Origin of the sequence: Streptomyces sp. 130, assembly GCF_007096885.1 — a bacterium.
Taxonomy (GTDB): Bacteria; Actinomycetota; Actinomycetes; order Streptomycetales; family Streptomycetaceae; genus Streptomyces.
The window spans coordinates 1-55,823 of the sequence record NZ_VJNO01000031.1 but is presented as its reverse complement, the minus strand read 5'-3'; the positions used below and the strand labels follow the sequence as shown (position 1 = coordinate 55,823).

At 72.9% G+C, this 55,823-nt stretch carries 51 protein-coding genes, 1 tRNA gene, 1 pseudogene and 1 riboswitch (1 of these 54 running past the window's edge); of the genes and pseudogenes, 18 read left to right on the top strand and 35 right to left on the bottom strand.

Translation table 11 applies throughout. The features are described 5' to 3' along the window. Window positions 1–394, bottom strand: partial view of a class I SAM-dependent methyltransferase gene (locus tag FKN01_RS23655; RefSeq protein WP_143623827.1) — the 5' portion only. It extends 347 nt beyond the left edge of the window; the window shows 394 of its 741 coding nt (coding positions 1–394); its start codon is at window positions 392–394; the stop codon falls past the left edge of the window. Between the two features lie 175 nt (window positions 395–569). Here FKN01_RS23655 and FKN01_RS23650 point away from each other — a divergent pair, with 175 nt between their 5' ends. The 3 genes from FKN01_RS23650 (at window position 570) to fusA (ending at window position 4,274) form a co-directional block, all read left to right on the top strand. Beyond that, window positions 570–1,496 carry a DUF2510 domain-containing protein gene (locus tag FKN01_RS23650; protein WP_143623825.1) on the top strand — a complete coding sequence of 309 codons (927 nt, stop codon included), beginning with the start codon at window positions 570–572 and terminating at the stop codon, window positions 1,494–1,496. 103 nt (window positions 1,497–1,599) lie between these two features. After that, complete coding sequence (locus tag FKN01_RS23645) at window positions 1,600–1,899, top strand: hypothetical protein (protein ID WP_143623823.1); 300 nt, start codon at window positions 1,600–1,602, stop codon at window positions 1,897–1,899. 302 nt (window positions 1,900–2,201) lie between these two features. Beyond that, window positions 2,202–4,274, top strand: coding sequence for an elongation factor G (gene fusA, locus FKN01_RS23640; protein WP_143623821.1), 2,073 nt, complete (start codon window positions 2,202–2,204; stop codon window positions 4,272–4,274). A 50-nt stretch (window positions 4,275–4,324) separates the two neighbouring features. Here the strand turns inward: fusA and FKN01_RS23635 are convergent, their stop codons facing one another. Together FKN01_RS23635 and FKN01_RS23630 are read right to left on the bottom strand one after the other, a co-directional pair. Beyond that, window positions 4,325–5,770 carry a glyceraldehyde-3-phosphate dehydrogenase gene (locus tag FKN01_RS23635; protein WP_143623819.1) on the bottom strand — a complete coding sequence of 482 codons (1,446 nt, stop codon included), beginning with the start codon at window positions 5,768–5,770 and terminating at the stop codon, window positions 4,325–4,327. A gap of 80 nt (window positions 5,771–5,850) precedes the next feature. Beyond that, window positions 5,851–6,840, bottom strand: coding sequence for a Gfo/Idh/MocA family oxidoreductase (locus FKN01_RS23630; RefSeq protein ID WP_143623817.1), 990 nt, complete (start codon window positions 6,838–6,840; stop codon window positions 5,851–5,853). A 175-nt stretch (window positions 6,841–7,015) separates the two neighbouring features. On the opposite strand from FKN01_RS23630, the gene FKN01_RS23625 reads away from it, so the two are divergent. Continuing rightward, entirely contained in the window at window positions 7,016–7,759 is a 744-nt protein-coding gene (locus FKN01_RS23625) for a GntR family transcriptional regulator (RefSeq protein ID WP_143623888.1), read from the top strand. 56 nt (window positions 7,760–7,815) lie between these two features. On the opposite strand, the gene FKN01_RS23620 is transcribed toward FKN01_RS23625, so the two are convergent. The 9 genes and pseudogenes from FKN01_RS23620 to FKN01_RS23575 form a co-directional block, all read right to left on the bottom strand. Then, window positions 7,816–8,418 carry an HAD family phosphatase gene (locus tag FKN01_RS23620; protein ID WP_260696995.1) on the bottom strand — a complete coding sequence of 201 codons (603 nt, stop codon included), beginning with the start codon at window positions 8,416–8,418 and terminating at the stop codon, window positions 7,816–7,818. 105 nt (window positions 8,419–8,523) lie between these two features. After that, window positions 8,524–8,901: pseudogene (locus tag FKN01_RS23615) on the bottom strand (alpha/beta hydrolase); the annotation flags it as partial. Between the two features lie 179 nt (window positions 8,902–9,080). After that, window positions 9,081–9,154: transfer RNA gene (locus tag FKN01_RS23610), tRNA-Pro, on the bottom strand. A 252-nt stretch (window positions 9,155–9,406) separates the two neighbouring features. Then, window positions 9,407–9,994 (bottom strand): GAF domain-containing protein, encoded by a 588-nt coding sequence (locus FKN01_RS23600; protein WP_143623813.1) that lies wholly within the window; start codon window positions 9,992–9,994, stop codon window positions 9,407–9,409. Then, complete coding sequence (locus tag FKN01_RS23595; protein WP_143623811.1) at window positions 9,991–10,725, bottom strand: ATP/GTP-binding protein; 735 nt, start codon at window positions 10,723–10,725, stop codon at window positions 9,991–9,993. Before FKN01_RS23595 ends, FKN01_RS23600 begins: the two co-directional genes overlap by 4 nt. After that, window positions 10,703–11,074, bottom strand: a complete 372-nt coding sequence (locus FKN01_RS23590) for a DUF742 domain-containing protein (protein ID WP_026249772.1) — start codon at window positions 11,072–11,074, stop codon at window positions 10,703–10,705. Before FKN01_RS23590 ends, FKN01_RS23595 begins: the two co-directional genes overlap by 23 nt. A gap of 2 nt (window positions 11,075–11,076) precedes the next feature. Beyond that, window positions 11,077–11,511, bottom strand: coding sequence for a roadblock/LC7 domain-containing protein (locus FKN01_RS23585; RefSeq protein WP_143623809.1), 435 nt, complete (start codon window positions 11,509–11,511; stop codon window positions 11,077–11,079). A gap of 7 nt (window positions 11,512–11,518) precedes the next feature. Beyond that, on the bottom strand, window positions 11,519–13,393 hold the full coding sequence (locus tag FKN01_RS23580; RefSeq protein ID WP_260696994.1) for a sensor histidine kinase KdpD: 1,875 nt from the start codon (window positions 13,391–13,393) through the stop codon (window positions 11,519–11,521). A gap of 351 nt (window positions 13,394–13,744) precedes the next feature. Next, on the bottom strand, window positions 13,745–15,013 hold the full coding sequence (locus tag FKN01_RS23575; protein ID WP_143623805.1) for an MBL fold metallo-hydrolase: 1,269 nt from the start codon (window positions 15,011–15,013) through the stop codon (window positions 13,745–13,747). Window positions 15,014–15,398: 385 nt separating this feature from the next. On the opposite strand from FKN01_RS23575, the gene FKN01_RS23570 reads away from it, so the two are divergent. Then, a complete protein-coding gene (locus FKN01_RS23570; RefSeq protein ID WP_143623803.1) occupies window positions 15,399–16,607 on the top strand; it encodes a Glu/Leu/Phe/Val dehydrogenase dimerization domain-containing protein in 1,209 nt (402 codons plus the stop codon). Between the two features lie 88 nt (window positions 16,608–16,695). Further along, window positions 16,696–17,286 (top strand): TetR/AcrR family transcriptional regulator, encoded by a 591-nt coding sequence (locus FKN01_RS23565; protein WP_073965664.1) that lies wholly within the window; start codon window positions 16,696–16,698, stop codon window positions 17,284–17,286. Window positions 17,287–17,305: 19 nt separating this feature from the next. Here FKN01_RS23565 and FKN01_RS23560 read toward each other — a convergent pair whose 3' ends face one another. Then, on the bottom strand, window positions 17,306–18,310 hold the full coding sequence (locus FKN01_RS23560) for a DUF6745 domain-containing protein (RefSeq protein WP_143623801.1): 1,005 nt from the start codon (window positions 18,308–18,310) through the stop codon (window positions 17,306–17,308). 90 nt (window positions 18,311–18,400) lie between these two features. Beyond that, window positions 18,401–18,727, bottom strand: coding sequence for a hypothetical protein (locus FKN01_RS23555; RefSeq protein WP_143623800.1), 327 nt, complete (start codon window positions 18,725–18,727; stop codon window positions 18,401–18,403). 176 nt (window positions 18,728–18,903) lie between these two features. Between FKN01_RS23555 and FKN01_RS23550 the strand changes: the two genes are divergently transcribed. From FKN01_RS23550 to FKN01_RS23525, 6 genes are read left to right on the top strand one after another with little or no spacing between them, the layout of a single operon-like run. After that, entirely contained in the window at window positions 18,904–19,851 is a 948-nt protein-coding gene (locus tag FKN01_RS23550; RefSeq protein WP_143623798.1) for an STM4015 family protein, read from the top strand. A gap of 7 nt (window positions 19,852–19,858) precedes the next feature. Continuing rightward, window positions 19,859–20,821 carry an STM4015 family protein gene (locus FKN01_RS23545; protein WP_143623796.1) on the top strand — a complete coding sequence of 321 codons (963 nt, stop codon included), beginning with the start codon at window positions 19,859–19,861 and terminating at the stop codon, window positions 20,819–20,821. Beyond that, window positions 20,802–21,947, top strand: a complete 1,146-nt coding sequence (locus FKN01_RS23540; protein ID WP_143623794.1) for an STM4014 family protein — start codon at window positions 20,802–20,804, stop codon at window positions 21,945–21,947. The genes FKN01_RS23545 and FKN01_RS23540 overlap by 20 nt, the downstream gene beginning before the upstream one ends. Window positions 21,948–21,966: 19 nt before the next feature. Next, complete coding sequence (locus FKN01_RS23535; protein ID WP_143623886.1) at window positions 21,967–22,779, top strand: STM4013/SEN3800 family hydrolase; 813 nt, start codon at window positions 21,967–21,969, stop codon at window positions 22,777–22,779. After that, window positions 22,776–24,125, top strand: a complete 1,350-nt coding sequence (locus FKN01_RS23530; RefSeq protein ID WP_143623792.1) for an STM4012 family radical SAM protein — start codon at window positions 22,776–22,778, stop codon at window positions 24,123–24,125. The genes FKN01_RS23535 and FKN01_RS23530 overlap by 4 nt, the downstream gene beginning before the upstream one ends. Window positions 24,126–24,132: 7 nt before the next feature. Continuing rightward, window positions 24,133–25,026 (top strand): STM4011 family radical SAM protein, encoded by an 894-nt coding sequence (locus FKN01_RS23525; protein ID WP_143623790.1) that lies wholly within the window; start codon window positions 24,133–24,135, stop codon window positions 25,024–25,026. A 19-nt stretch (window positions 25,027–25,045) separates the two neighbouring features. Here FKN01_RS23525 and FKN01_RS23520 read toward each other — a convergent pair whose 3' ends face one another. Both FKN01_RS23520 and FKN01_RS23515 read right to left on the bottom strand, forming a co-directional pair. After that, a complete protein-coding gene (locus FKN01_RS23520) occupies window positions 25,046–25,900 on the bottom strand; it encodes an SGNH/GDSL hydrolase family protein (protein WP_143623788.1) in 855 nt (284 codons plus the stop codon). Window positions 25,901–26,082: 182 nt separating this feature from the next. After that, the gene (locus FKN01_RS23515) at window positions 26,083–26,991 is read right to left on the bottom strand and encodes a LysM peptidoglycan-binding domain-containing M23 family metallopeptidase (RefSeq protein WP_143623787.1); all 909 of its coding nucleotides are present in this window, start codon (window positions 26,989–26,991) and stop codon (window positions 26,083–26,085) included. Between the two features lie 3 nt (window positions 26,992–26,994). Next, window positions 26,995–27,154: riboswitch (cyclic di-AMP (ydaO/yuaA leader) on the bottom strand. Between the two features lie 409 nt (window positions 27,155–27,563). Here FKN01_RS23515 and FKN01_RS23510 point away from each other — a divergent pair. Beyond that, window positions 27,564–28,376 carry a tyrosine-protein phosphatase gene (locus tag FKN01_RS23510; RefSeq protein WP_143623785.1) on the top strand — a complete coding sequence of 271 codons (813 nt, stop codon included), beginning with the start codon at window positions 27,564–27,566 and terminating at the stop codon, window positions 28,374–28,376. Between the two features lie 11 nt (window positions 28,377–28,387). On the opposite strand, the gene FKN01_RS32610 is transcribed toward FKN01_RS23510, so the two are convergent. From FKN01_RS32610 to FKN01_RS23425, 18 genes are all read right to left on the bottom strand, one after another. Next, entirely contained in the window at window positions 28,388–28,564 is a 177-nt protein-coding gene (locus FKN01_RS32610; RefSeq protein WP_018100137.1) for a DUF6126 family protein, read from the bottom strand. Window positions 28,565–28,607: 43 nt separating this feature from the next. After that, window positions 28,608–29,216: a helix-turn-helix domain-containing protein gene (locus FKN01_RS23505; protein WP_143623783.1), complete on the bottom strand. Its 609-nt coding sequence runs from the start codon at window positions 29,214–29,216 to the stop codon at window positions 28,608–28,610. 62 nt (window positions 29,217–29,278) lie between these two features. Beyond that, window positions 29,279–30,676, bottom strand: a complete 1,398-nt coding sequence (locus tag FKN01_RS23500) for an aspartate aminotransferase family protein (protein ID WP_143623781.1) — start codon at window positions 30,674–30,676, stop codon at window positions 29,279–29,281. Then, complete coding sequence (dxs, locus tag FKN01_RS23495; RefSeq protein WP_143623779.1) at window positions 30,673–32,601, bottom strand: 1-deoxy-D-xylulose-5-phosphate synthase; 1,929 nt, start codon at window positions 32,599–32,601, stop codon at window positions 30,673–30,675. The genes FKN01_RS23500 and dxs overlap by 4 nt, the downstream gene beginning before the upstream one ends. A gap of 85 nt (window positions 32,602–32,686) precedes the next feature. After that, on the bottom strand, window positions 32,687–33,706 hold the full coding sequence (gene hpnH / locus FKN01_RS23490; RefSeq protein WP_143623777.1) for an adenosyl-hopene transferase HpnH: 1,020 nt from the start codon (window positions 33,704–33,706) through the stop codon (window positions 32,687–32,689). A gap of 5 nt (window positions 33,707–33,711) precedes the next feature. Beyond that, window positions 33,712–34,362 carry a 1-hydroxy-2-methyl-2-butenyl 4-diphosphate reductase gene (locus tag FKN01_RS23485; protein WP_143623775.1) on the bottom strand — a complete coding sequence of 217 codons (651 nt, stop codon included), beginning with the start codon at window positions 34,360–34,362 and terminating at the stop codon, window positions 33,712–33,714. After that, window positions 34,362–36,365, bottom strand: coding sequence for a squalene--hopene cyclase (gene shc, locus FKN01_RS23480; RefSeq protein ID WP_143623773.1), 2,004 nt, complete (start codon window positions 36,363–36,365; stop codon window positions 34,362–34,364). The genes FKN01_RS23485 and shc overlap by 1 nt, the downstream gene beginning before the upstream one ends. A gap of 106 nt (window positions 36,366–36,471) precedes the next feature. Then, entirely contained in the window at window positions 36,472–37,575 is a 1,104-nt protein-coding gene (locus FKN01_RS23475; protein ID WP_185992958.1) for a polyprenyl synthetase family protein, read from the bottom strand. Continuing rightward, on the bottom strand, window positions 37,572–38,960 hold the full coding sequence (gene hpnE / locus FKN01_RS23470; RefSeq protein ID WP_143623771.1) for a hydroxysqualene dehydroxylase HpnE: 1,389 nt from the start codon (window positions 38,958–38,960) through the stop codon (window positions 37,572–37,574). Before hpnE ends, FKN01_RS23475 begins: the two co-directional genes overlap by 4 nt. Before the next feature lie 149 nt (window positions 38,961–39,109). After that, window positions 39,110–40,030 (bottom strand): presqualene diphosphate synthase HpnD, encoded by a 921-nt coding sequence (gene hpnD / locus FKN01_RS23465; RefSeq protein WP_185992957.1) that lies wholly within the window; start codon window positions 40,028–40,030, stop codon window positions 39,110–39,112. 29 nt (window positions 40,031–40,059) lie between these two features. Beyond that, window positions 40,060–40,980: a squalene synthase HpnC gene (gene hpnC, locus FKN01_RS23460; RefSeq protein WP_143623767.1), complete on the bottom strand. Its 921-nt coding sequence runs from the start codon at window positions 40,978–40,980 to the stop codon at window positions 40,060–40,062. A 438-nt stretch (window positions 40,981–41,418) separates the two neighbouring features. Beyond that, a complete protein-coding gene (locus FKN01_RS23455) occupies window positions 41,419–42,204 on the bottom strand; it encodes an ABC transporter ATP-binding protein (RefSeq protein WP_143623765.1) in 786 nt (261 codons plus the stop codon). Continuing rightward, window positions 42,197–43,126: an ABC transporter permease gene (locus tag FKN01_RS23450; RefSeq protein WP_143623763.1), complete on the bottom strand. Its 930-nt coding sequence runs from the start codon at window positions 43,124–43,126 to the stop codon at window positions 42,197–42,199. Before FKN01_RS23450 ends, FKN01_RS23455 begins: the two co-directional genes overlap by 8 nt. A gap of 107 nt (window positions 43,127–43,233) precedes the next feature. Continuing rightward, on the bottom strand, window positions 43,234–44,106 hold the full coding sequence (locus tag FKN01_RS23445; protein ID WP_185992960.1) for a glycosyltransferase family 2 protein: 873 nt from the start codon (window positions 44,104–44,106) through the stop codon (window positions 43,234–43,236). A gap of 8 nt (window positions 44,107–44,114) precedes the next feature. Then, window positions 44,115–44,894, bottom strand: a complete 780-nt coding sequence (locus FKN01_RS23440) for a CDP-alcohol phosphatidyltransferase family protein (RefSeq protein WP_143623759.1) — start codon at window positions 44,892–44,894, stop codon at window positions 44,115–44,117. Further along, a complete protein-coding gene (locus tag FKN01_RS23435) occupies window positions 44,872–45,933 on the bottom strand; it encodes an iron-containing alcohol dehydrogenase family protein (RefSeq protein WP_143623757.1) in 1,062 nt (353 codons plus the stop codon). The genes FKN01_RS23440 and FKN01_RS23435 overlap by 23 nt, the downstream gene beginning before the upstream one ends. Next, entirely contained in the window at window positions 45,921–46,658 is a 738-nt protein-coding gene (locus FKN01_RS23430) for a sugar phosphate nucleotidyltransferase (protein WP_143623755.1), read from the bottom strand. Before FKN01_RS23430 ends, FKN01_RS23435 begins: the two co-directional genes overlap by 13 nt. Further along, the gene (locus FKN01_RS23425; RefSeq protein ID WP_143623753.1) at window positions 46,655–48,478 is read right to left on the bottom strand and encodes a DUF5941 domain-containing protein; all 1,824 of its coding nucleotides are present in this window, start codon (window positions 48,476–48,478) and stop codon (window positions 46,655–46,657) included. Before FKN01_RS23425 ends, FKN01_RS23430 begins: the two co-directional genes overlap by 4 nt. A gap of 364 nt (window positions 48,479–48,842) precedes the next feature. Here FKN01_RS23425 and FKN01_RS23420 point away from each other — a divergent pair, with 364 nt between their 5' ends. Together FKN01_RS23420 and idi are read left to right on the top strand one after the other, a co-directional pair. After that, on the top strand, window positions 48,843–49,781 hold the full coding sequence (locus FKN01_RS23420; protein ID WP_143623751.1) for a cation diffusion facilitator family transporter: 939 nt from the start codon (window positions 48,843–48,845) through the stop codon (window positions 49,779–49,781). A gap of 159 nt (window positions 49,782–49,940) precedes the next feature. Next, window positions 49,941–50,534 (top strand): isopentenyl-diphosphate Delta-isomerase, encoded by a 594-nt coding sequence (idi, locus tag FKN01_RS23415; protein ID WP_143623749.1) that lies wholly within the window; start codon window positions 49,941–49,943, stop codon window positions 50,532–50,534. A 22-nt stretch (window positions 50,535–50,556) separates the two neighbouring features. Here idi and FKN01_RS23410 read toward each other — a convergent pair whose 3' ends face one another. Further along, entirely contained in the window at window positions 50,557–51,012 is a 456-nt protein-coding gene (locus FKN01_RS23410; RefSeq protein ID WP_143623747.1) for an ATP-binding protein, read from the bottom strand. Between the two features lie 297 nt (window positions 51,013–51,309). On the opposite strand from FKN01_RS23410, the gene FKN01_RS23405 reads away from it, so the two are divergent. The 3 genes from FKN01_RS23405 (at window position 51,310) to FKN01_RS23395 (ending at window position 55,639) form a co-directional block, all read left to right on the top strand. Next, on the top strand, window positions 51,310–52,077 hold the full coding sequence (locus FKN01_RS23405; protein ID WP_143623745.1) for an enoyl-CoA hydratase/isomerase family protein: 768 nt from the start codon (window positions 51,310–51,312) through the stop codon (window positions 52,075–52,077). Window positions 52,078–52,258: 181 nt separating this feature from the next. Beyond that, window positions 52,259–53,116 carry an SCO6745 family protein gene (locus FKN01_RS23400; RefSeq protein ID WP_143623744.1) on the top strand — a complete coding sequence of 286 codons (858 nt, stop codon included), beginning with the start codon at window positions 52,259–52,261 and terminating at the stop codon, window positions 53,114–53,116. 150 nt (window positions 53,117–53,266) lie between these two features. After that, window positions 53,267–55,639: a Tex family protein gene (locus tag FKN01_RS23395; RefSeq protein WP_143623742.1), complete on the top strand. Its 2,373-nt coding sequence runs from the start codon at window positions 53,267–53,269 to the stop codon at window positions 55,637–55,639. Window positions 55,640–55,823 lie beyond the last annotated feature (184 nt).

Here is a 55,823-nt window from a genome sequence, read left to right as displayed (position 1 = left end):
CGCCGGGCTTCAGGGCCCTGCGCAACTCCCGTGCGGCGGCGGGCAGATCGTCGATGTGGTGGACGACCGAGCCCAGCCAGGCCGCGTCCGCGCAGCCGTCCGGCACCGGCAGCGCCTCGGCCCGCCCGTCCAGCGCCTCGATCAGTCCGGTCCGGGGGATCAACTCCCGCAGGGCGGCGGACGGTTCGACGGCCAGGACCCGGACGCCGAACCAGTCGCCGAAGGCGGAGGCGAAGGAGCCGGTGCCTGCGCCCACGTCCAGGAGGGTGTCGCCCGGTGCGAGTTCCACCTCGGCGGCGACGGCCGCGCGCCAGGCGGTCAGTCCGTCGCGCGGTATCTCCCGGGCAAGGCGGTAGTCCTCGGCGAAACGACGGTCGGGGGCGGTCGCTTCCATGGGGCCCTCACTTCTGGGCGCGGTCAGGCCGGTCCGCCGCGCCTCGTCGGCGGATGCTAGTGACACCCCCTCCACTTGTCTAGACCAAGGAGGGAAGCAGATGCGGGCGGCCGGCCGGTGAGAAGCGTCCACCCGGTTCATAGGATTCTCAGGCAGTCCGGTTACGGTGTCGGGCGTGACCCAGACGAGCCCGCCCGGCTGGCATCCAGACCCCGGGTATTCAGGATTTGGCCCCCGCTACGAGCGCTGGTGGGACGGCACCCAGTGGACCGACCATCTGCGCGTACCGCCGGCGGCCGTCCGCAGCCGACGGATACGCATCGGGGCGGGCATCACCGCCGCGGTGGTGGTGCTCGCCGCGATCGGGGGCGGCGTCTACCTGCTGACGGACGACTCCGACGGCAAGAGCGACACCGCCGCCACCGCCCCGTCCGGCTCCCCCTCCCCCGGACCCGCCCGGCAGCGCGGCGGCGGCAGCGGCGGCGGCGGCGGCGGCGGAAACGGTGACGGGCGCGGCGACGGCGGCAACGGCGGCGGAAGCGAGTCCCCGGAGCAGGGTCAGCCGCAGATCGAGGACGGTTACGCGACGGACCTGGCCAGCGGCATCAGCATCCCGGTCCTCGACGGCTGGGAGGGCGAGTCGGGCATGGGCGCCGGGGTGACCACCGGGTCCTACACCTGCCCCGGTGACACCGAGCAGAAGTGCGTGCGCGGCGGGATCTTCTCCGCCCCGGCCGAGGCGCTGGAGCTGACCACCAAGACCGCGAAGGCCACCGCCGAGAAGGACATCGAGGCCAACGCGAACGACTCCTACGGCGAGGAGATCTACGGCGGCATCACCTCGCACGAGGAGCTGAAGTCCGAGGCGGTCACGGTGGCCGGGCAGCAGGGCTACCGGGTGCGCTGGAAGGTGGTGACGAAGAACGGCGACGACGGCTACGTCGAGTCCCTGGCGTTCCCGTCCCCGCTGGCCAAGGACATGCTGGTGGTGGTCCGCTCCGGCTTCGACATCAACAGCAAGGCGCCCTCGCTGTCCGTCCTGGACAAGATCACCAAGGGCATCAAGGCGGCGTCGGGCGGGGGCTCCGGCACCAACGCGTGAGCCCGCGCCGGGGCATACCGTACGGCCCGGGTGAGTATCCGGGCCGTACGGTCTGAGTACGTCCGCCGATCCCGTACCGGGGCGCCGCCGGTGAACTGGTGTCATGGCTCCCGACCCGCAGCGCCTCCGTATCCGGCACGTCACCAGTGCCGGGACCGCTCTGGCCCTCTCGCTCGCCCCGCTCGTCATCGGCGTGCTGTTCGCGCGCACGATGGCCCTGGACCCGCACACCCCGGTGAACGCCCTGATCACCCGGGGCGGCCGGGGCGTGGGCCCGTCGCCCGCCGAGTGGCGCGGCTGCGGCCGGAGCGCCCTGCGCCGGTGCCGTGCGGCGGTCCGGCCGCCGGGCGGTCTCACCCGGCGGCCGGAAAACCGGTTCCCCCGCCCGGCACGCCTTCCCTAGACTCGCCGTACACCGCGCGCCGGCCGTCCGCCGGCGCGTCCGCCGTGACCGTTGAGGGGAGACCGCCGTGCGCCACCGCACCGCCGCCGTCGTCCCCCCGTCGCGGTTCGAGGTGATCCTGGTGTCTCGCGCCGCCCGGCGCCGGCTGCGCGGCCGGCCCCGGACCCCGTGACGAACACCCGGGCCCCACAGTTCTTCTGACACCCAGTCATTCCGGCGGGCCTCGCAGGCCCGCGTCCGGGCCGCTTCGTCCGGGGGTATCGCGCCGTCTTCTTCCGGCTCATCCCGAAAGGCCACCGGCCGTGCGTACCCACCAGCACCTCTCCCCCGTCACCGCTCTCACCACCGTCCGCAACCTGGGCATCCTCGCCCACGTCGACGCCGGCAAGACCACCGTGACGGAGCGCATCCTCTACACCACCGGCACCACTCACAAGCGCGGTGAGGTCCATGACGGCACGACCATCACGGACTTCGACTCCCAGGAACGCGACCGGGGCATCACCATCTTCGCCGCGGCCGTCAGCTGCGCCTGGGACGGTCACCGGATCAACCTGATCGACACCCCCGGGCACGTCGACTTCGCCGACGAGGTCGAGCGTGCGCTGCGGGTGCTCGACGGCGCGATCGCGGTGTTCGACGCGGTCGCCGGGGTGGAACCGCAGAGCGAGTCGGTGTGGCACCAGGCGGACCGGCACTCGGTCCCGCGCATCGCCTTCGTCAACAAGCTGGACCGGGCCGGCGCGGACCTGGACACCGCGGTCGCCTCCATCCGGAACCGGCTGCACACGGTCCCGCTCGTGGTGCAGCTGCCCATCGGGGCCGAGGACGCCTTCCGCGGGGTGGTCGACCTGGTGCGCATGCGCGCCCTGGTGTGGGCGGACGGCGCCGACGCGTACGAGGAGGGCGAGGTGCCCGCCGAACTGCGCGAGGAGGCCGCCCGGCGCCGGCGGCTGCTGGAGGAGGCGGTGGCGGAGCTGCATCCGGCGGCCCTGGAGGAGTTCTGCGTACGCTCCGCGCTCTCGGACGAGACGCTGACCGGGGCGCTGCGGGATCTGACGCGGACCGGTGAGGGGGTCGTGGTGCTGTGCGGTTCGGCGTACCGCAACCGGGGTGTCGAACCGTTGCTGGAGGCGGTCGTCGCGTACCTGCCCTCCCCGCTCGACGTGCCGCCGGTACGCGGCGTGCTCGACGGGAGGGAGCAGGAGCGGACCGCCGATCCCCGGGGGCCGTTCGCCGCGCTGGCGTTCAAGGTGAACGCGACCCCGACGGGCCGGCTGACGTATCTGCGCGTGTACTCGGGAACGGTCCGGAAGGGGGAGACGGTGCTGGACGCGACCACCCGGCGAAGTGAGCGCGTCGGACGTGTCCTGCGGGTCCAGGCGGACCGCCATGTGGACGTGGACGCGGCGGTGGCCGGGGACATCGTCGCGGTCATCGGCCCGAAGGCCGTCCGCCCCGGTGCCACGCTGTGCGCGCCCGGCGCCCCGCTCGTCCTGGAACCGCCCGCGGTGGCCGACCCGGTCGTGTCCGTGGCGGTGGAGGCGCGGCGGAGCACGGACACCGAGCGGCTGATGGCCGCCCTGGTCCGGCTGGCCGAGGAGGACCCGTCGCTCGTGGTGCGTACGGACGCGGAGACGGGCCAGACGGTGCTGTCGGGCATGGGCGAGCTGCATCTGGAGGTGGCCGCGGAGAAGATCCGCCGCGACCACGGTCTGGACGTCAGGGTCGGCCGGCCGCAGGTCGCGCACCGGGAGACGCTGGTACGCGGGGTGTCCGGGCTGGTCTACCGGCACGTCAAACAGGACGGCGGGGCCGGGCAGTTCGCGCACGTCGTCATCGACGTCGAACCGCTGGCGGCGGGGGAGGGCGAGGATGCGGCGGAGTTCGCGTTCGGTTCGTCGGTCGTCGGCGGCCGGGTGCCCCAGGAGTATGTGCGGGCGGTCGAGGCGGGCTGCCGGGACGCGCTGGCCGAGGGGCCGCTCGGCGGGCATCCGGTGACCGGGGTGCGGGTGACGCTGACCGACGGCGCGACGCATCCCAAGGACTCCTCGGAGATGGCGTTCCGCACGGCGGGGCGGTTCGCGCTGCGGGAGGCCCTGCGGGCGAGCGCGATGGTGCTGCTGGAGCCGGTGGTCGAGGTGACGGTCACAGTGCCCGGTGACGCGGTCGGCGGAGTGCTGGGCGACCTGGCCGCCCGGCGCGGCCGGGTCTCCGGCTCGACCACGCGGGGCGGCGCGTCGGTGGTCACGGCGACGGTGCCGCTGGCCGAGCTGTTCGGTTACGCGACGCGGCTGCGCAGCCGTACGCAGGGCCGGGGGACGTTCACCACCCGGGCCACGGGATACGCGCCCGCGCCGGTTGTCCCGGCCTGACGGAAGGGTCCCGCCCGCCCCATCGGCGGGCGGGCGGGACCCGTCGTGCGTCAGGCGACCGGCACGGGATACGTGGGGTACTCGACGCCGGAGACGTACTGCACGACCCGGATGACCTGGCACGAGTAGCCGAACTCGTTGTCGTACCAGAGGTAGAGGATCGCGTTGTCGCCGTCGACCTGGGTGGGGCCGGCGTCGACGATGGAGGCGTGGCGTGAGCCGATGAAGTCGCTGGACACCGCGTCGGGGGCGGTCGTGAAGTCGATCTGCCGCTTGAGCGGGGAGGTGAGCGAGACCTCTCGGAGGTGGTCGAGGACCTCGGTGCGGGTGGTCTCGCGGCCCAGCTTCAGGCTGAGGATGGCGATCGAGACGTCCGGAACGGGGACGCGGATCGAGCTGCCCGTGATGGTCGCCTTGAGGTCGGGCAGCGCCTTCGCGACGGCGGAGGCGGCGCCCGTCTCGGTGATGACCATGTTGAGCGGCGCGGAGCGGCCACGGCGGTCGGAGCCGTGGTAGTTGTCCAGCAGGTTCTGGTCGTTGGTGAAGGAGTGGATGGTCTCCACGTGTCCGCGCAGGACGCCGTACTCGTCGGCCATCGCCTTCAGCGGCGGCACGATGGCGTTGGTGGTGCAGGAGGCGCAGGAGATGATCTGCTCGTCCGGCTTGATCATGTCGTGGTTGACGCCGTGCACGACGTTGAGGACGTCGCCCTTGCCGGGGGCGGTGAGCACGACCTTGGCGATGCCGGGGCGCAGGTGCTTGGACAGGCCCTCGCGGTCGCGCCACTTGCCGGTGTTGTCGATGAGGATGGCGTCGTGGATGCCGTGGACGGTGTAGTCGACGGCGGTCGGGTCGTCGGAGTAGATGACCTGGATCTCGTTGCCGTTGGCGATGATCCGGTCGTTGGCCTCGTCCACGGTGATCGTGCCCTGGAACTGGCCGTGGATGGAGTCGCGGCGCAGCAGCGAGGCGCGCTTGACGATGTCCTGGCCCGCTCCCTTGCGGACCACGATGGCGCGCAGCCGCAGGCCGTTGCCTGAGCCGGCCTTCTCGATGAGCAGCCGGGCGAGCAGGCGGCCGATGCGGCCGAAGCCGTAGAGGACGACGTCGCGCGCCTCGCGGCGCTCGATCTTGTTGTCCCCGGTGGCGCCGGCGACGGCCTCCGCGGTGAACTCGGCCGCGCTGAGGCCGCGGTCGTCGGCCTTGTGGGTGGCGGCGAGCATGCCGATGTCGATCTGGGAGGGGCCCAGGTCGAGGGTGGTGAGGGCCTGGAGGAAGGGCAGGGTCTCGGTGACCGAGAGCTCCGCGCCGTCGATCTGCCGGGCGAATCGGTGGGTCTTGAGGATGCTCACCACCGATTTGTTCACCAGCGAGCGGCTGTGCAGGAGGACGGTGACGTCCCGCTCGCGGTGCAGCTTGCCGATGATCGGAATCATCGATTCCGCGATCTCCTCGCGGTTCTTCCAGTTGGTGAACGCGTCGTCATTGACAGTCACAGGTTTATCTTTCGAGCTAGGCGGCGCTCATATGGTAACCAGACGTTCGTTCGGCACCTCACCCCGGCCCGCCTCCGCCCTCACCGCCCCACGCGCACCGGCCGGCCCGTGCGCCGCGAGCGGTCGGCGGCCTCCGCGACCAACAGCGCGGCCAGGGCGTCGGCCCCGGTGCAGGGGCTGGGCCGGAGCCCGGCCGCGACCTCGGTGAAGGCCGCCATCTCGGCGACGTACGCGTCGTGGAAGCGGCTGAGGAACCCGTCGTACGGGGCGGCTCCGGGCGGCGGCCCGCCGGCGGTGGTCCGCAGGGGCGCGCGGTCGCCGTACCCGGTGGCCAGCGTGGACCGCGATCCGGCGAGTTCCATGCGCGCGTCGTATCCAGCGCCGTTGTAGCGGGTGGCCGTGCAGCTGACGAGGGTGCCGTCGTCGAGCGTGAGGACGGCGACCGCGGTATCGACGTCTCCGGCAGCCGCGAAGGCGGCGTCGCCCCGGTTGGCCCCGGTGGCGCCGACCTCCACGACCTCGCGGCCGGTGACCCAGCGGACGCTGTCGAAGTCGTGCACGGCGCAGTCCCGGAAGATGCCGCCGGACAGCGGCAGATATCCGGCCGGCGGGGGCGCCGGGTCCGCGGTGCACGCCCGCACGGTGTGCAGCCAGCCCAGCTCCCCGGCGGCGACCGCGTCGCGCAGGGCGGTGTACCCGGCGTCGAAGCGGCGCTGGAAGCCGACCTGGAGCGGCACCCCGGAGCCGGCGATGTCGGCCAGCAGGGCGCGGGTGGCTTCGAGGCCGGCGGCGACCGGCTTCTCGCAGAAGACGGGCACCCCGGCGGCGACCGCCGCGCGGATGAGCGTGTCGTGGACGGCGGTGGGGGCGGCGATCACGACCCCGTCCAGGCCGGAGCCGAGCAGCGCGTCCAGGCCGTCCGCCCAGTCGGCGCCCAGCTTCCCGGCCAGCTCGCGGGCCTGCTGCTCGACGGCGTCGTGCAGGACGAGGCGGTCGACGGCGGGCAGGGCGGCGAGGGTGGCGGCGTGGAAGGCGCCGATGCGGCCCGTTCCGATGAGTCCGATGCGCATGCGCGGGTGCCTCCGGGGCGGATGGGGGCCGGCTGGCCGACGCTCCTGATCTTCGTCTTTGTATCGTCGCCGATCACAGCCGGTCAAGTATTTGTTCTGACATATATACGTACTGAGCTGGAAGCGGGCTTACGGCATACTTGAGTACGTGGCACGACGTTCCGAAGAGCCCGGCATGGACCCGCTCACCGAGCTGATCACCATCGACCGGTCCAGCCCCGTCCCGCTGTACTTCCAGTTCGCGCAGCAGCTCCAACACCTCATCGAATCCGGCACGTTGGCGCCCGGCGCCCGGCTGGAGAACGAGATCGCGCTGGCGGACCGCTTCGGGCTGTCCCGCCCGACGATGCGTCAGGCCATGCGGCATCTGGTGGACAAGGGCCTGCTGTCGCGCAAGCGCGGCGTCGGCACCCAGGTCGTCAACAACCGGGTCCGCCGGCAGGCGGAGCTGACCAGCCTGTACGAGGAGCTGCAACGCGAGGGCCGCCGCCCGCGCACCAAGGTCCTGTCGATGCGCGTCCGCCCCGCCGAGGGCCGGACCGCCGCCGCCCTCCAGCTCGAACCCGGCACCGACACCGTCGTGTTGCGCCGGCTCCGGTACGCGGACGACGAGCCGATGGCCGTCCTGGAGAACCATCTGCCCATCGGCGTCGCGGACCTCATCGAGGAGGACCTGGCCGCGCACGGGCTCTACGCGCTCCTGCGGCGTTCCGGCATCGCCCTGCGCTCCGCCGAGCAGACCATCGGTGCCCGCCGGGCCACCGCGGCCGAGGCCCGGCTCCTCGGGGAGGGGCGCGGCGGGCCCCTGCTCACCGTGGAACGCACGGTGCTGGGCGACGGGGGCCGCCCGGTGGAGTACGGCCGCCACCTGTACCGGGCGTCCCGGTACTCCTTCGAGATGACGCTGACCGCGCCCTGACGCGCTCGGCCACTGCCCGGGGCGCGCCGGGCCCCGGGAGCGGGGGCCCTTGCGGCTCAGCCCGCGAGCAGCTGTTCCAGCGTCCGCCGGAGCGCCGCGCCGCCCTCGAAGACCACGGCGGTCAGCCCGAGCTCGCGGGCCGCCCGGACGTTGGCCTCCCGGTCGTCCACGAAGAACGCCTCGCCGGGGCCGGCCCCGAGCGTCCCGAGCGCGCCCGCGAAGGCTTCCTCGGCGGGCTTGGTCGCACCGAGCTCGCACGAGAACGCGAGCGCGTCGAAGCGCGCGACCACCTCGGGCAGCCGCTCGGGCAGCCCGGCGCGCAGCAGCGCGTCGTTGTCCGTGAACAGGGCCGTCGGCCGGTCCCGTACGAGGTCTGCCGCGGCAAGGACCCCGGGGTCGGGCTCGAACGCCCCGCACCAGACGCGGCGCAGCTCCTCGCCCGTACCCGCGAAGCCGAGGCGCCGCCTGATCTCCCGCTCGATGTCGTCGGCGCTTCCCTGCCCCCGGTCCCAGGCCGGGATGAGCCCGGAGGCGTACAGCTCCGCCTCGACGTCCCGCGCGGAGCGCCCGCACGCCGCCCCGAGGAGTTCGAGCCGCCGTTCACGGTGAAAGCGGCAGACGACACCGCCGAGGTCGAAGAGAAACACCCGAGGCTTCATGGCGGCAACCTAGCCGATGGGCGGTGCTCGAAGCCGGGCCGAGGGCGGGCAGGCCGAGCCCCGGGTCCCCGCACGCGCACAACTGCTTTCCGGCCCGCACGGCGGTCACGGGCACGCCCGCGCCGCGCAGTTTCGCGGCGTACGCCTCACCCTCGTCGCGCAGCACATCGGCCTCATGTTGCCGCCCACCGAGTCGCCCGCGACGGCGATCCGTGCGCCGTCCAGACCCTGCCGGGCGCCGTCGGTGACGATCCATCGGGCCACGGACCAGTTCTGCTCGATCGCGACGGGGTAGCGGGCCTCGGGCGAGAGCGCGTATTCGGGGAAGACGACGGCGGCGCCGGCCCCCTCGGCGATTTCGCACACGAGCCGGTCGTGGGTGTGCGCGTTGCCGAAGACCCAGTCCGCGCCGTGGATGTAGAGGACCACCGGGAACGGCCCCTCCGCACCGGCGGGCCGCACGATGCGTACGCGCACGGCACCGGCGCCCGCGCGTCCCGCCTCTGCGCGCACTGCTCCTTGCTCCGCAGCGCACCGCTCCCCCGCGGCGGCTCGCGGGCCCCTCCCGGTCAGGGGACGCAGACCCCCGACCCGCCCCGGAAATGATCGAAGGCCGGTTCGGATGCCTCCGAAACCGGCCTTCGATCTACGACTCTCACGAGTCGGGACGACAGGATTTGAACCTGCGACCCCTTGACCCCCAGTCAAGTGCGCTACCAAGCTGCGCCACGTCCCGATGCCCGTCTGACCTGGGGTTCCCCCTGGCCGAACGCGCATGAGAACAATACCGCACTTCACCGGGTGGTCACGAACCGCTTTCCGGTACGCCGCGCTCCGTGCCCGGTTGGACACTCTCAGTGGCTCGCCCGTGCCGCCGACGGTCTGTCCAGCGCGGTGGTCGGGCTGCAGGGCTGGGACGGCGGGCCGAGGACGCCGGGGTGGCGCGGTGTCGCTGGGCTTCCTGGGCGGGCGCGCGGTCGGGGTCCGGTCAGAAGCGGGGGGTGTGGTCCTCCCTGCGGTCGAGGTGGCCGACGAGTTCCCGCGCCAGGGACTTGATGGTGTCGAGCCCCGCCCTCCCCCAGGGGCGGGGCACGGTGTCCACGGCGCAGACGGCGCCCAGGGCGATCCCGGTGCGGTCGATGAGCGGTGCCCCCAGGTAGGAGCGGATGCCTATGTCGTCCACGACCGGGTTGCCCGCGAAGCGCGGGTAGTCGCAGACGTCCTCCAGGACGAGCGCCTTGCGCCGGACGACCACGTGCGGGCAGTAGCCGTGGTCGAGGGCCACGTACCGGCCGCTGCGACCGCTGCCCGCCGCGGTGGCCCCCAGGTCCGAGCCCCTGCGGGTCCCGGCGGGGGTGTGCAGTCCGGCGTAGAACTGCCGGTTCCCGTCGATGAAGTTGACCATCGAGAACGGCACGCCCGTCACTTCGGCCACCCGGTCGGCGAAGGCGTCGAAGTTGTCGAACGAGGCGTCCTCCCGCTCCCCCAGGCCGAGGCCGCGCAGCCGGCGGGTGCGGGCAGGCGCCTCGCCGTCGACGGGGGTCAGCAGCAGTCGTCCGGCCGCTCGCGGGATCACGGCCGGGCCCCGAATCCGGCGTGTCCGGGGAGCGGCACGGCCTCGTCGGTGGCGTTGATGAGGTGCTGGACCAGCGTCACCAGCGTGCCGGTGCCGGAGCTGGCGACGCGGGCGTCGCACAGCACGACCGGCACCTCCGGCGACAGGTCGAGCGCGGCGCGGACCTCCTCGGGGCCGTAACGGTAGGCGCCGTCGAACTCGTTGACGGCGACGACGAACCCGATGCCGCGCCGCTCGAAGAAGTCGACGGCCGCGAAGCACTCCTCCAGCCGGCGGGTGTCCGCGATCACGACCGCGCCCAGCGCGCCCTGCGAGAGCTCGTCCCACATGAACCAGAAGCGTTCCTGGCCGGGGGTGCCGAACAGGTACAGCACGTGCTGGTCGTCCAGCGTGATGCGGCCGAAGTCCATCGCCACGGTGGTGGAGGTCTTCGACTCGACGCCCTCCAGGCTGTCGGTCGCCGCGCTCGCCTGGGTCAGCAGCTCTTCCGTGCTCAGCGGAGCGATCTCGCTGACGGCGCCGACGAACGTCGTCTTGCCGACCCCGAATCCGCCGGCCACCAGCACCTTCAACGCGACGGGGAAGCCCTCGGGCGAGGCCGGCGGGGCGGCGTACTCGGTGGTGGCGGTGTCCTGTCCGTACCCGCCACCGGAGCCGTCGTCCGCGTAGCCGTAGCCATAGCCGGAGCCGTCCGGGTAGCCGTAGCCGTCAGAGCTGTCGTCGTAAGCCATCGAGCACTGCCTCCAGCAGATGTCGGTCGGTGGGCGTGTCATGGAAGGCGGGCGCGTGCGCGGTGACGGCGCCGCAGTCGACCAGGTCGGAGAGGAGGACCTTGGTCACGACGGCGGGCAGCCTCAGATGTGCGGCGATCTCGGCCACCGAGGTGGGGCCTTCGCACAGGCCCAGGGCCACCGAGTGCTCGGGGCCGAGGTGGGTCTGCGGGACGGTCCCGGTGGCCATCACCAGGGACAGCAGGTCGAGCACGGCCGTGGGACGGGTACGGCCGTTGCTCACCGTGTAGGGGCGGATGAGGCGGCCCGCCGCGTCGTCGAGCAGCGGCCCGTCCTGGGTGACCGCCACGGTCACAGCCCCGCTGTCCCCGGCGTCCCGGCCGCCTGTCTCACCGGGGTCATCAGATAGGGCCGCACACTCTTCACCAGCATGGTCATCTCGTAGCCGAGGACGGCGGCGTCGGCGTTGCGGCCGGCGAGGACGGCCAGACAGGTGCCGGAGCCGGCGGTGGCGACGAAGAGGAGCGTCGAATCGAGCTCCACGACCACCTGCCGGACCTCGCCGTTGTCCCCGAACCTCGCCCCGGCGCTGCGGCCCAGCGAGTAGAGGCCGGCCGCCAGCGCCGCCATGTGGTCGGCGCTGTCGGCGTCCATGCCGTGGAGGGACTTCACCAGCCCGTCGGCGGAGAGCAGGACCGCGCTGCGGGTGTACGGCACGCGCTGGACCAGGCCGCTCAGCAGCCAGTCGAGGTCCGAGACCTGACCGGACGGCATATCGGTCGCCATGGAACATCTACTCCTTGATGGGGTTCGCTGCGAGTGGGTCGTGGTCGCCGGGACGTGCGGCGGCTCCGCGCGGTGGCGCGGGTGCGGCGGCGCCCCGGACGGGGAGCGGCCGGGCCGGTGCGCCCAGCTGGGCGGCCGTCGTCATGCGCGTGCCGCCGGCCGGTGATTCGGGCGCGGGCTCCTGCTCGGCCGCGGCCCGGGCCGCGGCGAGGTCGATGCCGCGCCGGAAGGCGGCGACGAGCCCGGGGTCGTGCAGGACCGGTTCCTCCGCGGTCCGGGGCGCGGGGGCCTCCCTGAGCTGCGGGACCAGGTGCTCCTGGTGGGCGCGCCTGGGGAGGAGGGGCCGGTCGGCACCGGCCTTCGGTGCGGTCGCCTCCTCGGACGCGGCGGCGGGCGGTCCGTCAACGGCCGGCCGGTCGACGCGCTCGGCGCGCAGCGGCAGGGGCGGGGCCTCGCCCTGGCGTCCCGGGCCCGGCTGGGGCGGGGTCCGGTGCGGGCCGGGCTGCTGGCTGGGGACGTAGGGCCGGCGTGCCGGTTCGGGGGCGGGCGCGGGCTCGCGGGGGGCCGGCCGGTCCTCCAGGGGGGGCGGGCGGTGCACGGGCCCGGCGGGCGGGACGGGCGCTTCCCCGGCCGCTTCGGGGGCGTCCTCGTCGGCGCCGAGCAGGGTCTGCGGGAGGACCAGGACGGCCTGGGTGCCTCCGTAGATGTTGCTCTGCAGCCGTACGGCGATGCCGTGCCGCCGGGCCAGCGAGGCGACGACGAACAGGCCGATGCGGCCGTCCTGGAGCAGGCGGGCCACATTGACCTGGTCGGGGTCGGTGAGCAGGGCGTTCATCCGCTTCTGCTCGTCGCCCGGCATGCCGAGTCCGCGGTCCTCGACCTCCAGGGCGAGCCCGGCGGTGACGCGCTGGGCGCGCAGCAGGACCTGGGTGTGCGGGGCGGAGAACACCGTGGCGTTCTCCACGAGCTCGGCGAGGAGGTGGATGACGTCGGCCACGGCGTGCCCGCGCAGGGTGCCGTCGATCGGGGGGACCAGCTTGACCCGGGGGTACTGCTCGACCTCGGCGATCGCCGAGCGCAGCACCTCGCTCATGGTGACCGGGTTGCTCCACTGACGGCGGGAGACGGCACCGCCGAGCACGGCGAGGTTCTCGGCGTGGCGGCGGATGCGGGTGGCGAGGTGGTCGACCTGGAAGAGGCCCTTGAGCAGGTCCGGGTCCTCGGCCTCGTGCTCCAGCTCGTCCAGCAGCTGGATCTCGCGGTGCACGAGCGACTGGAGGCGGCGGGCGAGGTTGACGAAGACCTCGACCTTCTGGTCCTCGCCGCTGGGCTCGGAGAGCCGGGAGGCCTCGACGACCGCGACCACGGCGGCCTCCTGCTGGCGGCCCAGCTCCTGGGCCAGCAGCTCGAAGGGGTCGCCGCCGGGCGGCGGGCTCTGCGGGGCGCGCCGGACGGGCACGGGCTCGCCGTCGCGCAGCCGTTCCACAACGCGTTGGAGTTCGGCCTGGCTCTGGGCGCTGGTCCGGCGCAGCGCGAGGCAGCGGCCGAAGACCGTGGTGGCGGCCCGGTTGGCGGCCAGGACGGCGGCGAGGACCGCGGCGAGCGCGAGGGCGGCAGCCGAGCCGAGGGCGATCCAGAGTTCCGTGGACGGCCGTGCGTGGCCCGCGCGTGCGGTGAAGACGACGGCCGCGGCGCCGGCGAGGGCGACCGCGAGCGCCGGCAGCACGGCGGTGCGCAGGAGTTGAGGGCGTATGCGCGCCTCGGGGGTCGGGCGGGCGGCGCGAGGTCTGGCCGCGGCCGAGTGGGAACGGGCACCCGGTCGGCCGTGCCGCCCGCCCTCTCGTCGATCCGGTCGCGCGTCGGGTGCGCGAAGTTGAGACATCAGCGTCCTCGGTACGTGGGGCCCCAGACATCTGCGTGCGTGTGGTGGCACCTACGGTGGTCGGGCATTCTCGGGTCATCGGCCGGGCAGGCCCGGAGAATATGAGCCCACCGTTGATCACCGGGCACACACGGTAGTCGCCGGAAGTGCGGCCGCGAGGCGCAGTTGTGGAACTTGCCCGCCATCCGTCCCGCTCTGGTATGAGCGCTCGCACGGGAGACCGATTAGGACGGCCGCGTCTCAGGGACGCGGGCGTATTTCAGGGACGCGGGCGTGCGCAGGGACGCGGACATGTCTCAGGGCCCCTCGACCCGGGTCGAGGGGCCCTGCGGACGTCCGCGCGGCCCGGTCTCAGGGCTGGGGCGTCCGGTCGCGGTCCCTGCCGGCCTCCGGGGCCGGGCGGTCCGCCGGCCGGTGCGGCTGTACGTGGACGGGGGGCCAGTTGCCCCAGCCGGGAGCCGGTTCGGCGGCCACGGCACGCCACCACGGCTCGACGGGCGGCGGATCGGCGGGCTCGAACGGCTGGCCAGGGCGCGGGGAGACCATGGTGACGCCCACGGACCGGGTGGCGCGCATCGACCACTCGGCGGGCTCGGCCCAGGGGTGCAGCGCGAGGTTGAACGTCCCCCAGTGGATCGGCAGCATGACGCCCGCCCCGGGGTCGTCGCCCTGGAGGTCGAGGTGGGCGCGCACACCCTCGTCGGGGCTCATGTGGATGTCCGGCCAGGCGCCCGGCTCCGGCATGTCGTCCGTACGGTCCTTGGACCAGTACTGGCTGTACGCCCCGATCTGGATCATGGTCGCGTCGAACGGGCCGTGCTCGGCGCCGATGGTCCGGAAGCCGGGGAAGTACCCGGTGTCGCCGCTGTGGTAGATCCGGTGCTCGGGTCCGGCCACGGCCCAGGAGGCCCAGAGCGTGTGCTGCTGGTTGCGCAGGCCGCGTCCGCAGAAGTGGCGGGCGGGGGTGGCGGTGAGACCGATGCCGGCGACCGTCGTGGTCTCGTTCCAGTCGAGCTCGCGGAGCCGGTCGGGCGCGACGCCCCAGCGCTCCAGATGCGCGCCGACGCCGAGCGGGACGGCGAAGACCGTGTCCGTACGGGCCAGGGCGCGGATCGTGGGGAGGTCGAGGTGGTCGTAGTGGTCGTGCGAGATCACGACCACGTCGACCGGCCCCAGGGCGCCGAGCGGCACGGGGGCCGGGTGCAGGCGCCGGGGGCCGGCGAACGCGAAGGGGGAACAGCGCTCCCCCCAGACGGGGTCGAACAGCACGCGCCGGCCGTCGATCTCCGTAAGTACGCTGGAATGCCCCATCCAGGTGATCCGGAGTCCGGAGGCGGGCGGCCGGGCGAGGTCGGCGAGGGTCGTGGCGTGCACCGGCACCGGGGCGACGGGGGCCCTGAGCACCCGCTCCTCCTTGCGGAAGTAGACCCGGGCGAAATCCACGGTGGAACCGGAGGGCCTGATGCGCGCGCCCACCGGGTTCTGGAAGACGCCGTCGGCGAAATTGGGGGAACGGCGGATGCGCTCCATGCGTGCGCCGTCCGGGTCGGCCCCGAAGGCAGCGGGGCGCAGCGCGCGCAGCCGGGTGCGGAGCGGAAGCCTGTGGTCAGCGCCGGTCACGGGGTCTCCTGAGGAGTCGGGGTCGTCCCATTATGGACAAGGGGTACGACAGTGCGAGAGCGGAACAGCCGGGTGGGTGGCGTTCCGCGCCGACCGCCTTGCCCGCGTCGCCGTCCGTACACGCGCTCGCCATGAGGACGTGGGAAGCCGCCCCCGCTCCCGTCGGGGGCCGGTACCGCGCCTCCCGCCGTTCGCGCACCGGCGCGTTCCGGCCACCGGGGCCGCGCGGCGGCAAAGGCCGCGTTGACAGGGCCGCCCCCGGCTCCCAATACTGACCGACTGTTCAGTAAATGTGGCCGCCGACGCCGGTCCGCCCGGCCGCCCGGCTGCCCGGCCACCCGGCTGCCCGAACGCCCGCCCGACAGTGACCTGAGGAGCACGCACGATGACGACGCCTCCGGTGTCCCCGCCCGCCCCGCTCATCTCGCTGACCTGGACCGACCACGCCACCGGCTGCCGGGGCCACCTCGTGGTGGACCGGCTGGTGCGCGGGGTCTCCAGCGGCGGCCTGCGGATGCGCCCGGGCTGCACGCTGGAGGAGGTGGCCGGTCTGGCCCGGGGCATGACGATGAAGGAGGCCCTGCACTTCGACGCGGACCGGCCCGGGGCCCGCTACATACCCCTGGGCGGCGCCAAGGGCGGCATCGACTGCGACCCGCGCGACCCGGCGGCCTACGGCGTCCTGGTCCGCTATCTGCGGGCGATGCGCCCGTACATCGAGAGCTGCTGGACGACGGGTGAGGACCTGGGCCTCTCCCAGGACGTGGTGGACCGCGCGGCGGCCGAAGCGGGGCTGGTCTCCACCGTGCAGGCCGTCTACCCGCTCCTGGAGGACGAGGCGGCGGCCCGGCGCCGGCTGGCCGACGCCTTCGCCCTGGAGGTGGACGGCATCGGCCTGGACGAGCTGGTCGGCGGCTGCGGGGTCGCCGAGGCTGCGCTCGCCGCGCTGGACCGGGACGGGGTCGCGTACGACGGTGCGCGGGTGGCGCTCCAGGGGCTCGGGACCATGGGCGGGGCGACCGCCCGCTTCCTGTCCCGGGCGGGGCTCCGGGTGGTCGCCGTCGCCGACGTCAAGGGCACGATCGCGAACCCGGCCGGGCTCGACGTCGAGGCGCTGCTGGCCGCGCGGGACGCGTACGGCACCGTGGACCGGGGCGCGCTGCGCGCCGGTGACCGGGAGCTGCCGGCCGACGCCTGGCTCGTCCAGGACGCGGAGGTGCTCGTCCCGGCCGCCGTCTCCTATGCCGTGGACGCGGTGAACCAGGCGGGGATCACGGCCCGTTGGGTCGTGGAGGCCGCCAACATGCCGGTCCTGCCGGAGGCGGAGGCGCTGCTCGCGGCGCGCGGGATCACCGTGCTGCCCGATGTGGTGGTCAACTCCGGGACCAACGCCTGGTGGTGGTGGACCCTGTTCGGCGACATCGGGGCCGACGCGGACGAGGCGTTCGCGCACACCCGGCGCGCGATGCGGGAGCTGGTGGGCCTGGTGCTGGCCCGCGCGGCGGCGGACGGCTGCACCCCGCGCGCGGCGGCGCACGCGGTGGCCGCCGACCGGCTGCCGGTGATGGCGGAGCGCTTCGGCTGGTACCGCTGACACCGACCGCCCGTCCGCCGCCGGTCCGCCCGAACGGCCCCGGCTGGACATTGGTTAGGGTGACCGCGTGGCCAGAGTGCGGTTGGGAGTGGCGGAGCGGCGCGAGGAGTTGCTGCGTGCCGCCGTCGAACAGATCGAGGTGCGCGGTGTCGCGGCCGTGCGGATCGCCGATGTGGCGTCCGTGCTCGGCGTGAGCAACGCGCTCGTGCTCTATCACTTCTCCACCAAGGAGAAGCTGGTCGCGGCGGCCTTCGCGCACGCGGCCGAGAGCGACCTCGCCCATCTGCGGAAGCTGTTGAGCCGCCGCACGACCGCCGTACGCAGGCTGCGCGCGGCCGTCCGCTGGTACGCGCCGACGGGCCAGGCCAAGGGCTGGCGGCTGTGGATCGAGGGCTGGGCCGCCTCCCTCCGCGACCCGGCCCTGCGCAATGTGGCCGGCGACCTCGACCAGCAGTGGAAGGCCGAGCTGGCCGAGGTCATCGAGGAGGGCGCGGCGGCCGGCGAGTTCCACTGCGACGACCCGATGTCCGTGGCCTGGCGGCTGACCGCCCTGCTGGACGGTCTGGCCGTGCAGATGACCTCGTACAACGGGCCGTTGTCCCGGGCGACGATGCTGGAGTGGACCGAGCAGGCGCTCGCCCGCGAACTCGGCATCGACCACGAGGCCCTGACGGCCTGACCGCGTTTCCCTCCCCGGATCAGGTCTGCTGGAGGGGCTCGTACACGTCGGCGTGGAGCCCGAAGGTCCAGGCGACGCCCTCCCTCGCGGTCCTGGTGGCGGGCGGGACCCGCAGCCAGTACGTGCGGTGGGTGCCGTCCGGCTCGGGCGTCGAATTGACCACCTCGACCATGACGACGTCCTCGTCGTCGGCGAGGGCGATCCGCCACAGGACGCCCGTCTCGTCGCGGTGGACCGGTTCGGCGCGGGACTCGGTGAGGTAGCGGTCGTAGCCGTAGTACTCCAGCATCACGCGGCGCAGCTCCGCGTTCTCCTCGTCCCGGATGCGCTTCGGGGTCAGCGCGGCCAGCTCGTCCAGGAATTCCGGCGGCACGGGCATGCCGCGCCAGGCGTACAGGGCGAAGCCGTCCGGGTAGGAGAGCGCGGGTCCGTCGCCCCGGTCGAGGCGGCCCGCCTCGTCGCGGTGCAAGGTCTGTGGGCGCTCGCAGATCACCGCGACCCGCTCGTAGGGCCACCACCAGCCCGCGTTCCGCGCCACCGCCGCCAGTCCGTCGAGCCGGTCGCCCCGGCCGTCGAAGGCGGCGAGCCACGCCGCGTCGTGCTGTCCGAGGACCGCGTCGAGCAGGACCAGGCGCACCCGGGTCCCGGCGTCCGGGTCCTCACCGGCGAGGTCGGCGACCACCCCGGCCCGTATCCGCTCGGCGAGGCCGGCCGTGGTCTCCCAGAGCTGGGCGCCGGTGGCCGACCAGAGCGCGGACCAGCCGGCCGGACCCAGGGCGTCGTACACCCGACGCCGCTCCTCCGCCCAGGGGCGGGTGCGCACCTCGTCGCGGACGGAGCGCCCCGGGGCGGCCAGCTTGCCGACGGCCTCCACGGCCTCCCTGGGCGAGCCGGCCCAGACGAACTCCTCCGGCTCGGCGAGCCCCGCGCTGCGGTAGGCGAGCCGCACCCCGTCCTCGGCCGCCGCCCGGTCGGCCGCCCCCGTCGCCGCCGCCACGGCCCGCCAAGAGTCCACGTACTGCATCGGTTTCCCCGTCTCCTGCTTCCGCTGTTCCGTTCTGATTTCCTGATCCCGCGTCCTGCGGCCCCGCCGCCGCGGCTGCCCCGCCGCCGCTCAGTCGGCGACGACGCGGACCGCCCCCGGCGCGTACTCCCGCTGGCGCACCACGCGGAACCAGCCCTGGGGCAGCGGGATCGTCGCGTGCTCCTCGTGCACCACGCGCCCGCCCTCGGGGAGGTGGAGCAGCATCGGGCCGAAGACCCCGCCCTCCCGGATGAGCCGGCCGGGCCCCGGCACGGCGTGCGCGTGTCCGGTGACCTCGCCGAGCGCCAGCACCAGCCGGCCGCGCGCGTCGCGCAGTTCGCCGGGCGCCTCCAGGGCGTGCGCGGGCACCGCCGACTCCTTCAGTGGCACGATCAGTACATCGCCCTGCCGGTACACAGACCTCTCCCCTCCGCGGCGGCACCCGGTGTGCCGGCCACATCGAGAACGCTACGGCGGGGGTCTGACAATCGGCCGGCGAGCCGCCCCGGGCGGGGGCGGTCGCCCCGTTGTCAGTGGGCCTTGATAGACCTTGCGGAACATCAATCCGTCGCCGTCATCAGGAGCTCAGGGCCATGTCCGTGGACCACCTGCACGAGTTGCTCGGCCTTCCGGCCGTCGATTTCCAGTCCGGGACGGAGGGCGGCCCCCGGCCCGCCGCCGACGCCGCCGCCTGGCGGGTGTCGATCAACGCCTACGAGGACGAGGGCACTTGGGAGGAGGAGTTCGGCGCCTTCCTGGCGGAGGTCGATCCGGCGGGCGTCCGGGCCCTGATCATCGGGCAGTGGGGCGAGTCGTACGAGGAGAAGTCCTCGTATCCGATCGGTCTCGTCATCGCGGCCGCCGACCGGCTGACGTCTCTGGAAGCGGTGTTCGTCGGGGATCTGACGATGGAGGAGGCGGAGATCTCCTGGATCGAGCAGAGCGACGTCACGGCGCTGCTCGACGCCTTCCCCGCGCTGGTGGAGCTCGGCGTGCGCGGCGGCTCGGATCTGGTGTTCCCGGCCACGAAGCACGAGCGGCTGCGGGCCCTGACCATCGAGACGGGCGGACTGCCGCGCGAGGTGGTGCGCGGTGTCCTGGCGAGCGAACTGCCCGCGCTGGAGCGCCTCGACCTGTGGCTCGGCGTCTCGGCCTACGGCGGCGACGCCGACGTGTCGGATCTGGCGCCGCTGCTCGCCGGGACGCGTTTCCCCGCCCTGCACCACCTCGGCCTGCGCAACAGCGAGATCCAGAACGAGATCGCGGCCGCGGTGGCCTCGGCCCCGCTGGTGGCCCGGCTGCGCACCCTGGACCTGTCCTGCGGCACGCTCGGGGACGAGGGGGCGGCCGCGCTCCTGGAGGGCCAGCCGCTGACCCATCTCGACGTGCTGGACCTGCACCACCACTTCCTCACCGAGCCGATGGAGCAGCGCGTCACCGAGGCCCTGGTGCCGCACGGGGTGCGGGTGGACCTCTCGGAGCGCTGCGAGCCGTGGCACAACCGTGGCCCGGCGGGCCGGTACGTCACGGTCTCGGAGTGACGGCGCGATGACCGGCATCGATCACCCCTGCTCGTTCCATCACCTGCCCGTGTTCACCCTTCCGGAGCCGGGCGACGACCGCCCGCTGCCGGCGGCGGACTCCACGGCCTGGCGGCTGGACTGCGGCTGGGAGGGGCAGGAGTTCGCCCCCCTCTGGCAGCACTTCCTGGCAACGGTCGACCCGGCCGAGGTCCGTGCCCTGGTGATCGGCCCCTGGTGGCCCGGCCACTACACCTCCCTGGCTCCCGTGGTGGAGCTGATCACCTCGGACGCGGCCCGTTTCCCGGCGCTGCGCGCCCTGTTCCTCGCCGATGTCGTCGGTGAGGAGTGCGAGGTGTCGTGGCTGCGGATGTGCGACATCACGCCGGTGCTCCGGGCGTTCCCGCGCCTGGAGGAGCTGGTGGTGCGGGGTGGCGGCGGCGGGGCGGACGAGAAGGCGCTGGAGCTGCACCCCGTGCGGCACGAGGCGTTGAAGGCCCTGCGCTTCGAGTCCGGCGGTCTGCCCGGTCACGTCGTGCGGGCGGTCGGCGCCTGTGAACTGCCCGCGCTGGAGCGGCTGGAGCTGTGGCTCGGCTCCCAGTGGTACTCGGGCGACGCCACGGTGGCGGACCTGGACCCGCTGCTGTCCGGGGGCGGCTTCCCCCGGCTGCGCCACCTCGGCATCCAGAACAGCGAGATCCAGGACGAGATCGCCGCGGCGGTCGCCTCCGCCCCGGTCGTCGCGCAACTGGACTTCCTGGCGCTCTCGATGGGCACGCTCAGCGACACGGGGGGCCTGGCCCTCCTCGCCGGCCAGCCGCTCACCCATCTGGACGGCCTGGACCTGCACCACCACTACCTCGGCGACGAGGTGATGGAGCGCTTCAGGCAGCTGTCCGAGCGCTACGACGTGCACGTCGACCTCTCCGAGGCGGACGACTGGGACCCCGACGACGAGGACGAGCCCCGCTATGTCGCGGTCAGCGAGTAGCGCCCCGCCGCGCCTCGCGGTCGTCGGCAATCCGGGCAGCCGCCGCGTCTGCCTCTTCCAGGAAGCGGTGACCGCCGCCGGCCTGCCCGAGGCGCGCACGGTGCCCTGGCTGGACGTGCTGCGGGGCGGGGCGCGCTTCCTGCCCGGGGAGACCGTGCGCATCGAGTCGCCGGGCGAGGACGCCGAGGTGGACCGGCTGCTGCGCGGGGCCGACGACCCGACGCGGGTGGAGGGTTCGGCCCTCTGGTACGCGCGGTTCACCGCCGCCGTGCGCGAGGTGGCGCTCGCCGCCGCGGAGGCGGGCGCGCGGCTGCTCGACGCCCCGGCGGACATCGCGGCGCTCTTCGACAAGCGGCTGTGCCACGGACTGCTGGACGCGGCCGGGGTGCCCGTCCCCGCCTCGCCGACCTCCGGCCCGGCCGGGGCCCCCGTGCGGGGCTGGGCCGATGTACGGGACCTGATGGCCGCCCACCGCATGCCCCGGGTGTTCGTGAAGCCCGCGCACGGCTCGTCCGCCTCCGGAGTGCTCGCCGTGGAGACGGCCGGCGGGGGCCGGGTCCGAGCGGCCACCTCCGTCGAGCGGGACGCGTCGGGCCGGCTGTACAACTCGCTGCGGGTCCGCCGGTGCACGACGGAGCGCGAGGTCGCGGCGGTGATCGACGCGCTGGCGCCGGACGGGCTGCACATCGAGCGCTGGCTGCCCAAGGCCACCCAGCGCGGCCGGGCCGCCGACCTGCGGGTCGTCGTGGTCGCCGGCCGGGCCACCCACGCCGTGGTCCGTACCAGCGCTTCACCGATGACCAATCTGCACCTGGGCGGGGCGCGCGGCGACCTGGCCGCGGTGCGGGCGGCCGTCGAGGCCGCGGGCGGTGGCTGGGGCGAGGCCCTGGCGATCTGCGAGCAGGCCGCCGCCGCCTTCCCGGACACCCTGTGCGTCGGCGTCGACCTGCTGCCCCTGGCCGGCTGGCGGCGCTTCGCCGTCGGCGAGGTCAACGCCTTCGGGGACCTGCTGCCCAGGCTCACCGGCCTGCCCGGCAGCGGCGCCGAGGGCCTGGACACCTACGCGGCGCAGATCGCCGCCGTACTGGAACGAGCAAGGAACGACCGTGTCAGCACCACCCCCTGAACACCGCCACGACCCCGATATGAGCGCGGTCGTCGGCAGCCACGACCTGCTGTTCGTCACCCTGGACACCCTGCGGTACGACGTCGCCGCTGAGCTGGCCGCCGCCGGGCGCATCCCGAATCTGGCCCGCCACCTGCCGGGCGGTGCCTGGGAGAAGCGGCACGCCCCGGGCAGCTTCACCTACGCCTCCCACCAGGCGATGTTCGCCGGATTCCTGCCCACCCCGGCCGCGCCCGGGCCGCACCCCCGGCTGTTCGCCGCCCGATTCGCCGGCAGCGAGACCACAGCGGAGCGCACCTTCGTGTTCGACACCCCGGACCTGGTCTCGGGGCTCGCGAAGGAGGGGTACCGCACGGTGTGCATCGGCGGTGTGGGCTTCTTCAACCTCCAAGGGCCGCTCGGCTCGGTGCTTCCCGGGCTGTTCCAGGAGGCGCACTGGGAGCCGGAGTTCGGTGTGCCCTCGCCCACCTCGTTCGAGGCGCAGGTGGCCCGCGCCGAGGAGGTGGTCGCGGCCCTGCCTCCGCAGCAGCGGCTGTTCCTGTTCGTCAACGTCTCCGCGCTCCACCAGCCGAACTGGTTCCACCTGCCCGGGGCGGCCCGCGAGGCCGGTGACAGCCGTGCGACGCACGCCGCCGCCCTGGAGTACGTGGACGCCCACATCGGCCGGCTCTTCGCCGCCGCGAGCAGCCGCCGCCGTGCCTTCGCCATCGTCTGCTCCGACCACGGGACGGCCTACGGCGACGACGGCTACACCGGTCACCGGCTCGGCCACGAGTCCGTCTGGACCGTCCCGTACGCCCACTTCTTCCTGGAACCGGGGACCGAGCGATGACCGAGACGCAGACCGTCCGTCCTTACGAGAGCTATGTGTACGCCTACCCGCACAAGACGGCGTACCGCCCGCTCGCCGGGCAGCCCGGCGGGCGGCCGGCGCTGGACGAGCTGTGGGCGGGGGAAAGCCGGGACGCGCTCTCCCTCTACCTGCACATCCCGTTCTGCGAGGTGCGCTGCGGCTTCTGCAACCTCTTCACCCGGATCGGCGCTCCCGACGAGCTGACCTCGCGGTATCTCGACGCGCTGGACCGGCAGGCGAGCGCGGTACGGGACGCGCTGGGCGACGCCGAGCCGGTGCGGTTCGCGGCGGCGGCGTTCGGCGGCGGCACGCCCACCTTTCTGACGGCGGGCGAGCTGGACCGGCTGTGCGACATCGCGGAGAAGCGGATGGGCGCCGATCTGCGCGCCGTACCGCTCTCCGTGGAGACCTCCCCGTCGACCGCGACCGCCGACCGCCTGGCCGTGCTCGCCGAGCGGGGCGCGACCCGGATCAGCATCGGGGTGCAGAGCTTCGTCGAGGCCGAGGCGCGCGCGGCGGTGCGCCCGCAGCACGCGGCCGACGTGGAGCGCGCCCTGGACCGCATCCGGGGCACCTCCATACCGGTCCTCAACATCGACCTGATCTACGGCATAGCCGGCCAGACCGAACGCACGTGGCGCACTTCGCTGGACGCGGCGCTGCGCTGGCGGCCGGAGGAGCTGTACCTCTACCCGCTGTACGTGCGCCCGCTGACCGCGCTCGGCAGGCTCTCCGCCGGTGAGGCCGACGCGGCCTGGGACGAGCAGCGCCTGCACCTGTACCGGGCCGGCCGCGACCACCTCCTGGCCCACGGCTACGAACAGGTGTCGATGCGGATGTTCCGCCGGGCCGACGCCCCGCGCGCGGAGGGGCCCGACGACTACGCCTGCCAGACGGACGGCATGATCGGCCTGGGCTGCGGCGCCCGCTCCTACACCTCGCGGCTGCACTACTCCTTCGACTACGCGGTCCGGATGAGCGAGGTCCGGGGCATCATCGACGCCTACACGGCGACCGAGGACTTCTCCCGCGCCGAGGTCGGCCGGTACACGGACGGGGACGAGGCGCGCCGCCGTCATCTCCTTCAGTCGGTGCTCCAGGCGCGGGGCATGCCCGTGGACGACTACCGCGAGCGGTTCGGCACCTCGCCGTACGAGGACTTCCCCGAGGAGCTGGCCCGGTTCGGGGCCCGGGGCTGGCTCGACACCGGAGCGCAGGGGCTGCTGCGGCTCTCGCCCGAGGGGCTGGCGTACTCCGACGCGCTGGGCCCCGAGCTCTTCTCCCCCGCCGTGCGGGCCGCGATGGCCGCGTACGAGCTGAAGTGAGTGACCCGTGGACCTGACGATTCTCTACCGGGGCCCGCTCGCCTCCTGCGACTACGACTGCCCGTACTGCCCGTTCGCCAAGCGGCGCGACAGCCGGGAGCAGCTGCGGGCGGACCGGGCGGCGCTGGAACGGTTCACGGCGTGGGCTGCGGAGCAGACCGGTGACCGGATCTCGGTGCTGTTCACACCGTGGGGCGAGGGCCTGGTGCGTTCCTGGTACCGCCGGGCGATCGTGGAGCTGGCGGGCCTCCCGCACGTCCGCCGGGTCGCGATCCAGACCAATCTGAGCGGGCGTACGAGGTGGCTGGCCGAGGCGCCGGCGGCGGCGCGCGAGCGGATCGCGCTGTGGTGCACGTACCACCCGGGGCAGACGCCGTACGAGCGCTTCCTCGGCCGGTGCGCGGAGCTGCGGGACCTCGGGGTCCGGCACAGCGTGGGCATCGTGGGGTTCGAGGCCCATCTCGGCGAGGCACGGCGGCTGCGCGCGGCGCTCCCCGACGGGGTCTACCTCTGGGTCAACGCCGCCGAGGGGCACACCTACACGGACGAGGAGGCGGACCGGTGGACGGCGATCGACCCGTTGTTCCCGTACAGCCGTCATCCGCACCGGTCGGCGGGGCTGCCCTGCCGGACCGGTGAGTCGGTGATCTCGGTGGACGGGGAGGGCTCGGTGCGCCGCTGCCACTTCGTCCGGGCGGAGCTGGGCAATCTGTACGACGGGAGCTACCGGCGGGCGCTGGGGCCGAGGGCGTGCCCGCTCGCCGTGTGCGACTGCCACATCGGCTACGTACACCTGGAGACGCTGCCGCTGTACGACGTGTTCGCGGGCGGGGTGCTTGAGCGCGTCCCGGCGGCGCTGCCGCTGTCCCCGGTCGCCGCGACGCGGTCGCGGGGCGACTGAGGACAGCGGAGGGGGCGGGTCAGAGCGGCAGCAGGTCCGGCCGCTTCGGCTCGACGTGGTCCCCGGAGGACTCGCCGCGCAGCCGCCTGCCGATCCACGGGACCAGGTATTCACGCGCCCAGTGGATGTCGTCGCGGCGGATCTCCAGCGTGCCGCGCGGGGGCTGCGGGGGCCATGCCTGGTCCGGGTCGGCCGGCACGTCGAGGCCGAGGACCTGGGCGGCGCGGAGCGCGACCCGGGTGTGTCCCTCGGGCGAGAGGTGGAGCCGGTCGCCGTCCCAGGCGCGCCGGTCCTGCACGGAGCGCAGCGACCACAGGTCGAGGACCGGGCAGTCGTAGCGGTCGGCGATGGCCCGGACGTGGGCGGTGTAGGTGGCGATCTTGCCGCGCAGATGGCGCAGCACGGGGACGCCGCGGGTGTCGAAGCCGGTGGTGACCATGACGGTGCCGACCGACCGCGTGAGGTCGGCGACCGCCCGCTCGAAGCGTTCGGCCACGTCGTCCGGATCGGTGCCCGGCCGGATGATGTCGTTGCCGCCGGCGCAGAAGCTCACCAGATCGGGGGCGAGTTCCTTGGCCCGGGGCACCTGCTCCTCGACGATCTGGTCGAGGAGGCGTCCTCGTACGGCGAGATTGGCGTACCGGAAGTTTCCGTGCGCGGAAACGGGTGAGCCCTCGGCACCGGTCGCCGGGCCGGGCTCCGGGAGCCGGTCGGCGAGGAGTACCGCGAGCCGGTCGGCCCAGCCGACGAACGTTCCGTCCGGGCCGGGGTCGCCGACTCCCTCGGTGAAGCTGTCGCCAATCGCCGCGTACGACCCGATGGCGCCCTGTCGGTCGATGGCGCCCTGTTGAATGTTGTTCGAATCGTCTGCCACAACCGCATATCCTGCACCCCGGAATGTGACCTACGCGACCGTAATAAGGGGTTGACGGGTGGTGAGATAAACCACCTGGTCAGTTTTCGGTAAAGGGGGAATAAGCAGAGGGACGGCGCGCTGCCGCGCGCCGTCCCTCTGTGCCGTTCGTGACCCGGATCACCGGGCCGGTACCGCCTGGATCAGACGTAGATCCCGTGCGACGCCAGGTAGGCGATGGGGTCGATGTCCGAGCCGTACTCCGGGCCGGTGCGGACCTCGAAGTGGAGGTGCGGGCCGGTGGCGTTGCCGGTGGAGCCGGAGAGGCCGACCTGCTGGCCCGCGGTCACGGTCTGGCCGGCCGAGACGGAGAGCGAGGACATGTGGCCGTACTGGGAGTAGTGGCCGTCGGCGTGCTTGATGACGACCTGGTTGCCGTAGGCGCCGCCCCAGCCGGCGGTGACGACGGTGCCGGAGGTGATGGCCTTCACGCTGGTGCCGGTGGAGACGGGGAAGTCGATGCCGGTGTGGCTGCCGCTGGACCAGCTGGCACCGGAGGCGCGGTAGGCGGTGGTGTGGTTGCCCGGGACCGGGTGGACATAGCCGGAGGCGTTGTCCTGGGTGGCCGGGGCCTCGGTCGTGGCCTCGGTCTTCGTCTCGACCTTGGTCTCGGCCTTGGGCGCGGCCTTCGTCTCGGTCTTCTCCGCCGGCTTGGCGGGGGCCTTGGACGGGGCGGCGGCGGGGGCCGCCTTGGCGCCGAGGGTCAGCTTCATGCCCGGGAAGATCAGGCTCGGGTTCTCGCCGACGACCTCGCGGTTGTCCTGATACAGCTTCTGCCAGCCGCCCTTGAGGTGGTGCTGGGCCGCGATCTTCGACAGGTAGTCGCCGGAGACCACGGAGTAGGTGGTGGTGTTGGTGCTCTTCGCGGGCTTGGCCGGAGCGGTGTGCGCGGCGGCCGGCTGCGAGGCGGCCGGGGCGGACCGCTCCGCGGCGTGGGCACCGGTGGCGCCGAGCAGCGGAAGCGCGATGACGGCGCCGCCGGCGCTCGCGGCGACGACACCGCGGGCTATGGTGCCGGACTTGGGACGGCGGTGCTTACCCGAGTTGGGCATGAAGAATTTCCTCTCCGGCGCCTGCGAGGTGAGCTGTCGGGTTCGGGCTGGAGATGCCCGGCCGCGCCTGGCGCGACTTCACCCCTAGCCGTCCGGTCGTCCCGGTCGGCGGCCTACCTGGTTCCCCCGCTCCTGCCACACGGTGAGTGGGTGCGAATTCCGGACGGCGGCAGGATTGGGCGTTCCATCCGGATGGACATGGAACGTAAGCGAGCCGGGACGGCGGAAACAAGCCACGGGTTCGGCACCGGATTCCGCATCGGAATTGCGGTGCGGAATTCCGGTCACACTCCGTGGATTACGGATCTTGGCTTTCCGCGCGGCGCGGGGGATACCCAGCCGGGCCGTCACCACACACCGTCACGGATATGATCCCGCTCACGAGCAGGTGATCATCTCCCGCGTAACCAGGGCAGGTTGGTCATACCCCATCAATACGGACATGTCCTGGTCGTCGTCCGCGCCGGTGCGAAGCGGTCGGCCGAGATGATTGCCCCAGGAACCGATGTCGTATCGTCACGGGCGTGGGCCCGTCGGCGACACGCGCCGGGGCAGAGCCTCCAGGAGTGAACGTGACGCAGCAGCTGCCGCAGACCCCGCCGACGGAGCCCGTACTCACCGGCGTCCGCAACTTCCGCGACCTGGGCGGCCTGCCCACCACGGACGGGCGCCGGGTCCGGCACGGCCGCCTCTACCGCAGCGGCCACCTGGCGCACGCCACGGCCGAGGACGCGGCCTTCCTCAGCGGGCTCGGCCTGCACACGGTCTTCGACTTCCGCAACGCGGCGGACCACAAGCTGGACGGCCTGGACATCGAGCTGCCGGGCGTACGGAACCTGAGCATCCCGCTCAGCGACCCGGCGGACGGCGCCCAGTTCTGGCGGATGGTGCGCGACGGCGACCTGGCCGACCTGCGCTCGATCCTGGCCGACGGCAAGGGCACCCGCCGCATGGTCGACTCGTACCGCTCGATCATCCTGGAGCGCACCGCCGAGCACAGCCGGGTGCTGCACGCCCTGGCCGAGGACAGCGTGCCCGCCCTGATGCACTGCGCGGCCGGCAAGGACCGGGCAGGGCTCTCCATCGCGGTGACGCTGCTCTCGGTGGGCGTCGGGCGCGAGACCATCGAGGCCGACTACCTCAAGTCGAACGACGCGCACCGCCGCTACCGCATCCGGCGCAGCGACACCTCGGCGGCCGGGATGTCCCCGGAGGTGATGGAGCTGCTGAACCCGCTCTTCGGCGCCCAGCCCGACTACCTCGCCGCGGCCTTCGCGGCCATCGACGAGACCTGGGGCGGCACCGACCGCTATCTCGCCGACGGGCTGAAGCTCGCGCCCGCCACCCGGGAGCGGCTGCGCGAACGGCTCCTCGACGAGAGCTGAGGCGACCGGGCCTACTGGTTGTGCATGCCCACCGCGAAGAGCAGGTACAGGAACGCGGCGATGACGTGCCCGGCCACGAGGTAGGCGAAGAGCCGGATGACGAGTCCGCGCGGCATCTTCTTCTCCTGGCTGTCGGCGCCGGGGCGCGGAGCCGGGGTGAGCGGGTCGTAGTGCTCTGAATCGGACATGAGTGGCCTCTCTGACTGCCGGGGGTCCGGCGGCGAAAACGTCTCAGCCGCGGTGGACCGCGCCGCCGAGGCACAGATCGGCGGCGGGGCTCTGCAGCAGGGTGTGGACGAAGAGCAGCTCGGCGCCCTCGGGTTCGGGGGCCGCGATCCGGTGCGGGGTGAGCGAGTCGAAGTGCGCGCCGTCCCCGGGCGCGAGGTCGTGCACCGTCTCACCGAGCGTCACCCGGAGGCGGCCGGCCAGGACGTACAGCCACTCCTCGCCAGGATGGACGCGCACCAGGTCGCCCTGGGCTCCGTACGGGACGCGCACGCGCAGCGCCTGCATGGCCCGTCCGGAGCCGCCGGCCTGCTGGTACGTCCAGCCGTCGGCCGCCACGCCCTCGAACGGGCGGCCTCGGACGATCGCGTCACGTTCGGGGGGCGTCTCGCCGAGGAGCTCGGAGACCGTCGTACCGTAGATCCTGGCCAGCTGGAGCAGCATCGGCAGCGAGGGCTGGCGGCGGCCCGTTTCGAGCCGGGAGAGGTGGGCGGGCGACAGGCCCGCCCGCTGGGCCGCGGTCTCCAGGGTGAGACCGCGGCCTCGGCGCAGATCGCGCAGGCGTGGCGCGACACCGGGCAGCTCGCCGGCCGCCAGGTCGTCCGGAGGGTTCATACCTCCATTGGGCCGCATTGTTTCCTCCGAGGCAAATATGTTGCCTCGGAGGCAAAAACCGCTCAGCGGTTGGCGACGGCCTGCTTCACCAGGGTCCGCCCGAAGTCCCACATCAGTCCCCCGCCGCTGTGCGCGTCGTCCATGACGGCGGTGAACGCCGCCACGAAGCGGTCGACGTCCGCGTCATCGATGACCAGCGGCGGGATCAGCTTGATCACTTCGAGGTGGTCGCCGGAGACCTGCGTGAGGATGCGGTGCTTCTGGAGCAGGGGCACGACGACCATCTGCGCGAAGAGGCCCTTGCGGGCCGCCTGGAGCATGGTCCACCGGCTGCGCAGCTTCAGCGAGGTAGGGCGGCCGAACTCGATGCCGATCATCAGCCCGCGCCCCCGCACCTCGTGCAGCAGCTCGTAGCGCCCGACGAGCGCGGACAGCCGCTCGCGGAGCAGGTCGCCGGTCCGGCGCGCGTGCGCGACGGTCTCCTCGTCCTCCATCACCGACAGCACCGCGAGCCCCGCCGCCATGGCCTGGGCGTTGGAACCGAAGCTCGCGGAGTGGACGAGGACCCGGTCCATCGAGGAGTAGACGCGCTTGAAGATCCAGTCCTTGCCGAGCGTCGCCCCGACCGGGACGTAGCCGCCGGAGAGCGCCTTGGCGACGCAGACGAGGTCCGGTTCCACCCCTTCCTCGTGCTGGTACGCGTAGAAGTCACCGGTCCTGCCGAGGCCGGTCTGCACCTCGTCGGCGATGAGGAGGGCCTTGTGCTTGTGCAGCAGCTCCTGGGCCTCGCGGAGGTAGCCGGGCGGCGCGGCGTGCACCCCCTTGCCCTGGATCGGCTCGACCACCAGGGCGGCCACATCGCCCCGCTTCAGTTCCCGCCGCAGCGCGGCTAGGTCGCCGAGCGGGACTGCGGTGTCGGGCAGCAGCGGGGCGAAGCCGTCCCGGAAGCCGCCCTCGCCGTTGACCGAGAGGGAGCCGGTGGTGAGCCCGTGGAAGGCGTGGTCGCAGTACAGGACGCGGGGCCGGCCGGTGGCGTACCGGGCGAACTTCAGCGCCGTTTCGACGGCCTCGGTGCCGCTGTTGCCGAAGAACACCCGGTCCAGGTGCGGGCTGTGGCTCAGCAGCTTCTCGGCGAGCAGCCCGGGCAGCGGCTGGCAGTCGAACCGGGTCAGGTCGGCGAGTGAGGCGTCGAGGACGTCGTGCAGCGCCTTGCGTACGACGGGATGGTGCCGGCCGAGGCCCATGACGCCGAACCCGGCGAGCATGTCCAGGTAGTCGTTGCCGTCCGCGTCCCAGAAGTGCGCGCCCTCGGCCCGTTCGTAGACCTTGTCGAAGCCGATGGTGTGCAGCATGCGCGGGAGCTGGTGGTTGAGGTGCCTGGTGTGCAGCTCGTAGCGTTCGGCGCCGCGCTCGGCGAGAAGCCGCGCCAGATCGAAGCCCTTGGGCTCGTCGTCCTTCATGCCCCGCTCTCCTTGTGCCCGTTTCCGGGGGTGTCGTGCCCCGTGCCGCCGGCCGCCTTCCGGGCGGTCATGACGGCGCTGATCCGGCCGGCGATCTCGACCGGTGTGAGTCCGATGTCGGCCAGCACCTCGGACCGCTTGCCGTGCGCGAGGAACTGCTCGGGGATGCCGAAGGTGCGCAGCGGTACGTCGACGCCCGCGTCCCGGAGCGCCTGCCCGACGGCCGAACCGACGCCCCCGGCCCGGCTGTTGTCCTCGACCACCGCGACGAGCCCGTGCGCGGCGGCGAGCGGCGGCAGCTCCGCGTCGACCGGCTTGACCCAGCGGGGGTCCACCACGGTGCAGCGGACGCCGGCGCCCGACAGCAGCTCGGCGGTGCGCAGGCAGACGGAGGCCATCACGCCGACGGCGACGAGGAGCACATCGGCGTCCTCGTCGCGCCGCAGCACGTCCATCCCGCCGATCCGGCCGACCGCCCCGATCGCCTCCCCCACCGACTCCTTCGGGAACCGCACCAGGGTCGGCGCGTCGTCCACGGCGACCGCCTCGCGCAGTTCCTCGCGCAGCCGGTCCGCGTCGCGCGGGGCCGCGATGCGCAGCCCCGGCACGACCTGGAGCACGGACATGTCCCACATGCCGTTGTGCGAGGCCCCGTCGGGCCCGGTGACGCCGGCCCGGTCCAGGACGAAGGTGACCCCGCACCGGTGCAGGGCGACGTCCATCAGGAGCTGGTCGAACGCCCGGTTGAGGAAGGTGGCGTAGACCGCGAAGACCGGGTGGAGCCCGCCCGTGGCGAGCCCGGCGGCACTGACCGCCGCGTGCTGCTCCGCGATGCCCACGTCCCAGACGCGGTCCGGGAACGCCTCGGCGAACTTCGTCAGCCCGATCGGGTCCAGCATCGCGGCGGTGAGCGCGACGACGTCCGGGCGCTCCGCCCCGATCGCCGTGATCTCGTCGGCGAACACGGAGGTCCAGGAGGGGCCGGCGGCGGGCACGAGCGGGGCGCAGGTCAGGGGGTCCATCGCGCCGACCGTGTGGAAGCGGTCGGCCTCGTCGCGCAGGGCGGGGGCGTAACCGTGCCCCTTCTCGGTGATGCAGTGCACGAGGACCGGGCCGGGGAAGCCCTTGGCGCGGTGCAGGGCGGCCTCGACGGCGGCGGTGTCGTGCCCGTCGACCGGGCCGATGTACTTCAGCCCCAGGTCCTCGAACATGCCCTGCGGGGCGACGAAGTCCTTGAAGCCCTTCTTGGCCCCGTGCAGCGCCCCGTGCAGCGGCTGTCCGATCACGGGGGTGCGTTCCAGCAGGCCCTTGCCCCAGGACAGGAAGCGCTCGTAGCCATCGGTGGTGCGCAGGGTGGCGAGGTGGCGGGCGAGGCCGCCGATGGTGGGGGCGTAGGAGCGCTCGTTGTCGTTGACGACGACGATGAGCGGGCGGTCCTTGGCGGCGGCGATGTTGTTCAGCGCCTCCCAGGCCATGCCGCCGGTGAGGGCCCCGTCCCCGATGACCGCGACGACGTGGTCGTCCTTGCCGCGGACCTCGTTGGCCTTGGCCAGGCCGTCGGCCCAGCCGAGGACGGTGGAGGCGTGCGAGTTCTCGATGACGTCGTGTTCGGACTCCTCGCGGGAGGGGTAGCCGGAGAGCCCGCCCTTGCCGCGCAGCTTGGAGAAGTCCTGGCGTCCGGTGAGCAGTTTGTGCACGTAGGTCTGGTGGCCGGTGTCCCACAGGATGCGGTCCACGGGCGAGTCGAAGACCCGGTGCAGGGCGATGGTCAGTTCCACCACCCCGAGGTTGGGGCCCAGATGGCCCCCGGTCCTGGCCACGGCCTGCACCAGGAACGTGCGGATGTCCTCGGCGAGTTCGCCGAGTTGCGACGCGTTCAGTGCCTTCAGATCGTGCGGCCCCCGGATGCTCTGCAGCAGCGTCATGCCCCGGGCCCCCTCTCTCTGTGGTCCTGTTTCTGCTCAAGGTGACGGCCGGGCTCCGTGCGGGAGCCCGGCCGGGTGTCGCGGCTCAGCCGTTGCCGCTGACGGTCTCGCGCATGGCGCGCAGGGACTCCTTCAGGGAGCCCATGGTGGCGAGGACGGCGGTCGGTTCGTAGCCGCAGTGCGCCATGCAGTTGGCGCAGCGCGGGTCCTTGCCCCGGCCGTACTTGTCCCAGTCGGTCTCCTCGATGAGCTGCCGGTAGGTCGGCACGTAGCCGTCGCTCATCAGGTAGCAGGGCCGCTGCCAGCCGAACAGGGAGTAGTTGGGGATGGCCCAGGCGGTGCACGGGAAGTCGGCCTTGCCCTCCAGGAAGTCCAGGAAGAGCGGCGAGTGGTTCAGCCGCCACCGGCTGCGGTTGCCGCCGGCGAAGGACTTCTTGAACAGCTCGCGGGTCTGCTCGACGCCCAGGAAGTGCTCCTGGTCGGGCGCCTTCTCGTACGCGTAGGCGGGCGAGATCATCATCTCGTCCACCTTGAGGTCGTCGTTGAGGAAGTTGAGCACCTCGATGATGGTCTGCGGGGTGTCGGTGTTGAAGAAGGTGGAGTTGGTGGTGACCCGGAAGCCGCGCCGCTTGGCCTCCTTGATCGCCGCCACCGCCTCGTCGAACACCCCTTCCTTGGCGACCGATTCGTCGTGCCGCTCGCGCAGCCCGTCGATGTGCACGGCGAACGCGAAGTAGGGCGAGGGCGTGAACTTCTCGATCTTCTTGCGCAGCAGCATCGCGTTGGTGCAGAGGAAGACGTACTTCCTCCTGGCCACCAGCTGGCGCACGATCTCATCGATCTGAGGGTGCATCAGTGGTTCGCCGCCGGCGATGGAGACCATCGGGGCGCCCGATTCGAGCACGGCGCCGACGGCCTGGGCCACGGGCATGCGCTGCTTGAGTACTCCGGCCGGGTGCTGGATCTTCCCGCACCCCTCGCAGGCGAGGTTGCAGGCGTACAACGGCTCCAGCTCGACAATCAGTGGGAATTTGTCCCGCTTGCGGAGCTTCTGTTCAATGAGATACGTCGCAACCTTGATGGACTGACGAAGCGGCATGGCCATCTGGCTCACCTCCTGGGGAGCAGCAAAGATCGGTGCCATTCATAGAAAGCCGGCAGGACGGCACGGAGAACGCGGAAAGCCGATATTCCACCGCGGAACGTGCCGATGCGGACGAGCTCATGCTCCGGAGCGTCCACGACCACCCGTACGGCGGCAACCGGGCGTGGCCCGGACCGCAGGGCGGTGCGCAGGGTCGCGGCGGACTCCATGTCCACCGCGATCGCCCCGGTGGCCCGCAGTTCGGCCCGCTCATGCCCCCGGACGACATGGTCGGACCCGGTGAGCGGGCCGGTGTGTACGGTGCGCCCCGGTACGGTCCTGGCCAGCGCGTCGGCCAGCAGGTCCGCACCGGTGCACGGAACGGGGTCCCCGGCGGCCCGGGTCTCCTCGGCCACCACCAGGTCGCCCGGGTGCATCCCGGGCGCGAGGCCGGCGCAGAACCCCGCGGCGATGACCGCGGTGTCCGCCGCCCCGCCGTCCCGGCCGAGCACGCGCGCCACGGCGGCCTCGGCCGCCCTGGGGCCCATGCCGGTACGGAGCACGGTGACCCGCTCCGGGGCGCCCGCCGCCCTCCCCCTGCCGGTGCGCAGGGCGAGCTGTTCGATGCCGAGCGCGCAGGCGATCAGCAGCGGGGCGGCGGGCCCGGCCTCTCCCATCAGGCCCCCTCGCGCGTCGGCGTGCGGCCCGCGAACGGGTCGCCGTTGACGTACCGCCCGAGCGCGGTGAGCGGGAAGACCTGCCGGTACAGGTGGTAGTTGATGGAGAAGTCCCAGGGGAACCCGGTACCGGTGAAGTAGGGCTCGTCCCAGGAGCCGTCGGCCTGCTGGGTCTCGGTCAGCCAGGCGACGCCCCGGGTCACGGCGACGGTGTCCCGCCGCCCCGCGGCGAGCAGCGCGAGGAGTGCCCAGGCGGTCTGGGAGGCGGTGGAAGCCCCCTGGCCGATCCACTTCTCCTCGGTGTAGGAGCGCAGGTCCTCGCCCCAGCCGCCGTCGTCGTTCTGGACGGACTCCAGCCAGTCGACGGCGCGCCGGATCGCCGGGTGCGAGGGGGGCAGCCCGGCGGCGGTCAGGGCGGGGACCACCGACCCGGTTCCGTACACGTAGTTGACGCCCCAGCGCCCGAACCAGCCGCCGTTCGCGTCCTGTTCGGACAGCAGCCACTCGATGCCGCGCCGGGTGACGGGGTGGTCGGCGCGGCCCTCGACGGCCAGCATCTCCACCACGTGCCCGGTGACGTCGGCGGACGGCGGGTCGATGACCTCGCCGAAGTCGCAGAAGGGCAGCCGGTTGGGGAAGGGGCTGGTGTTGTCCGCGTCGAACGCGCCCCAGGCGCCGTTGCGGGACTGCATGCCGACGTTCCAGCGCACCCCGCGCTCGATCGCCGCGTTCACCCGGGCCTGGTCGGGGTGGCGGACCCGGCGCAGGGCGAGGACCACCTCCGCGGTGTCGTCGATGTCCGGATAGTTGTCGTTGTGGAACTCGAACGCCCATCCACCGGGCTCCAGTTGGGGCCTGCGTACCGCCCAGTCGCCCGGCCGGACGATCTCCTCGGCGAGCATCCAGTCCGCCGCCTTCACGAGTGCCGGGTGGTCGGGGGCGACCCCGGCGTCGGCGAGCGCGATGGTGGCCAGGCAGGTGTCCCAGACCGGGGACTGGCACGCCTCGATCATGCGGGTGCCGTCCTCGCGCCATACGGCGAAGCGGTCGAGCGATTCGAGGCCCGCCCGCATCACCGGATGTTCGAGGTCGTAGCCGAGCAGGTGCAGGGCGATGACCGAGTAGACGGCGGGCGGCTGGATTCCGCCCCAGCAGCCGTCGTTCTCCTGGCGTTCGATGATCCAGCGGGCGGCGGCGTTCATCGCGACCCGGCGCAGTCCGCGCGGGGCGAACCGGTGGTAGACGTGCAGCGCCTTGTCGATCCGCTGGAACAGCCCGTCCCAACTCCGGGCGGGGGCGGGGCGCTTGGGCGGGTTGGGGTTCCCGGGGTCGGTGTGCAGCTCGTCCAGGGCGAAGGGGGCGGGCCGCACCGGCCGCTTCGCCGACACGATGGTGAGCGGCACGATGGTCTGGCGGGCCCAGCATCCGAAGTCGTAGATGTTGAGCGGGACCCATTTCGGGAAGAACATCAGCTCCGGGGGGAGCTCCGGCAGATCGTCCCATTTCCACCAGCCGAACAGGGCCAGCCAGATCCGGGTGAAGACCCGGCTCGCGGCGATGCCGCCCTGCTCCCTGACCCAGCCCGCCGCCCGCGCCATGTGCGGGTCCTCGGGCCGGTCGCCCGCCAGCCGCAGCGCCACGTACGCCTCGATGGTGGTGGAGAGGTCCGGTGGGCCGCCGTGGAAGGTCGCCCACGTCCCGTCGCCGAGCTGTTCGCCGCGGATGAACCCCGCGGCCGCCCGGACCGTGGCGGGGTCCTGGATGCCGAGGAACTGACGGAGCAGAAGGTCCTCGGCGTCCATGGTGACGTTGGTGGCGAGGTCGCCCTTCCACCAGCCCTGCTCGTCCTGCCTGCCGAGGAGATGCTCCACCGAGCGTTCCGCGGCCCGCCGCGCGGCGGCCAGTACACCGTCCGCGGCGATCGTTGATTCGATTGTCTTCCTGCTGGCCGAGGCTGCGCGGGGGTCAACGGCCCCGGTGCTTCCGTCGGTCGTCGCTGTCATGGCTTCCCCTTCGTGCAGGTGGTCCTCTGCTGTGCTGGGGTCTCCGTCGGCCGGCGCCCGTGGAGGCACCGGCCGGCGACTGCGAGTCATATGGACCAGATGGTGATCATCTCTTTCGTACGACGACGAAGTCCGCGAGCGCCGTGAGCTGCGCCCGCACGGGTTCCGGCATGTCGACACCGTGCAGCACCTCTATGGCGACCGCATGCTGACGACGCGCCTCCTGGGCGGTCCACTCGCGACCGCCCGCCTCCTCGATGAGCGCCGCACGGGCGGCGAACTCCTCTTCGGAGAAGCTTTCGAAGTCGCTGCTCTTGGCGTCGGCGGCGAGCAGCTCACCGAGGCGCTCGGAGGCCGGTCCGCCCGCGGCGAGTGCGGCGACGACCGGCAGGGACTTCTTGCGCTGGCGCAGATCGCTCCACGTCTGCTTGCCGGTGGACTCGGGGTCGCCCCAGATGCCGAGGAGGTCGTCGACCGCCTGGAAGGCGAGCCCGAGGTGGTGGCCGTACGCCTCCAGGACGTCGGCCGTGCGGTCGTCGGCGCCGCCGAGCACCGCGCCGATGGAGCAGGCGCAGGCGAGGAGGGCGCCGGTCTTGTTGCCCTCCATCTCCAGGCACTCCTCGACGGAGACGCTCTCGCGGTGCTCGTAGGAGATGTCCTGGGCCTGCCCGTCGATGAGCTTGCGGGTCGCCGTGGTCAGCCGCCGGGCCGCGCGGCCCGCCTCGACCGTGCCGAGCTCCAGCAGTATGTCGTAGGCCAGCGCGAACAGCGCGTCGCCGACCAGGATGGCCTGGGCGGGACCGTGCACCTTCCATACGGTGTCGCGGTGGCGCCGCTGCTCGTCGCCGTCCATCAGGTCGTCGTGCAGCAGCGAGAAGTTGTGCACGAGCTCGACGGCGACGGCGCCGGGGATTCCGGCCTCGGCCGCGGCGCCGGCCGCCTCGGCGGACAGCAGGGCCAGCGCCGGGCGGACGGCCTTGCCGCCGTCACCGTCGGCGGGCCTGCCCTGGGCATCGATCCAGCCGAAGTGATAGGCGGCCACGGTGTCCATGGGCGGTGCGAGCCGGTCGACGGCGGCCCGGAGCACCGGCGTGGAAAGGGCCCGTCCGCGCTCCAGAAGCGCGGTGACGTCCGTGGTGTCCGCCACGGTGTCGGAAGCCGGATTCGCCGGGGTCACTGACTCTCCTCTTGTTCCGGTGGTACTGCTCATGCCGCCTCCTGCAGCGGATGTTCGTGGGGGCGGCCGAGCGCCAGGAGCGCGGCGTCCGCGGCACCCGCGCCACTGCGGACCGCGCCCTCCATCGTGGCGGGCCAGCCGGTGGCGGTCCAGGCGCCTGCCAGGAAGAGTCCGGGGGCGCGGGTGAGCGTCCCGGGGCGCAGCCGGCCGACGCCGGGCGCGGGCGCGAAGGTCGCGGTGCGCTCGCGGGTGACGAAGAAGTCCCGGATGCCGGCGCCCCGGGCGGCGGGCAGCAGCCGTTCCAGTTCGGGCAGGTAGCGGGCGCGCAGTTCGGCGACGGGCAGGTCGATCTCGTCGCCGGCCGCGGACTGGGAGACCGCGAGGTACTGCCCGGGGCCGGTGAGGCCGGATGCCCCGGTGCGGTCGAAGACCCACTGGACCGGGGAGCCGAGCGCGGCGAAGAAGGGCCGCTTCAGCACCTTGCGGTCGTAGACGACGTGCACGTTGAGGATCGGGGACGTACCGATCTCCAGCAGCTCGTCCGGGGCGTCGAGCGCGCCCTCGGGCAGCAGGGCGTGGGTCTCGCGCTGCGGTACGGCCAGGACGACGGTCTCCGCCTCGATCCGTTCGGCGCCGGTGTCGACCACCCAGTGCCCGTCCTCGGCGCGTGCGAGGCCGTGGGCCTTGGTGCGCAGTTCGGTGCGGACACCGGCGGAGTCCAGGGCCTTGCGGCTCATCGTGTCGTGGATGTCCCCGAGCGGTACGGCGGCCCAGCCGATGTCGGCGGCGCCCGGTTCGGAGAGCAGCCCGGTCTTGAAGACCTTCGCGGCGAGCCCGAGCGAGGCGTTGGGAGCGGTGGCGTTGAGGGTGGCGACGCCGACGAGGTCCCACAGCGCCTCGACGGTCCGCGGCGACTGGCCGTGACGGGCGAGCCAGCTGCCGAAGTCCTCGGCGTCGAGGGCGGGGTCGTCCGGGTCGAGCCGGCCGAGCGCGAGCGCGGCGCGGGCGACCGAGGCGCGTTCGGCGAGCGACAGGTGGGGGTAGCCGGCGAGGCCGGCGGCGAGGTGCAGCGGGACCGGCAGGGCGTTGCGGCGCAGCCGTCCGAGCCGGGGGCCCGCGGGTCGTCCGACGTCCAGAACGGGTACGTCCAAACGGTTTTGCAGCGGGGCCAGGCGGGCGCCGTCGACCCGGTCGAGGAACCAGCGGTAGGCGGTGCAGCAGCGCAGGTAGACGTGCTGGCCGTTGTCGACGGTCAGCTCGCCGCGGCGGAAGGAGAAGGCCAGCCCGCCGAGCCGGGGCCGCCCTTCGAGCAGGGTCACGTCAAGCCCGGCGTCGGCCAGCCGCAGCGCCGCCGTGACACCGGCGATTCCACCGCCGACCACGACCGCGCGGGACGAGCGCGGGGTGTCGTCCTTCATGCGTTCCCCTCTCGCCGGCTGCTCGCCCATCGGGCCTGTTCGGATCGGTCCTGCCCAGACAGGGACGCGGCGGCCCGGCCGGGGGTTGCCCACCGTCCGCCGCGTTCGTTCACGATGCACATGGTGCGCGCGATGTACCTGAGGCGCATTCAGACACGCCCTCGGGCGGTGCGTCGCGAGATGTGCCGGGCGTCGAGACCGGACAGGCCGCGCACCGCGACGTACGCCTTCTCGTGGCCGGGGAGCGAGACCCGGCCGCGCAGCACCGCCTCGGGGTCGCGTTCGATGCGATCGAGGAGCCTGCGGTAGATGCCGGCCATGGCCGCCACGCAGGCGCCGCTGCGCCGGTCGAGCATCGGCAGCAGCCGGTAGCCCTCGGCGAACAGGGCGCGGGCGCGCCGGACCTCGAAGTGGACGAGGCCGGCGAAGTCGGAGCCGGGCGGCGGGGTGGCCCGCTGGAAGCCCGCGGAGCAGCCGAACTTGGCGAGGTCGTCGGCGGGCAGGTAGGTGCGTCCGTTGCCCGCGTCCTCGCGGACGTCGCGCAGGATGTTCGTCAGCTGGAGGGCGAGGCCGAGCGTGTCGGCGTACTCCGGGGCGCGCTCGGCGCCGGGGGCGCCCGGCTCCGTACCGAAGACCCCGAGGCTCAGGCGCCCGATGGCGCCCGCGACGCACCGGCAGTAGGCCTTGAGGTCGTCCCAGGTCTCGTAGACGGCGCCGTCCACGTCCATCAGGACGCCGTCGATGAGCTCGTCGAGCCCTTCGAGCGGCAGCGGGAACCTGCGGGCGGCGTCGGCGAGCGCGACGGCGACCGGGTCGGTGTCGTCCTCCTCGACCTTGCCGGACCGGACGCGGTCGAGCAGGGTGCGGGTGCTCTCCAGGCGGACGCGCTTGGTCTCCGGCTCCAGTTCGCCGTCACCGATGTCGTCCACACGACGGGAGAAGGCGTACAGGGCGGACATGGCCTGCCGCTTCTCCGCCGGCAGCAGCCTGATGCCGTACGCGAAGTTGCGCGCCTGCTGTCCGGTGACCGCCTCGCAGTAACTGTAAGCGGCCTGCACCGGTGCCGACATGTATGCCGTCTGTCCCTCCACGGTCCGGCTCACCCCTCTCTACGCGCTTCTCGCAAGACAACTCCCACTTCGCGCAGCAGGCTGGGCTTGGTGGGTCCGGGCGGTCCGGGCAGTACGTCGAATCCGGCGGCCGCGATCGCGGTGAGGGCGGCGCGTCCTCCTCCCACGAATCCGGCGAGAAGCAGCCTGAGCCTGCCGTGGACGCTACCCACCAGGGGGGTGCCTTCATTCAGCAGCTCCCGGGCGCGTTCCGCTTCGTACGCGATCAGGGAGCGGACCGACGCGTTCGCGGTGGGCGCCGCGAGGTCGGCCTCGCCGACGTGGAACCGGGCCATGTCCTCGGCCGGAAGGTAGACGCGGTCGCGGCCGAGGTCCTCGGCGACGTCCTGGAGGTGCTCCACGATCTGCAGGGCGGTGCAGACGGCGTCGGAGCGGCGCAGCCGTTCGGGGCTCGCGGTGCCGGTGAGCTGGAGGACGAGGCGGCCGACGGGGTTGGCGGAGAGCTCGCAGTAGGCGAGCAGTTCCTCGTACGTGCCGTAGCGGCGGACCTTCTGGTCCTGCCGGTTGGCCTCGATGAGACCGATGAACGGCTCGGGGGTGAGCGCGCGGCGCCGGGCGGTCGGGCGCAGCGCCCGCATCAACGGGTGGTGCGGGGTCTCGCCGGTGGTCGCGAAGACGCGGTGCAGATCGCTCTCGAGCGCGTCGAGCATCGCGAGCCGGTCGTCGCCGCCGGCCGGGTCGAGTCCGAGGTACGCCGCGTCGGCGCCGCCGGGGGCGAGGTCGCCGTCGCCGATGTCGTCCACGAGCCGGGCGAAGCCGTAGACGGCCATCAGGTCGTCGCGCCAGGCGCGCGGCAGGAAGAAGGGAGCGACCGGGAAGTTCTCGTGGGCTGCCTTGTCCAGGGTTCCGGATGCGGCGGTAGCGGGCCGCGTCTGCCGGGTTGGGGTCACTGCGGACCGCCCTGCGCGGGGACGGCGTGAGCACCTCGGAGCGGGAGATCTTCCGTCATAGCCGTCACAACTCCCGTTCTACACTGCTGACCCAAAATACCCCATTCCGGACACGCCGCCCGCCCTGCCGAGTGCCGAGGACGGCTCCCGGCCGTCCCCCAGGCGGTATCGCCCCACTTGCGGCGAATCAGCACCGGTACAGCTTACGTTGTACAACGCTCATCCAAACGCCGGGGTACGGGCCGCGTGGCCCGGGCCCCGGGGCCCGCGTCAACTTTCCACCCGGCGGAGCGCGTTCACGTCATCCGGCGGTAGGAGATCGCGACGGCCGCCGTACGACGAGGCGCGGATGTCCGGACTCCGGTCCACGGTCCGGACATGGCGCGGCCCCCGCCGGAGGGGTCCGGCGGGGGCCGTGTGCCGTGCGACGCGGGCGTCCTACTTGCCGGTCTCCCGTTCGTAGGCCCGCAGGACCTCCTCGGTCGGGCCGTCCATCAGGAGCTCGCCCTTCTCCAGCCACAGCACCCGGTTGCAGGTGTCCCGGATCGACTTGTTGCTGTGGCTGACCAGGAAGACCGTCCCGGCCTCCTTGCGCAGCTCCCGGATGCGCGCCTCGGAGCGGATCTGGAACTTGCGGTCACCGGTCGCCAGCGCCTCGTCGATCATGAGGACGTCGTGGTTCTTGGCCGCCGCGATGGAGAAGCGGAGGCGGGCGGCCATGCCGGAGGAGTAGGTGCGCATCGGCAGGGTGATGAAGTCGCCCTTGTCGTTGATGCCGGAGAACTCCACGATGTCGTCGTAGCGCTCGCGGATCTCCTCGCGGCTCATGCCCATCGCCAGACCGCCGAGCACCACGTTGCGCTCGCCGGTCAGGTCGCTCATCAGCGCCGCGTTGACGCCCAGCAGCGACGGCTGGCCGTCCGTGTAGACGCTGCCGCTCTCCGTCGGCAGGAGCCCCGCGATGGCGCGGAGCAGCGTGGACTTGCCGGAGCCGTTCGTCCCGATGAGGCCGATCGCCTCGCCCCGGTAGGCGGTGAAGGTGACTCCGCGCACGGCGTGCACCTTGCGCACCCCGCGTGCCTCGCCCTTCTCGCGGCGCATGATCCGGCTCAGGGCGGCGGTGGCGCTGCCCTTGCCTCCGCCGCCGCCGTTGACCCGGTACACGATGTGCACGTCGTCGGCGATCACGGTGGGGACGCGCCCTGCGGTGTTGTCGTCAGCCACGGCCGTACCGTTCCTCTGCCTTCCAGAAGTACACGAAGCCCACGATGCCCACCACGATCGACCAGGCGAGGGCGACCGCCCAGACGTGGTCCGGCAGGTTCTCGGAGCCGTATCCGTCGATCAGGGCGAACCTGACCAGGTCCATGTAGATGGCCGCCGGGTTGTACTGGAGCACGTCGGTGATCCAGGCCGGCTTGTCCGCGAGCATCACCGGGATGGAGAACATGACCCCGGACGCGTACATCCAGGTGCGCATGACGAACGGCATGAGCTGCGCCAGGTCCGGGGTCTTGGCGCCCATCCTGGCCATGGCGAGCGCCAGTCCGGTGTTGAAGAAGAACTGCATCGCCAGGGCGGGGATCACCAGCAGCCAGGAGAGCCGCGGGTAGCTGCCGAATCCGACGGTGACCGCGATCAGCACGACCATCGAGTACAGCAGCTGCTGGAGCTGCTGGAGCGAGAAGGAGATCGGCAGCGAGGCGCGCGGGAAGTGCAGGGCCCTGACCAGGCCGAGGTTCCCGGAGATCGCGCGGACGCCGGCCATCACGGAGCTCTGCGTGAAGGTGAAGACGAAGACCCCCGTCACCAGGAACGGGATGAAGACCTCCTGCGGTATCCCCTTCTTCGTGCCGAGGATCAGCCCGAAGATGAGGAAGTAGACCGCCGCGTTCAGGAGCGGGGTCGCCACCTGCCACAGCTGGCCCAGCTTCGCCTGGCTGTACTGGGCGGTCAGCTTCGCCCGGGAGAACGCCAGGATGAAATGGCGCCGCCCCTGGAGCTGGCGCACGTACTCGAGGAGTCCGGGCCGGGCACCGCTGACCGCAAGGCCGTACTTGGCGGCCAGCTCGGCCGCGCTCAGGCCGTCGTCGGCTGATGGCGGGCTGCTCACCGCAACCGCGCCACCATGGGTTGTGTCACTCACCAGAAGAAACTCTCGTATTCGAAATGCGCAGCCAGTCGCGGGCGCGGCTCAGGGCGGACAGGTCCCGACAAGAAAAATACGGCCTCATGCTCCCAGAGGGGAGCCTCTCAGATGACCGGGGGGCGGCCCAGCCTGGTCAGTCGCCACACCGTACGCCACTTCATCGGGCGGCGCGGCCCGCAGGGCGTACGCCAGCCCTCCCTGAAGCCGCCGAACCACGCCTTCAGCGCCTCGCCGGACGGCCTGCGCAGCAGGGTCAGCAGCATCCACACCCCGAGGTACACCGGGACGAGGGGCGCGGGGAGGTTGCGCCGGGCCAGCCAGACCCGGTTGCGGGCCACCATGCGGTGGTAGACGGCATGGCGGGACGGGGCCGTGGTGGGGTGGTGCAGCACCATGTCCGCGCGGTAGTCGATCAGCCACCCGGCGTCCAGCGCCCGCCAGGCCAGATCCGTCTCCTCGTGCGCGTAGAAGAAGTCGCCCGGCAGCGGGCCGACCTCGGCCAGCACCCGGGTACGCACCGCGTTGGCGCCGCCCAGGAACGTCGTCACGCGGGACGAGCGCATCGGGTCGGCGGCGCGCAGCCTCGGCACGTGCCGGCGCTGGGTGACCCCGGTCTCCGGGTCCGCGATGCGGAAGCTGATGATGCCGAGGCGGGGGTCCTCGGCGAACGCCTTCCGGCACAGCTCCGCGGTGTCGGTGAGGGGCAGCAGCCCGTCGTCGTCGAGGAAGAGCAGGGCGTCCACGTCGGCGCCGGAGGGCCCGAACGCCTCGATGCCGACGTTCCGGCCGCCGGGGATGCCGAGGTTCTCGGGCAGTTCGACGGTGCGGACGCCCGGGGGGACGTCGGGGACGGGCGAGCCGTTGCCGACCACGACCACCTCGATCCGGTCGCCCTCCTGGGCGGCGACCGAGTCGAGCAGGGCGCGCAGCTCGGCCGGGCGGTTGCCCATGGTGATGATGACCGCGCCGAGTTTCATGGGTGTGCTCACTTCAGCCTGCTCGATGCCAGGACCGACACGAGGTGCAGCAGGGTCTGGAGCAGGGCGATGCCCGCCAGGACCGCGACCGCGAGACGGCTGAAGAAGAAGTCGTCCCGCACCTCGTCCAGGACCGCGGCGACCAGGATGACCAGGGACGCCTCGACGCACAGGATGAGCCGGTGGAACTTGAGCGCACCGGCGGCCCGGCGGGCGAACGCCATGCCGGAGGAGCGAGGCTCGGACGCGGACTCCTTGACCGGCGGCAGCCCGCCCTGGTGCCGGGCGACGCCGACCAGGTCCGTCTCGGCCTTGATCAGGATCGCCCCGAGCCCGGCGAGCGTGCCGAGGAAGGCCCACAGCCAGTCGATGCGGCCGGTGCCCCACAGGTCGGCGGCGCGCAGGCCGAAGCCGACGAGCACGGCCGCGTCGCACAGGTAGGCGCCGACCCGGTCCAGGTAGACGCCGCCGAGCGAGAACTGCTTCTTCCAGCGCGCGATCTCGCCGTCCACGCAGTCGAGCAGCAGGTACAGCTGGACCATGACGACGCCGAGCACCGCGCCCCAGATGCCCGGGACGAGCAGCGCGGGGGCGGCCAGCACACCGGCCAGCGTCATCAGGTAGGTCAGCTGGTTGGGCGTGACCCTGGTGTTCACCAGGTACCGGTCGATGCGCAGGGAGACCTCGCGCATGTATATCCGGCCCGCCCAGTGTTCACCGCTGCGCCGGTCCTTGACCCCCGGCGGGTGAACGACCGGGCGGAGTTCAGCTACTGATGGTCTTGGCATAGTCGGCGTACGCGTCCCTGATCTGGTCGGTGGAGAGGCTGAGGTGTTCCAGGACCGTGAAGCGTCCCGGGCGGGTCTGGGGGGCGTACTCGACGGCCTGGACGAATTCGTCGGCGGTGAAGCCGATCTCCTCGGGCGTGACCGGCAGGCCGTGCCTGCGCAGTACCTCGGCGAAGAGGCCCGACTCGTCCACGGCGCCCCGCAGGTGCATGGCGAAGGCGGCGCCGAGACCGACCTGCTCGCCGTGGCTGGCGGCCCGCTTCGGGAAGAGCAGGTCGAAGGCGTGGCTGATCTCGTGGCAGGCGCCGGACGAGGGCCGGGTGTCGCCGCTGATCGAGATGGCGATGCCGGAGAGCACCAGCGACTCGGCGAGGACGGTGAGGAACTCGTCGTCGGCGACGGTGCCGGGGTGGCGCAGGACGGCTTCGCCGGCGGTACGGGCCATGGCGGCGGCGAGTCCGTCGATCTGTTCGCCGTTGACCTGGTGCGAGAGCTCCCAGTCGGCGATGGCGGAGATGTTGGAGATCGCGTCGCCGATGCCGGACCGTACGAAGCGGTCGGGGGCGCTGCGGATCACCGACAGGTCGATCACCATGGCGATGGGCATCGGGACGCCGTAGGAGCCCCGGCCGTTGTCGTTGTCCAGGGTGGCGACGGGCGAGCAGAGGCCGTCGTGGGCGAGGTTCGTGGCGACCGAGACCAGCGGCAGGCCGACCCGGGCCGCGGCGTACTTCGCCACGTCGATGATCTTGCCGCCGCCGAGGCCGACCACGGCGTCGTAGCGCTTGCCCTTGATGTCGTCGGCCAGTTGCACCGCCGCATCGATGTTGCCGCCGGCGACGCGGTACCAGTCGGCGCCCGGCAGGGCCGGGGCCAGCTTCTCGCGCAGGGCGAGCCCGGAGCCGCCGCTGATCGCGATGGCGAGCTTGCCGGAGGCGGAGATCCGCTGGTCGGCGAGGAGGCCGGCCAGATCGTGCATGGCGCCCCGGCTGATGTCGACGAAGACCGGGGACGGGATGAGTCGGGTCAGTACCGGCACGCGATCTCCCGGCCCTTCGCGAGGTCGTCGTGGTTGTCGATCTCGACCCAGCTCACGTCACCGATGGGGGCGACGTCCACCGTGAAGCCGCGGTTGACGAGCTCCTGGTAGCCGTCCTCGTAGTAGAGGTCCGGGTCGCGCTCGAAGGTGGCCTTCAGCGCGTCGGCCAGCTCCTCGGCCGCCTCGGCCTCGATGAGCGTGACGCCGATGTACTCGCCGGTGGCCTCGGCCGGGTCCATCAGCTTGGTGATCCTGCGCACGCCCGCGCCGTCCTCGGCGACGACCTTCATCTCCTCGTCGGCGAGGTTCTTCACCGTGTCGAGGGCCAGGACGATCTTCTTGCCGTCACCACGCGCCGCGAGCAGGGTCTTCTCGACGGAGACCGGGTGCACGGTGTCGCCGTTGGCGAGGAGCACGCCGCGCTTCAGCACGTCGCGGGCGCACCACAGGGAGTAGGCGTTGTTCCACTCCTCGGCCTTGTCGTTGTCCACGAGGGTCAGCTTCAGGCCGTAGGCGGCCTCCAGCTCCTCCTTGCGGGCGTAGACGGCCTCCTTGCGGTAGCCGACGACGATCGCGACCTCGGTGAGCCCGATCTCGGCGAAGTTGGCCAGCGTGAGGTCGAGGATCGTCCTGTCGCCGTCCACCGGCACGAGCGCCTTGGGCAGCGTGTCGGTGTAGGGGCGCAGGCGCCGTCCTGCGCCGGCTGCCAGTACGAGGCCGATCATGCGGGTTCTCCTTCGTCGTGAACGGCGGGCGCCCCGGAGGACACCCAGAAGCGGATGGACTCCACCAGCACGATCACTGCCACGGCCACGGCGAGCACGGTGAGCGCCGTGGTGAAGCCGGAGGCTCCGGTGAGTGCGGCGGCGAGCACGGCCACGACCAGGGTCCGGCCCTCGTGTCCGCCGATCGTGCGCACCAGCCACTGGGGCGGGGCGCCGGTGCCGCCGCGGATGCGGTACACCGTGTCGTAGTGATGGTAGGCGACGGCCGAGACCAGTCCGAAGGCCGCGGGGAGCGCCCCGTCGATGTCGCTGCGGGCGGCCAGGATCAGGACCGTGCAGTATTCGGCGGCCCGGAAGACCGGGGGCACGAGCCAGTCGAGGGCGCCCTTGAGGGGGCGGGCCACGGCGATGCCGGAGCAGATGGCGTAGAAGGCGGCGGCGATGATCGTCTGCCGGCTGCCGAAGGGCTGCTGGAGCGCGGCGGCGATCAGCGCGCCGGTGCCGACCAGCGCGACCGCGGGGGCGGTCCAGGCGCCGCCGATCCTCGGCCCGCGGGCGGCGATCAGCTGGGCGAGCGGGCCGGAGTCCGCGAGGTCGGCGAGGGCCTGGGCGGCGCGGTCGGTGCGCCGGGCCTTGCGGGTCAGGGAGCGCAGGAGGCGGCCGGCCGTGGTGTAGCAGGCGGCGAAGGCGCAGCCGATGAGCAGGGCGTAGAAGACGACGCGCGGGGTGGTGACCGCGGTGAGGACGGCGATCATCGCCCAGCGCTCGCCGATCGGGAGCACGATCATGCGGCGGAGCCAGACCGTCCAGCCGACGCTGTCGAGCTTGTCGGAGAGGGCGGCCGTGGGGCTGCTGTTCGCCACCGCGTCGTGGTTGGCCTCGTTGAACGAGAAGTCGATGATGTGGCGGCAGGACTGGAGGACCATCGCGCCGAGGGCCAGCGCCCAGACGTCGTCGCCGTTGCGGGCCGCGCCGAGGGCGAGCCCCGCGTAGTAGGCGTACTCCTTGGCGCGGTCGAAGGTGGCGTCCAGCCAGGCGCCCATCGTGGAGTACTGCAGCGAGTAGCGGGCGAGCTGCCCGTCGGTGCAGTCCAGGACGAAGGAGAGCAGCAGCAGGATGCCCGCGGCCACGTAGCCGCCGCGGGTGCCGGTGGCCGCGCAGCCGGCCGCTATGAGCGCGGTGAGCAGGGACGCGGTGGTGACCTGGTTCGGGGTGAGCCCCCGGCGCGCGCACCAGCGGGCGATGTAGCGCGAGTACGGGCTGACGAAGTGGGTGGTGACGAAGCCGTCGCGGGCCTTCACCGCGCTGCGCAGCCGGACCGCCTCGTCGTCCACGGCCTCGACGTCCGAGCGGGCGGCGGCGCGGGCCGTCTCGTCGGTGGGCACGGTGGCGACGAGCGAGCCCAGCTCGGGGCGCTGCACCCCGGTGCCCCCGGCTTCCATGGCCGCGGCGAGCCTGCCGGGCACCGTGCGGTCGGTGACGGTGGCGCTACCGCCCGCGGGCACTCCGGCGCCGACCGCGTCGGTGGTGGCGCGCAGGGCGTCGACCAGGGCGGGGCGCGCCTCGGCCTGTGCGGTGAGGGCGCCGGGCACGGCCGCCGCGGGGAAGCGGGGGTCGGTCAGGGCGAGCCGCAGGGCGTGGCGGTGGCCGACGAAGCGGGGGTCGACCAGGGCGACGCGGTGGGCCGCCGGGACGGCGGCCAGCAGGGTGGCCGCTTCGGTGACGTCGGCGGCTGCCCGGACGTCGAAGCCCAGCGACCGCAGATCGTCCTCCAGCGACGATCCGGGCAGCGGAGCACCTGTGAGAATGGCGGTCGACAGACGAACTCACTCCTTGGGTGCTGACACGGATCGGCGCGCGACAGTGCGGCCAGAAGCGGCCGGCGGCATGTCGGCAGAGGCTATCGGATGAACGGAAGCGCGAGTTCACTGCCCGTTCGCGCTCCGTTCCGGGCGGAGCCGGACCACGCGCTCCGTCCGCGATCATCATTGTCGATGGCCGCCCCGCCTGACAAAGGCGGGTGGCTCCTCGCCGCGCCAAGGCCCTGACCTGCGTACGTTTTTGCAGGTCAGGGCCAATGACAACGGTGTTCAGTGCCGTGTTGCCCGATACCCCCCACCCGTAGTTGACTGGCAGGGCCCGGGCCGGAAGCCCGGGTCCGCGAGACGACCGGGAGGCGTCCCCATGGGGGCTGGGCACGACCACGGACACGCGCACGGGCCGGCGCTGACCGGCACGGCGGCCGCCGCGCACAAGGGGCGGCTGCGCATCGCGCTCTGCATCACCCTGGCCGTGACGGTCATGGAGATCGTCGGCGGTGTGCTGTCGGGCTCCCTGGCGCTGATCGCCGACGCGGCCCATATGGCGACCGACTCCCTGGGGCTGGGGCTCGCGCTGCTGGCGATCCATTTCGCCAACCGGCCGGCCGGCCCGAACCGCACCTTCGGCTACGCCCGGGCGGAGATCCTGGCCGCCCTGGCCAACTGCTGCCTGCTGCTCGGGGTGGGCGGCTATCTGCTCTTCGAGGCCGTGGAGCGCTTCATCGACCCGGCGGAGACCCGGGGCGGGCTCACGATCGCCTTCGCCCTGGTGGGCCTCGTCGCGAACGCGGTGTCGCTGTCGCTGCTGACCCGCGGGCAGCGAGACAGCCTCAATGTGCGCGGCGCCTATCTGGAGGTGCTGGCGGACACCCTGGGCTCGGTGACCGTGCTGGTCTCGGCGGGCATCGTCATGGCGACCGGCTGGCAGGCCGCTGACCCCATCGCCTCGCTGGTCATCGGGCTCATGATCGTGCCGCGCACGGTGCGGCTGCTGCGCGAGACGCTGAACGTGCTCCTGGAGGCGGCGCCCCCGGGCGTCGACATGGGGGAGGTACGCGACCACATCACGGCGCTGCCCGGGGTGCTCGACGTCCACGATCTGCACGCCTGGACGATCACCTCGGGGATGCCGGTCCTCTCCGCCCATGTGGTGGTGCAGCAGGACCTGCTCGACTCGATCGGCCACGAGAAGCTGCTGCACGAGCTCCAGGGCTGCCTCGGCGACCACTTCGACGTGGAGCACTGCACCTTCCAGCTGGAGCCCAGCGGGCACGCGGAGCACGAGGCGAGGCTCTGCCACTGAGCCCCGGGACGGCCGCGGTCCGAGGTGTAGGGTTTTGCGGACGTGTGCGGGCGGACATGCCAGAGCCCTCGAGTACGGACAAGCCGCTTTTGTACGGCAGACTTGAGCAGACTCGACGGGACCGGCTGCACGGGGCCGGGACCACAGCGAAGGATGGGTATGCCGACCACACCAGTCACCGCGGCGAACACCTCGTCGAACGGCACAGCGGAAGCGATCATGCTCGAACTGGTCGATGAGAACGGCATCACCATCGGCACGGCGGAGAAGCTCGCCGCCCACCGGGCACCGGGCCAGTTGCACCGCGCGTTCTCCGTGTTCCTCTTCGACGAGCAGGGCCGGCTGCTGCTCCAGCAGCGCGCCCTGGGCAAGTACCACTCCCCCGGTGTCTGGTCCAACACGTGCTGCGGCCACCCCTACCCCGGTGAGGCGCCTTTCGCCGCCGCCGCCCGGCGTACGTACGAGGAGCTGGGGATCTCGCCCTCGCTGCTGGCCGCGGCGGGCACCGTCCGCTACAACCACCCGGACCCGGCGTCGGGTCTGGTGGAGCAGGAGTTCAACCACCTCTTCGTGGGCCTCGCGCAGGAGCGGCTGCGGCCCGATCCGGAGGAGGTCGGCCGGACGGCCTTCGTCACGGCGGCGGAGCTGGCCGAGCGGCATGCCCGCGAGCCGTTCTCCGCGTGGTTCATGACCGTGCTGGACGCCGCGCGTCCGGCGATCCGCGAGCTGACCGGGGACGGCGCCGGCTGGTAGGTCCGGTGCGGCGGCGGAGGGGTCAGAGGGCGGTGCGCAGCGGCAGGGCCGCCCAGATGACCTTGCCGCCGCCCGCGGTGTGCTCGACGTCGCAGGTGCCGCCCGCTTCCCGGGTGATCTCGCGGACCAGCAGCAGGCCCCGGCCGCCGGTCTGGGCGTAGTCGGTCTCCAGGGCGGTCGGGCGGTACGGGTGGTTGTCCTCGACGGACACCCTGACCCAGTCCTCGCCCACGGCCACCTCCACGGCGAGCTCGGGCGAGAGCAGCGCCGCGTGCTTGACGGCGTTGGTGACCAGCTCGGAGACGATGAGCAGCAGGCCCTGGGTGATGTCGTCCTCGATCGGCACGTTCTGGCGCTTGAGCAGATCGCGCACGGCGTGCCGGGCCCGGGGTACGGAGACGTCCGAGGCCGGAGCGGTGAACCGCCAGACCCCTTCGTACGGCACGGGCCGGGCGGGGGTGCTCCCGCGGCTCTCCATAGTCCGGTACCCGCTCTCCACTCGAAGTGACTTCACGTCGATTACAGGGTGGCGGGCGAGGTTGCTCCGGTCTGTGCTACTGAACACAAGACGATCCCTATTGACCGGACTCGGCTTCATTTCGCGCGAGAGCGCCAACTTTCGGACCGCTTCCGACTGTCCTGGGTAAGCGGGTCCGTTCCTTGCCCCCTGTTCCTTCTCTCCTGTTCCTTCTCCCCCGTCCGTTCCCGGCGTCGTCCGCCCGGGGTCCGAGCGGCCCGAAGACGGCCCGGAGCGGCGTGCGGATAGCATCCGGCCATGGACCGTACGGAACCCCGGCTGGAGCACACCGTCGCGGACGGCTTCGCCACCGTCGTCATCAGCAACCCCGCCAAGCGCAACGCGATGACGGCCGCCATGTGGGAGGCGCTCCCGGTCGTGCTCGACAAGCTGGCCGCCGATCCTTCCGTGGGCGCCCTGGTCCTGACGGGGGCGGGCGACACCTTCTGCGCGGGCGCCGACATCTCCTCGCTCCGCGCCCCCGGGAGCGATCCGCAGAGCCTGGCCGTGGCGGCCGAGGAGGCGCTGGCCGCGTTCCCGCTGCCGACGCTCGCGGCGGTCCGCGGCTACTGCGTGGGCGGCGGGAGCCAGCTCGCCGCCGCCTGCGATCTGCGCTTCGCGGCCGAGGGCGCCCTCTTCGGAGTCACCCCGGCCAAGCTGGGCGTCGTCTACCCGGCGTCGTCGACCCGCCGTCTCGTCGCCCTCACGGGCCCGGCGACGGCCAAGCACCTGCTGTTCTCCGGGGAGCTGATCGGCACGGAGCGGGCCCTGCGGACGGGCCTGGTGGACGAGGTGCTGCCGGCCGACGGGCTGGACGAGCGGGTCGCCGCCTACGTACGCACCCTGCTGTCCCGGGCCCGGCTGACTCCGGCCGCCGCCACGGAGTGCGCGGCCGGCCGCGAGGACCGGGACGAGCACTGGGCCGGGCAGGCGAGGAGCGGCGGCGACACCGCTGAGGGGGTCGCCGCCTTCCTGGAACGCCGCGCGCCCCGGTTCACCTGGCGGGCCGCGCCCACTGAGGGATGAAGCGGCTCCGGCCCCGCCGGCCCGTGCGGGGTGGCGCCGCGCCGGAAGACCTCCGCCGGGCCGGTGCCGTCGAGGCGCCGGGTGCCGTTCGCAGAGGGCGGCGAGAACGGATCGGCGCTCGGCACAGCTCATGTGCGCCAGGGGGTTCCGGCCCGTACCAACCAGTCGGTAACGTGCGGGTATGAGTACTCTCCCGCCCCGTGCCGGGCGGCGTTGCCACAACGCCCTGAACCCGTTGCACTCCTCGCTCTACTTCTCCCCCGACCTCGGCAAGGAGCTCGGCGGGATCGGGATCGACGACCCGTCCGCCGCCTACTTCGCCACCCGTGCCGCCGCGATGGGCGCGGTCGGGGCGGACACGGTGACCGCGGCCTTCTACAACTTCAACCACGCGCTCGTGGCGCGGCACGTGCCCGCGGTCTGGGACACCGCTTCGCCCGCGAAGGTCCTGGACGCGCGGCTGCGCGCCGCCGACGCGACGCTGCGCCGGCTGCTCGGCGAGGAGATCATCGCCTCCCCCGAGATGGCCGAGGCCGCGCGGCTCGCCCTGCGCGCCGCGGAGGGCTGCACCCGGCACGCCCGGCCGCTGTACGCGGCGCACGCCGGTCTGCCGGTGCCCGAGGAACCGCACCTGGCGTACTGGCACGCGGCGGGACTGCTCCGCGAGCACCGGGGCGACGCCCATCTCGCCGCGCTCCTCACCGCGGAGCTCGACCCGCTCGAAGCGCTGGTCAGCCACACCGCGACCGGCAAGGGCATGGCCATCCGCTGGATTCTGGCCAGCCGGGGCTGGCGGCGCTCCGACTGGGAGGACGCGTCGGAGCGGCTGCGCGGGCGCGGGCTGCTCACGGCGGAGGGCGAGCTGACCGAGGAGGGTGCCGCGCTGCGCAAGGAGCTGGAGGAGACCACGGACCGGATGGACCTCGGCCCGTACGAACACCTGGGCGGCCCGGGTGTGGCCCGGCTGACCGAGCTGGGGCGCGGCTTCCTCGCCACGGCCGCGGCGGCGGGCGCCTTCCCGGCGAGCGCGACGGGCTGACCGGGAAAACCGCGGCCGCTTCCTGGGGTGGCCGGGCGACACGGCGCCCGGCCACCCGGCACAATGCAGGGCGTGTGGCTCCGGGACCGTCCGATGGGCGGCCAGGGCCCGACCAGCACAGCCAGCAGGAGAAGGCGAGTCGGTAGAACCGTGACGACGTCCATCGAAGGCAGGATCGCCGAGGAGCTCGGCGTACGCGAGCGGCAGGTGAAGGCGGCCGTCGAGCTGCTCGACGGCGGGTCCACCGTGCCGTTCATCGCGCGCTACCGCAAGGAAGCGACCGAGATGCTCGACGACGCGCAGCTGCGCACGCTCGAGGAACGGCTGCGGTATCTGAGGGAGCTGGAGGAGCGCCGGACGGCGGTCCTCGAATCCGTACGGGAGCAGGGCAAGCTGGACGAGGCGCTGGAGGCGCGCATCCGGACCGCCGACACGAAGGCGCGTCTGGAGGACATCTACCTCCCGTTCAAGCCGAAGCGGCGGACGAAGGCGCAGATCGCCCGGGAGGCCGGCCTCGAACCCCTCGCCTCCGGACTGCTCGCCGACCCCTCGGTCGAACCGCTCGCCGCGGCGGCGGCCTTCGTGGACGCGGACAAGGGCGTCGCGGACCCGGCGGCGGCCCTGGAGGGCGCCCGCGCCATCCTCACCGAGCGCTTCTCGGAGGACGCCGACCTGATCGGCGAGCTGCGCGAGCGCATGTGGACGCGCGGGCGGCTGGTGGCCCGGGTGCGGGAGGGCAAGGAGGAGGCGGGCGCCAAGTTCGCGGACTACTTCGACTTCGCGGAGCCGTTCACCGCGCTGCCCTCGCACCGGGTCCTGGCGATGCTGCGGGGCGAGAAGGAGGACGTGCTCGACCTGGTCCTGGAGCCGGAGGAGCCGTCCGAGGCGCCCGGCCCGTCCAGTTACGAGAACATGGTCGCCCGGCGCTTCGGCGTGGCCGACCGGGGGCGCCCCGGCGACAAGTGGCTGGCCGACACCGTGCGGTGGGCCTGGCGGACCCGCATCCTGGTGCACCTCGGCATCGACCTGCGGCTGCGGCTGCGCACGGCGGCGGAGGACGAGGCGGTACGCGTCTTCGCGTCGAACCTGCGCGATCTGCTGCTCGCCGCGCCGGCCGGGACCCGGGCGACGCTGGGGCTCGACCCCGGTTTCCGTACCGGGGTGAAGGTCGCCGTCGTGGACGCGACCGGCAAGGTCGTCGCGACCGACGTCATCCACCCGCACGTCCCGGCCAACAAGTGGGACCAGTCGCTCGCCACGCTGGAACGGCTGGCCCGGGAGCACCGGGTCGAGCTGATCGCCATCGGCAACGGCACGGCGTCCCGGGAGACGGACAAGCTGGCCGGTGAGCTGTGCGCGAAGCATCCTGAGCTGAAGCTGACCAAGGTGATGGTCTCGGAGGCGGGCGCCTCGGTGTACTCGGCCTCGGCGTTCGCCTCGCAGGAACTCCCCGGCATGGACGTCTCGTTGCGCGGTGCCGTCTCGATCGCGCGCCGGCTCCAGGACCCGCTGGCCGAGCTGGTGAAGATCGACCCGAAGTCGATCGGGGTCGGGCAGTACCAGCACGACCTGTCCGAGGTGAAGCTCTCGCGGTCGCTGGACGCGGTCGTGGAGGACTGCGTGAACGGTGTGGGCGTCGACGTCAACACCGCGTCCGCGCCGCTGCTCTCCCGGGTCTCCGGCATCGGTTCGGGACTCGCCGAGAACATCGTGGCGCACCGCGACGCGAACGGGCCGTTCCGGACCCGTCGGAGCCTGAAGGATGTCCCCCGGCTGGGTCCGAAGGCGTACGAGCAGTGCGCGGGCTTCCTCCGCATTCGCGGCGACGACCCGCTCGACGCGTCGAGCGTGCACCCGGAGGCGTATCCGGTGGTGCGGGCGATGGTGAAGAAGACCGGTGGGGACGTGGCCGCGCTGATCGGCAACACCGGTCTCCTGCGGTCGCTTCGGGCCGATGACTTCGTGTCCGAGAAGTTCGGGCTGCCGACGGTGAGCGACATCCTGAAGGAGCTGGAGAAGCCGGGGCGCGACCCGCGCCCCGCCTTCAAGACGGCCACCTTCAAGGAGGGCGTCGAGAAGATCGGCGCCCTGGAGCCCGGCATGGTGCTGGAGGGCGTCGTGACGAACGTCGCCGCGTTCGGGGCGTTCGTGGACGTGGGGGTGCACCAGGACGGACTGGTGCACGTGTCGGCGATGTCGCGGTCGTTCGTGAAGGACCCCCGGGATGTGGTGAAGCCGGGGGATGTGGTGCGGGTGAAGGTGATGGAGGGCGACATCCCGCGGAAGCGGATCTCGTTGACGCTGCGCGTGGACGACGAGGCGGGGGCCGGGGCGGGGGCGGCCGGGGGCCGCGGGGGTTCGGCCGGGGGTGCGCGGGGCGGGCGGCCGCCCCGGCCCCGGCAGGGGGGGGGGACGGGCGGCCGGCAGTCCCGTGGCGGCGGCCGGTCCGCGCCTGCGGCGGCTCCGGCCAGTGGGGCGATGGCCGACGCGTTGCGGCGGGCGGGGCTGTTGAAGGGCGAGTAGGGAGCGGGGGCGGGTGGGGGCGCGCCCACGGCGGGCCTGGTCCCCCCCCCCCCCCGCCCCCAACCCGGGCCCCCCCCCGGCCCCCCGGGGCCCCCCCCCCCCCCCCGGGGGGGAGCACGCCCCGCCCCCCCCCCCCCCCCCCCCCCCCCCCCCCCCCCCCGCCCGGGGCCGCGCCCCCCCCCCC

Excerpts from the sequence above, each read along its gene's own strand:
- FKN01_RS23645 (WP_143623823.1), top strand. The coding sequence starts at position 1,600 with ATGGCTCCCGACCCGCAGCGCCTCCGTATCCGGCACGTCACCAGTGCC.
- FKN01_RS23630 (WP_143623817.1), bottom strand. The coding sequence starts at position 6,840 with ATGCGCATCGGACTCATCGGAACGGGCCGCATCGGCGCCTTCCACGCC.
- FKN01_RS23625 (WP_143623888.1), top strand. The coding sequence starts at position 7,016 with ATGGACCCGCTCACCGAGCTGATCACCATCGACCGGTCCAGCCCCGTC.
- FKN01_RS23620 (WP_260696995.1), bottom strand. The coding sequence starts at position 8,418 with ATGAAGCCTCGGGTGTTTCTCTTCGACCTCGGCGGTGTCGTCTGCCGC.
- FKN01_RS23595 (WP_143623811.1), bottom strand. The coding sequence starts at position 10,725 with ATGGCTTACGACGACAGCTCTGACGGCTACGGCTACCCGGACGGCTCC.
- FKN01_RS23585 (WP_143623809.1), bottom strand. The coding sequence starts at position 11,511 with ATGGCGACCGATATGCCGTCCGGTCAGGTCTCGGACCTCGACTGGCTG.
- FKN01_RS23580 (WP_260696994.1), bottom strand. The coding sequence starts at position 13,393 with ATGTCTCAACTTCGCGCACCCGACGCGCGACCGGATCGACGAGAGGGC.
- FKN01_RS23570 (WP_143623803.1), top strand. The coding sequence starts at position 15,399 with ATGACGACGCCTCCGGTGTCCCCGCCCGCCCCGCTCATCTCGCTGACC.
- FKN01_RS23560 (WP_143623801.1), bottom strand. The coding sequence starts at position 18,310 with ATGCAGTACGTGGACTCTTGGCGGGCCGTGGCGGCGGCGACGGGGGCG.
- FKN01_RS23550 (WP_143623798.1), top strand. The coding sequence starts at position 18,904 with ATGTCCGTGGACCACCTGCACGAGTTGCTCGGCCTTCCGGCCGTCGAT.
- FKN01_RS23545 (WP_143623796.1), top strand. The coding sequence starts at position 19,859 with ATGACCGGCATCGATCACCCCTGCTCGTTCCATCACCTGCCCGTGTTC.
- FKN01_RS23540 (WP_143623794.1), top strand. The coding sequence starts at position 20,802 with ATGTCGCGGTCAGCGAGTAGCGCCCCGCCGCGCCTCGCGGTCGTCGGC.
- FKN01_RS23535 (WP_143623886.1), top strand. The coding sequence starts at position 21,967 with ATGAGCGCGGTCGTCGGCAGCCACGACCTGCTGTTCGTCACCCTGGAC.
- FKN01_RS23530 (WP_143623792.1), top strand. The coding sequence starts at position 22,776 with ATGACCGAGACGCAGACCGTCCGTCCTTACGAGAGCTATGTGTACGCC.
- FKN01_RS23515 (WP_143623787.1), bottom strand. The coding sequence starts at position 26,991 with ATGCCCAACTCGGGTAAGCACCGCCGTCCCAAGTCCGGCACCATAGCC.
- FKN01_RS32610 (WP_018100137.1), bottom strand. The coding sequence starts at position 28,564 with ATGTCCGATTCAGAGCACTACGACCCGCTCACCCCGGCTCCGCGCCCC.
- FKN01_RS23505 (WP_143623783.1), bottom strand. The coding sequence starts at position 29,216 with ATGAACCCTCCGGACGACCTGGCGGCCGGCGAGCTGCCCGGTGTCGCG.
- FKN01_RS23500 (WP_143623781.1), bottom strand. The coding sequence starts at position 30,676 with ATGAAGGACGACGAGCCCAAGGGCTTCGATCTGGCGCGGCTTCTCGCC.
- dxs (WP_143623779.1), bottom strand. The coding sequence starts at position 32,601 with ATGACGCTGCTGCAGAGCATCCGGGGGCCGCACGATCTGAAGGCACTG.
- hpnH (WP_143623777.1), bottom strand. The coding sequence starts at position 33,706 with ATGGCCATGCCGCTTCGTCAGTCCATCAAGGTTGCGACGTATCTCATT.
- FKN01_RS23485 (WP_143623775.1), bottom strand. The coding sequence starts at position 34,362 with ATGGGAGAGGCCGGGCCCGCCGCCCCGCTGCTGATCGCCTGCGCGCTC.
- shc (WP_143623773.1), bottom strand. The coding sequence starts at position 36,365 with ATGACAGCGACGACCGACGGAAGCACCGGGGCCGTTGACCCCCGCGCA.
- FKN01_RS23475 (WP_185992958.1), bottom strand. The coding sequence starts at position 37,575 with ATGAGCAGTACCACCGGAACAAGAGGAGAGTCAGTGACCCCGGCGAAT.
- hpnE (WP_143623771.1), bottom strand. The coding sequence starts at position 38,960 with ATGAAGGACGACACCCCGCGCTCGTCCCGCGCGGTCGTGGTCGGCGGT.
- hpnD (WP_185992957.1), bottom strand. The coding sequence starts at position 40,030 with ATGTCGGCACCGGTGCAGGCCGCTTACAGTTACTGCGAGGCGGTCACC.
- FKN01_RS23445 (WP_185992960.1), bottom strand. The coding sequence starts at position 44,106 with ATGAAACTCGGCGCGGTCATCATCACCATGGGCAACCGCCCGGCCGAG.
- FKN01_RS23440 (WP_143623759.1), bottom strand. The coding sequence starts at position 44,894 with ATGCCAAGACCATCAGTAGCTGAACTCCGCCCGGTCGTTCACCCGCCG.
- FKN01_RS23430 (WP_143623755.1), bottom strand. The coding sequence starts at position 46,658 with ATGATCGGCCTCGTACTGGCAGCCGGCGCAGGACGGCGCCTGCGCCCC.
- FKN01_RS23420 (WP_143623751.1), top strand. The coding sequence starts at position 48,843 with ATGGGGGCTGGGCACGACCACGGACACGCGCACGGGCCGGCGCTGACC.
- idi (WP_143623749.1), top strand. The coding sequence starts at position 49,941 with ATGCCGACCACACCAGTCACCGCGGCGAACACCTCGTCGAACGGCACA.
- FKN01_RS23410 (WP_143623747.1), bottom strand. The coding sequence starts at position 51,012 with ATGGAGAGCCGCGGGAGCACCCCCGCCCGGCCCGTGCCGTACGAAGGG.
- FKN01_RS23405 (WP_143623745.1), top strand. The coding sequence starts at position 51,310 with ATGGACCGTACGGAACCCCGGCTGGAGCACACCGTCGCGGACGGCTTC.
- FKN01_RS23400 (WP_143623744.1), top strand. The coding sequence starts at position 52,259 with ATGAGTACTCTCCCGCCCCGTGCCGGGCGGCGTTGCCACAACGCCCTG.